The sequence below is a fragment of the Acetobacter sp. DsW_059 genome, assembly GCF_002153695.1.
GTDB classification, from domain to species: Bacteria; Pseudomonadota; Alphaproteobacteria; order Acetobacterales; family Acetobacteraceae; genus Acetobacter; species Acetobacter thailandicus.
Genome location: NZ_JOPI01000001.1, coordinates 1 through 57,671 on the forward strand (window position 1 = coordinate 1; position 57,671 = coordinate 57,671).

General features: G+C 48.9%; 51 protein-coding genes and 1 tRNA gene (1 of these 52 running past the window's edge). 26 read left to right on the forward strand and 26 right to left on the reverse strand.

The window, feature by feature from the left end:
• Positions 1-1,021 precede the first annotated feature (1,021 nt).
• Complete coding sequence (locus tag HK25_RS00005; protein WP_158092900.1) at positions 1,022-3,076, forward strand: glycosyltransferase; 2,055 nt, start codon at positions 1,022-1,024, stop codon at positions 3,074-3,076.
• 116 nt (positions 3,077-3,192) lie between these two features.
• Here the strand turns inward: HK25_RS00005 and HK25_RS00010 are convergent, their stop codons facing one another.
• Positions 3,193-4,650, reverse strand: a complete 1,458-nt coding sequence (locus HK25_RS00010) for an MATE family efflux transporter (RefSeq protein ID WP_233127517.1) — start codon at positions 4,648-4,650, stop codon at positions 3,193-3,195.
• A gap of 371 nt (positions 4,651-5,021) precedes the next feature.
• On the opposite strand from HK25_RS00010, the gene HK25_RS00015 reads away from it, so the two are divergent.
• From HK25_RS00015 to HK25_RS00035, 5 genes are all read left to right on the forward strand, one after another.
• Entirely contained in the window at positions 5,022-5,954 is a 933-nt protein-coding gene (locus tag HK25_RS00015; RefSeq protein ID WP_086555257.1) for a ribose-phosphate pyrophosphokinase, read from the forward strand.
• A 6-nt stretch (positions 5,955-5,960) separates the two neighbouring features.
• Complete coding sequence (locus HK25_RS00020; protein ID WP_086555258.1) at positions 5,961-6,560, forward strand: histidine phosphatase family protein; 600 nt, start codon at positions 5,961-5,963, stop codon at positions 6,558-6,560.
• Between the two features lie 138 nt (positions 6,561-6,698).
• Positions 6,699-7,310 (forward strand): YqaA family protein, encoded by a 612-nt coding sequence (locus HK25_RS00025; RefSeq protein WP_086634883.1) that lies wholly within the window; start codon positions 6,699-6,701, stop codon positions 7,308-7,310.
• A 101-nt stretch (positions 7,311-7,411) separates the two neighbouring features.
• Positions 7,412-8,431, forward strand: a complete 1,020-nt coding sequence (locus HK25_RS00030; protein WP_086634884.1) for an SDR family oxidoreductase — start codon at positions 7,412-7,414, stop codon at positions 8,429-8,431.
• 51 nt (positions 8,432-8,482) lie between these two features.
• The gene (locus HK25_RS00035; RefSeq protein ID WP_086634885.1) at positions 8,483-9,274 is read left to right on the forward strand and encodes an META domain-containing protein; all 792 of its coding nucleotides are present in this window, start codon (positions 8,483-8,485) and stop codon (positions 9,272-9,274) included.
• Positions 9,275-9,281: 7 nt separating this feature from the next.
• Here HK25_RS00035 and HK25_RS00040 read toward each other — a convergent pair whose 3' ends face one another.
• Positions 9,282-10,358: a DUF563 domain-containing protein gene (locus tag HK25_RS00040; protein ID WP_086634886.1), complete on the reverse strand. Its 1,077-nt coding sequence runs from the start codon at positions 10,356-10,358 to the stop codon at positions 9,282-9,284.
• A gap of 99 nt (positions 10,359-10,457) precedes the next feature.
• Between HK25_RS00040 and HK25_RS00045 the strand changes: the two genes are divergently transcribed.
• Positions 10,458-10,904, forward strand: coding sequence for a hypothetical protein (locus tag HK25_RS00045; protein WP_086634887.1), 447 nt, complete (start codon positions 10,458-10,460; stop codon positions 10,902-10,904).
• A gap of 17 nt (positions 10,905-10,921) precedes the next feature.
• Here the strand turns inward: HK25_RS00045 and HK25_RS00050 are convergent, their stop codons facing one another.
• The gene (locus tag HK25_RS00050; RefSeq protein WP_086634888.1) at positions 10,922-11,947 is read right to left on the reverse strand and encodes an enoyl-CoA hydratase/isomerase family protein; all 1,026 of its coding nucleotides are present in this window, start codon (positions 11,945-11,947) and stop codon (positions 10,922-10,924) included.
• Between the two features lie 92 nt (positions 11,948-12,039).
• Here HK25_RS00050 and HK25_RS00055 point away from each other — a divergent pair, with 92 nt between their 5' ends.
• Complete coding sequence (locus HK25_RS00055; RefSeq protein WP_086634889.1) at positions 12,040-12,378, forward strand: hypothetical protein; 339 nt, start codon at positions 12,040-12,042, stop codon at positions 12,376-12,378.
• A 187-nt stretch (positions 12,379-12,565) separates the two neighbouring features.
• On the opposite strand, the gene HK25_RS00060 is transcribed toward HK25_RS00055, so the two are convergent.
• The 3 genes from HK25_RS00060 to HK25_RS00070 are packed head-to-tail and all read right to left on the reverse strand — an operon-like array spanning position 12,566 to position 14,989.
• Positions 12,566-13,363, reverse strand: a complete 798-nt coding sequence (locus HK25_RS00060) for a metal ABC transporter permease (protein WP_086634890.1) — start codon at positions 13,361-13,363, stop codon at positions 12,566-12,568.
• Complete coding sequence (locus HK25_RS00065) at positions 13,350-14,168, reverse strand: metal ABC transporter ATP-binding protein (protein ID WP_086634891.1); 819 nt, start codon at positions 14,166-14,168, stop codon at positions 13,350-13,352. The genes HK25_RS00060 and HK25_RS00065 overlap by 14 nt, the downstream gene beginning before the upstream one ends.
• Entirely contained in the window at positions 14,165-14,989 is an 825-nt protein-coding gene (locus tag HK25_RS00070) for a metal ABC transporter solute-binding protein, Zn/Mn family (RefSeq protein ID WP_233127518.1), read from the reverse strand. The genes HK25_RS00065 and HK25_RS00070 overlap by 4 nt, the downstream gene beginning before the upstream one ends.
• Before the next feature lie 255 nt (positions 14,990-15,244).
• On the opposite strand from HK25_RS00070, the gene HK25_RS00075 reads away from it, so the two are divergent.
• The gene (locus HK25_RS00075) at positions 15,245-15,784 is read left to right on the forward strand and encodes a transcriptional repressor (RefSeq protein WP_086555268.1); all 540 of its coding nucleotides are present in this window, start codon (positions 15,245-15,247) and stop codon (positions 15,782-15,784) included.
• 34 nt (positions 15,785-15,818) lie between these two features.
• On the opposite strand, the gene HK25_RS00080 is transcribed toward HK25_RS00075, so the two are convergent.
• On the reverse strand, positions 15,819-16,520 hold the full coding sequence (locus tag HK25_RS00080) for a hypothetical protein (RefSeq protein WP_086634892.1): 702 nt from the start codon (positions 16,518-16,520) through the stop codon (positions 15,819-15,821).
• 297 nt (positions 16,521-16,817) lie between these two features.
• Between HK25_RS00080 and mtnA the strand changes: the two genes are divergently transcribed.
• The 3 genes from mtnA to HK25_RS00095 all read left to right on the forward strand — a co-directional run bounded on the left by mtnA (position 16,818) and on the right by HK25_RS00095 (position 20,113).
• Positions 16,818-17,912 carry an S-methyl-5-thioribose-1-phosphate isomerase gene (mtnA, locus tag HK25_RS00085; RefSeq protein ID WP_086634912.1) on the forward strand — a complete coding sequence of 365 codons (1,095 nt, stop codon included), beginning with the start codon at positions 16,818-16,820 and terminating at the stop codon, positions 17,910-17,912.
• 186 nt (positions 17,913-18,098) lie between these two features.
• Positions 18,099-18,986 carry a DUF2272 domain-containing protein gene (locus tag HK25_RS00090; RefSeq protein ID WP_086634893.1) on the forward strand — a complete coding sequence of 296 codons (888 nt, stop codon included), beginning with the start codon at positions 18,099-18,101 and terminating at the stop codon, positions 18,984-18,986.
• A gap of 89 nt (positions 18,987-19,075) precedes the next feature.
• Positions 19,076-20,113: a cysteine synthase A gene (locus HK25_RS00095; protein WP_086555272.1), complete on the forward strand. Its 1,038-nt coding sequence runs from the start codon at positions 19,076-19,078 to the stop codon at positions 20,111-20,113.
• A gap of 65 nt (positions 20,114-20,178) precedes the next feature.
• Here HK25_RS00095 and HK25_RS00100 read toward each other — a convergent pair whose 3' ends face one another.
• The 3 genes from HK25_RS00100 to guaA all read right to left on the reverse strand — a co-directional run bounded on the left by HK25_RS00100 (position 20,179) and on the right by guaA (position 24,661).
• Entirely contained in the window at positions 20,179-21,288 is a 1,110-nt protein-coding gene (locus HK25_RS00100) for a DUF563 domain-containing protein (protein ID WP_086634894.1), read from the reverse strand.
• 28 nt (positions 21,289-21,316) lie between these two features.
• On the reverse strand, positions 21,317-22,567 hold the full coding sequence (locus HK25_RS00105; RefSeq protein WP_086634895.1) for a hypothetical protein: 1,251 nt from the start codon (positions 22,565-22,567) through the stop codon (positions 21,317-21,319).
• A 492-nt stretch (positions 22,568-23,059) separates the two neighbouring features.
• Complete coding sequence (guaA, locus tag HK25_RS00110) at positions 23,060-24,661, reverse strand: glutamine-hydrolyzing GMP synthase (protein ID WP_086555456.1); 1,602 nt, start codon at positions 24,659-24,661, stop codon at positions 23,060-23,062.
• A gap of 238 nt (positions 24,662-24,899) precedes the next feature.
• On the opposite strand from guaA, the gene HK25_RS00115 reads away from it, so the two are divergent.
• The 3 genes from HK25_RS00115 (at position 24,900) to HK25_RS00125 (ending at position 26,041) form a co-directional block, all read left to right on the forward strand.
• Positions 24,900-25,355: a hypothetical protein gene (locus tag HK25_RS00115; protein WP_233127520.1), complete on the forward strand. Its 456-nt coding sequence runs from the start codon at positions 24,900-24,902 to the stop codon at positions 25,353-25,355.
• Positions 25,356-25,414: 59 nt separating this feature from the next.
• A tRNA-Arg gene (locus HK25_RS00120) sits at positions 25,415-25,491 on the forward strand.
• 121 nt (positions 25,492-25,612) lie between these two features.
• The gene (locus HK25_RS00125; RefSeq protein ID WP_086634896.1) at positions 25,613-26,041 is read left to right on the forward strand and encodes an Ivy family c-type lysozyme inhibitor; all 429 of its coding nucleotides are present in this window, start codon (positions 25,613-25,615) and stop codon (positions 26,039-26,041) included.
• Positions 26,042-26,094: 53 nt separating this feature from the next.
• On the opposite strand, the gene HK25_RS00130 is transcribed toward HK25_RS00125, so the two are convergent.
• The 10 genes from HK25_RS00130 to HK25_RS00180 form a co-directional block, all read right to left on the reverse strand.
• Positions 26,095-26,778, reverse strand: coding sequence for a Fe2+-dependent dioxygenase (locus HK25_RS00130; RefSeq protein WP_086555458.1), 684 nt, complete (start codon positions 26,776-26,778; stop codon positions 26,095-26,097).
• Positions 26,779-26,892: 114 nt separating this feature from the next.
• Complete coding sequence (locus tag HK25_RS00135; RefSeq protein WP_086634897.1) at positions 26,893-27,225, reverse strand: tRNA-binding protein; 333 nt, start codon at positions 27,223-27,225, stop codon at positions 26,893-26,895.
• 28 nt (positions 27,226-27,253) lie between these two features.
• A complete protein-coding gene (locus HK25_RS00140) occupies positions 27,254-28,078 on the reverse strand; it encodes a hypothetical protein (RefSeq protein WP_233127521.1) in 825 nt (274 codons plus the stop codon).
• A 43-nt stretch (positions 28,079-28,121) separates the two neighbouring features.
• Complete coding sequence (purH, locus tag HK25_RS00145) at positions 28,122-29,699, reverse strand: bifunctional phosphoribosylaminoimidazolecarboxamide formyltransferase/IMP cyclohydrolase (RefSeq protein WP_086634898.1); 1,578 nt, start codon at positions 29,697-29,699, stop codon at positions 28,122-28,124.
• Between the two features lie 99 nt (positions 29,700-29,798).
• Positions 29,799-30,515 carry a tRNA (guanosine(46)-N(7))-methyltransferase TrmB gene (locus tag HK25_RS00150; RefSeq protein ID WP_086634899.1) on the reverse strand — a complete coding sequence of 239 codons (717 nt, stop codon included), beginning with the start codon at positions 30,513-30,515 and terminating at the stop codon, positions 29,799-29,801.
• Between the two features lie 19 nt (positions 30,516-30,534).
• The gene (gene metK / locus HK25_RS00155) at positions 30,535-31,722 is read right to left on the reverse strand and encodes a methionine adenosyltransferase (protein ID WP_086555481.1); all 1,188 of its coding nucleotides are present in this window, start codon (positions 31,720-31,722) and stop codon (positions 30,535-30,537) included.
• Positions 31,723-32,030: 308 nt separating this feature from the next.
• Positions 32,031-32,825, reverse strand: a complete 795-nt coding sequence (gene dapB / locus HK25_RS00165; protein ID WP_086634901.1) for a 4-hydroxy-tetrahydrodipicolinate reductase — start codon at positions 32,823-32,825, stop codon at positions 32,031-32,033.
• Positions 32,826-32,924: 99 nt separating this feature from the next.
• Positions 32,925-34,070, reverse strand: coding sequence for a molecular chaperone DnaJ (dnaJ, locus tag HK25_RS00170; protein WP_086634902.1), 1,146 nt, complete (start codon positions 34,068-34,070; stop codon positions 32,925-32,927).
• 145 nt (positions 34,071-34,215) lie between these two features.
• On the reverse strand, positions 34,216-36,120 hold the full coding sequence (gene dnaK, locus HK25_RS00175; RefSeq protein ID WP_086555464.1) for a molecular chaperone DnaK: 1,905 nt from the start codon (positions 36,118-36,120) through the stop codon (positions 34,216-34,218).
• A 168-nt stretch (positions 36,121-36,288) separates the two neighbouring features.
• Positions 36,289-36,891, reverse strand: a complete 603-nt coding sequence (locus tag HK25_RS00180; protein ID WP_086555465.1) for a nucleotide exchange factor GrpE — start codon at positions 36,889-36,891, stop codon at positions 36,289-36,291.
• A 175-nt stretch (positions 36,892-37,066) separates the two neighbouring features.
• Between HK25_RS00180 and HK25_RS00185 the strand changes: the two genes are divergently transcribed.
• Both HK25_RS00185 and HK25_RS00190 read left to right on the forward strand, forming a co-directional pair.
• The gene (locus HK25_RS00185; RefSeq protein WP_086555466.1) at positions 37,067-37,780 is read left to right on the forward strand and encodes a response regulator transcription factor; all 714 of its coding nucleotides are present in this window, start codon (positions 37,067-37,069) and stop codon (positions 37,778-37,780) included.
• A gap of 11 nt (positions 37,781-37,791) precedes the next feature.
• Positions 37,792-39,609, forward strand: a complete 1,818-nt coding sequence (locus HK25_RS00190) for an ATP-binding protein (protein ID WP_369822958.1) — start codon at positions 37,792-37,794, stop codon at positions 39,607-39,609.
• Here the strand turns inward: HK25_RS00190 and HK25_RS00195 are convergent.
• Positions 39,563-39,940 (reverse strand): hypothetical protein, encoded by a 378-nt coding sequence (locus HK25_RS00195; RefSeq protein ID WP_143216404.1) that lies wholly within the window; start codon positions 39,938-39,940, stop codon positions 39,563-39,565. The two genes, HK25_RS00190 and HK25_RS00195, sit on opposite strands and share 47 nt — an antisense overlap.
• Before the next feature lie 244 nt (positions 39,941-40,184).
• Between HK25_RS00195 and rapZ the strand changes: the two genes are divergently transcribed.
• Positions 40,185-41,135, forward strand: coding sequence for an RNase adapter RapZ (gene rapZ, locus HK25_RS00200; protein ID WP_086634903.1), 951 nt, complete (start codon positions 40,185-40,187; stop codon positions 41,133-41,135).
• 271 nt (positions 41,136-41,406) lie between these two features.
• Complete coding sequence (locus HK25_RS00205) at positions 41,407-42,615, forward strand: mechanosensitive ion channel family protein (RefSeq protein ID WP_369824718.1); 1,209 nt, start codon at positions 41,407-41,409, stop codon at positions 42,613-42,615.
• Between the two features lie 15 nt (positions 42,616-42,630).
• On the opposite strand, the gene HK25_RS00210 is transcribed toward HK25_RS00205, so the two are convergent.
• A complete protein-coding gene (locus HK25_RS00210; protein ID WP_086555470.1) occupies positions 42,631-43,659 on the reverse strand; it encodes a sulfate ABC transporter substrate-binding protein in 1,029 nt (342 codons plus the stop codon).
• A gap of 519 nt (positions 43,660-44,178) precedes the next feature.
• Here HK25_RS00210 and HK25_RS00215 point away from each other — a divergent pair.
• Entirely contained in the window at positions 44,179-45,690 is a 1,512-nt protein-coding gene (locus HK25_RS00215; protein WP_233127528.1) for an alginate export family protein, read from the forward strand.
• Between the two features lie 24 nt (positions 45,691-45,714).
• Here HK25_RS00215 and HK25_RS00220 read toward each other — a convergent pair whose 3' ends face one another.
• Positions 45,715-46,323, reverse strand: coding sequence for a YqgE/AlgH family protein (locus tag HK25_RS00220; protein ID WP_369822960.1), 609 nt, complete (start codon positions 46,321-46,323; stop codon positions 45,715-45,717).
• A gap of 96 nt (positions 46,324-46,419) precedes the next feature.
• On the opposite strand from HK25_RS00220, the gene HK25_RS00225 reads away from it, so the two are divergent.
• Together HK25_RS00225 and HK25_RS00230 are read left to right on the forward strand one after the other, a co-directional pair.
• Positions 46,420-47,367 carry a PPK2 family polyphosphate kinase gene (locus HK25_RS00225; RefSeq protein WP_369824717.1) on the forward strand — a complete coding sequence of 316 codons (948 nt, stop codon included), beginning with the start codon at positions 46,420-46,422 and terminating at the stop codon, positions 47,365-47,367.
• A gap of 4 nt (positions 47,368-47,371) precedes the next feature.
• Positions 47,372-47,854, forward strand: coding sequence for a DUF3465 domain-containing protein (locus HK25_RS00230; RefSeq protein WP_233127523.1), 483 nt, complete (start codon positions 47,372-47,374; stop codon positions 47,852-47,854).
• A 44-nt stretch (positions 47,855-47,898) separates the two neighbouring features.
• Here the strand turns inward: HK25_RS00230 and clpA are convergent, their stop codons facing one another.
• Positions 47,899-50,277, reverse strand: a complete 2,379-nt coding sequence (clpA, locus tag HK25_RS00235) for an ATP-dependent Clp protease ATP-binding subunit ClpA (protein WP_086634906.1) — start codon at positions 50,275-50,277, stop codon at positions 47,899-47,901.
• 170 nt (positions 50,278-50,447) lie between these two features.
• Complete coding sequence (clpS, locus tag HK25_RS00240; RefSeq protein ID WP_086555475.1) at positions 50,448-50,828, reverse strand: ATP-dependent Clp protease adapter ClpS; 381 nt, start codon at positions 50,826-50,828, stop codon at positions 50,448-50,450.
• A gap of 155 nt (positions 50,829-50,983) precedes the next feature.
• Here clpS and HK25_RS00245 point away from each other — a divergent pair, with 155 nt between their 5' ends.
• The 3 genes from HK25_RS00245 (at position 50,984) to ggt (ending at position 54,837) form a co-directional block, all read left to right on the forward strand.
• Positions 50,984-52,138 carry a D-alanyl-D-alanine carboxypeptidase family protein gene (locus HK25_RS00245; protein ID WP_086634907.1) on the forward strand — a complete coding sequence of 385 codons (1,155 nt, stop codon included), beginning with the start codon at positions 50,984-50,986 and terminating at the stop codon, positions 52,136-52,138.
• A gap of 101 nt (positions 52,139-52,239) precedes the next feature.
• Positions 52,240-53,040, forward strand: coding sequence for a type I methionyl aminopeptidase (gene map / locus HK25_RS00250; protein WP_086555477.1), 801 nt, complete (start codon positions 52,240-52,242; stop codon positions 53,038-53,040).
• Positions 53,041-53,046: 6 nt separating this feature from the next.
• Positions 53,047-54,837, forward strand: coding sequence for a gamma-glutamyltransferase (gene ggt / locus HK25_RS00255; RefSeq protein ID WP_086634908.1), 1,791 nt, complete (start codon positions 53,047-53,049; stop codon positions 54,835-54,837).
• Positions 54,838-55,111: 274 nt separating this feature from the next.
• Here ggt and HK25_RS00260 read toward each other — a convergent pair whose 3' ends face one another.
• Entirely contained in the window at positions 55,112-56,899 is a 1,788-nt protein-coding gene (locus tag HK25_RS00260; RefSeq protein ID WP_086634909.1) for a hypothetical protein, read from the reverse strand.
• Between the two features lie 558 nt (positions 56,900-57,457).
• Here HK25_RS00260 and HK25_RS00270 point away from each other — a divergent pair.
• On the forward strand, positions 57,458-57,671 hold part of the coding region annotated (locus HK25_RS00270; protein ID WP_143295939.1) for a hypothetical protein (this coding region is incomplete at its 3' end). The annotated region continues 239 nt past the right edge of the window; 214 of 453 annotated nt are visible.

The window sequence follows — 57,671 nt, forward strand, 5'->3', positions numbered from 1 at the left end:
TTTGTATTTTTATATAAATTTCTTAACTTTACTTATAATAAAATTACTGATGATAATTATGTTGAATTTTATCAGAATGTTACGTCAATTTACCGGGGATTTACTGCACAAAACCTTAATTATATCAAAAACTGACTATACCCTGCTGTGGAATCTCTATCAAAAAAAAAATATCACACCAGAGCTTCTTCTTTATTGTGAATACACTCAAAAAATTGCTCCGAGTGATGCACGCATTACAATGATAATTGGCTGTCTGCGCCTGTTACAAAACAAGGCATCAGCATCAGAAGCCTTTGGTTTTTTAGCTCAGAAATATCCCTCCAGTCTCTGCCATTTTTTACTTATTGCGAGCCATACATTTTTTTCACACTGGGCTCTCGCACACGATGCATGTAAAAATTTTCTTAGCCAGTTTACGCCTCCTTCACACCCGATTTTTGAAAAAACTCTTTCTTTAATCATTAAGAATATACCAGATATTTTTTTTACGGCATTTTCACTCACAGGGAAAATAACACTTTACTGCCACGATTATTCACAATTAAATGGCCTGACGGTTACCCTTGATCAGTATAAATTCGTACTACAACCAGCCAGAAATAAAATAATTATACGCCTCCCCTCTGACTGGAAGAGCGCAAAAATTCTTACAGTTTCAGCAAAAAATAAAAAAAATATTCGCTATACTTTCAACATTCCCACATTTCTTCATGTAAGAGGCTTCGCAGAAATCTCTGGTTGCCATATCACTGGCTGGGTATGCTGCGACACTGATCCCGAACGCGATATCAGCCTTCTGATATCATCTATGCAGGATAAAGAATATTTTCTTCTGAAAAGAATAAAAATTTCGCAAAAAAAATACTCTGATGTTAGTTTTCTCAAAGAAGATTCTGAAAAGCATTATTTCTCTTTTTTTCTTCCTTCCTTAAGAAAAAACGCGGGTCTTTTATTTGTAAAAACTGACAATGGTAAAAATCTGTATGGTAGTCCTGTCTCTCTCTCATTATTTCAAAACATGGCATATCGTTATGCGTTAGAAACAGAAAGAAATTTCCCGGCTATATTCCTGACCGCCCCTGACAACACCAGGAAAACATTACCAGCCGACCTAAAACCCGCCTGCATTATCGTCCCTGTTTATAATGGCTTTACCGTCACACAAACCTGCCTGCGGCAACTCAAAAAATTTAAACCGGCTTCGGTCCGCCTGATTCTGGTCAATGACGCCTCTACAGATAGACGCATTCATTCACTTCTCTTTTTATATCAAAAACTTATACCTGATACCGTTATTATTCAGCATCAGAGAAATCAGGGCTTTCCTGCCACTGCCAATACCGGCCTCAAAGCCCGTTATAAAAATGAGGATGTTCTTTTACTCAATAGCGATACTATTGTTTCAGAAAGATTTTTTAAAAAACTTCAGTTGACAGCCTATATAACTTCAGACATCGGCACGGTAACACCTTTATCCAACAGTGCAACAATATTCAGTTATCCCGAAATCAATATTAGTACACCCGTTCCCACTGTAAAAAAATGCGCCGAACTTGATCAGCTGGCTGAAAAAATCTGGCAAAGCGAGGTGCCGGAAGTACCAACCGCACATGGTTTTTGTATGTATATAAAAGCAGAGTGCCTGCAGGAAACAGGACTTTTCAGATATGATGCCTTTGCACAGGGATATGGAGAAGAAAACGATTTTTCACGGCGCGCCGCTGCTTTAGGCTGGCGCCACGTTGCCTGTCCTGGTGTTTATGTCGGACATGCAGAAGGACAGTCTTTCAGCTCCGTAAAAAAAGATCTGATAAGGCATAATTTAAAAATTCTTAACGCCATGCATCCTGGCTACGATGAACTTGTACAGTCATGGCTGCGGTGCGACCCGCTTCTCCCTTTTCGTCGTATGATGGACATCGCTCTTTTTTCAAAAAATAATCTATTTTCACAATCAGTTTTACTTGTCACACATGACCGTGCAGGTGGTTTATCAAAACATATTGGCGAACGTGCAAAACACTACCTGGTTCACAATATCCATCCCTTTTCACTCAAACCCATTACCTCTGAATCCGGTGTCCCTTTATGGAAGCTGGAAGACATTCCCAACAATGATTATCGCAATCTGATTTTACCACGCAGTGCCAAAGCACTAAATGCACTTCTGAGAAAAATTAAATGCTCAAAAATTGAAATTCACAGCTACATTGGTCACGGCATTAAAAAAATTTACGAACTTACTAGCCTTGATATTCCCTATGACGTTTTTATTCATGATTACTCGTGGTTCTGCCCGCGCATTACATTAACAACACCTTCTGCACATTATTGCGGAGAGCCTAGGCTGACCTGCTGTCAGGCGTGCTTTAATTCCAGCTCACAGGGCGACACAACCGGTGACACCACCAAAATAAAAATATTAAAACAATACACTCATAAAATTTTAAAAAATGCACAAAAAAATTATGCTCCTTCAAAAGATGCAGGAGAGCGCATCTGCCGGCAGCTGAATATCAAACCGAGCATACGCCCCTGGGAAAAAATATCCGGAAATGAAACACTGACTTTCACTCCCCGGACAAAAGGAAAAAACCGCCATGTTGGTATAATGGGGGCTATCGGGCCTGAAAAAGGCTACTATCAGCTCCTCCATCTGGCACAACTGGCAGCCACCATTAATGCCCCTGTGCATTTTATTCTTGTGGGTTACAGCTGTAATGACCAGGAGCTTCTGGCAACAGGGAAAGTAACCATCACAGGCCCCTACCAGGAATATGAAATTACAGAGCTGACAAACAAGCACTGCATCGACTGGTTTTTTCTGCCTTCAGTCTGGCCTGAAACATGGTCATATGTTCTCACACAGATATGGACAGCAATGCGCCCTGTCATAGCATATGATATCGGTGCACAGGCTGAACGTATCAGAAAAACACATAATGGCACAGTAGTACCCTTACATACCCGGCCACTTCAGCTGCTCATAGTTTTGCACAACCCTTCTCTGTGGGCGACACAACAATCATTACCCTCTCCGGGAGAAAATACTCTTCCACCCCTGAGATCGTAGCCCCCCACCAGACTCGCTTTTTCTCAGAGCTGCCCCTTGCCTGTCATATTTTTTGTAATGTTATGACGAGGTCTGGTTCTCAAAGCATCCAAACGGCACGGGATAACATCACCCCGTTACTGACACTCATCCGACAAAGGCGCTGCCAGCTCATCAAGTTCAGCCATAGCAGATTCTGCACTTATAACCGGCACATCAGAGGCCATAACACCTGCACCAGCATGCTCAGGCACTGAACCTGCCAGGTGTCGTGTCACACGAAATGCCGTCACAACAGCGAGTGTACCAAAAATAATCACCCCGGCAGCCTGACCAAGCTGCACTCCACCAGGACCATAATGCTGCCCGGCCCAGACGAAAGGCACTGTACCCAAAGTTGCCCGCCCCCAGTTAAAGGCCGTCGAATACAGCGGGTGTCCCAGATTGTTAAAGGCCGCATTCGCCACAAACAGCATACCAACAAACAAATAACTACCAATGGTCAGCGAACAGAACAGGTGAATAAGCATGGCCCCATCACCCTGGGCGTTAAAAATAACGACAACATAATGTTGCAGACTGGCCAGAATAACCCACGTCACGCCAATACTCACCAGAACAAGCTTCAGAGCTGCTGTCAGTGTCTCTCTGACACGGTGATAAAGGCCGGCTCCCATATTTTGCGCCATGATAGGCCCCACTGACCCTGTCAGCGCAAATACGAGAGAAAATAATACAGGGGTTGTACGCTCAATAGAGGCCTGACCACCAACAGCATCCAGACCAAAGCGCGCCATCGCCTGAGTCACGTAAACACCGCCAACAGGTGTAGCCAGATTTGTAAGAATGGCAGGCATAGCCACTGAAGCAACGCGCCTGGTATCAGCCAGAATACGGGACGGAACGGGCCAGCACAGCATATCATGCCGTAATGCGCCTTTAAGGCCCAGAGCAGCCACAGCCAGCCTTGAAAGGATCGTACTGATGGCGGCACCGGTCAGCCCCTCATGCAGCCCAAAAATCATAATCGGATCAAGGATTGCCGATATCACCGCCCCGACGAGCGTAATATGCATGGACCCTTTGGCATCACCTACCACTCTCATGAGGGAAGAACAGCCCATCCCCATACAGATCAGCGGCAGAAATGGACTGACAACACACAGATAATGCGTCGCCTGACGTAGAGCCTCATCCTTCGCCCCAAGCAGGCACAAAAGAGGATGTGCAGCAAAAGCGGTTAAAACACCGAGTAAAGCCGTTAAAAGCAACGTCACAGTCAGAGCTGAAGATGCTGTTCCCCTGGCATCATCATGATGGCCGGCACCAATAAGACGCCCGGTTGCGGCACTTATTCCGATAGTCAGACCAATAGAAACAGCAATCTGCAGGCCTATCACAGCCCCGGCAAAACCAATGGCTGCCGTTAGCGCTGGTTGTCCCAGATGCGCAATATAGACCATATTGAGCATATCAACGGCAAAAACAGCCATGAGACCAATTGCCCCGGTACCTGCCATAACCAGAACATGCCGCATAATACTGCCAGTCGTAAAACAGGCTTTGCGTCCGGATGTCAGGCCGTCTTTCGACATATTTCTTCCACTTCTGTGCTTACTGGCACCATTATAACAAATTCAACTTTAAGGTTTTTTCTCCGCACGAGCCAGAGCATGGGGCAGAAATTGCCCGATCCGGCGAAAAAGCAGGATGCTGAACAGGCTCAGTGCCGGTTACAGACTCGGGCAAAAAAAGCGGCGGGGAAAACAGGTGGCGCAATACTCATGATGTGACCAGTCGTTAGAGAACCCTTGATTATGACGCAAGGGCACACGTGCCGCCTTACAGATTTTGTTGCTATTTTTTTGACCTTATAGATGACAACCGGCGCTGTGGTTGCTAAAGACCGGCCCGTCTCACCGCCTGTTTAAAGCTCACCCGAAAAGAGCAGGGAACCATCACCATCATGAAGATTGTCGCCTGTAACAGCAACCTCCCGCTGGCTGAAGCCGTCGCAAAAGAACTCAGCCTGCCCCTTTGCAATGTCACTGTGCGGCGTTTTGCTGACATGGAAGTCTTTGTAGAGATCCATGAAAATGTGCGTGGCGAGGATGTCTTTGTTATCCAGAGCACATGTACACCCACCAATGATAACCTGATGGAACTCCTGGTCATGCTCGATGCGCTGCGTCGTGGCTCGGCCCGTCGTATCACAGCAGTCATCCCCTATTTCGGTTATGCCCGTCAGGACCGCAAATCAGGCCCCCGCACCCCTATCAGTGCCAAGCTTGTTGCCAACCTTCTGGTTGAAGCCGGTGCCAGCCGTATTCTGACCCTTGACCTCCACGCTATGCAGATTCAGGGCTTCTTTGATATTCCGGTTGATAACCTTTATGCCGCGCCTCTCTTTGTACGCGATATTCTGGACCGCTACGGTAAACGCGACCTGATGATTGTCTCCCCTGATGTCGGCGGTGTGGTGCGCGCCCGTCAGCTGGCCCAGCGACTGAACACAGATCTCGCCATTATCGATAAACGCCGTGAACGTGCGGGTGTCTCTGAGGTCATGAATGTTATTGGTGATGTACGCGGCCGCCATTGCCTGCTGGTCGATGATATTGTTGATAGCGGTGGCTCACTGTGCAACGCAGCACAGGCTATTGCCAATAATGGGGCCGCCTCAGTTGGTGCTTATGTAACGCATGGTGTCCTGACAGGTAATGCTGTTGAACGTATTGCAAACTCCTGCATTGAAATGCTGACGCTCACCGACAGCATCAGAGAAACAGAAGCAGTTGCAGCCGCGCCAAATATCCGTCAGGTTACTATTGCTGGTCTGCTCGCCCGCGCTATGCGTGCTGTGGCTGACGAAAGCTCTGTCTCGTCTCTTTTCGACTGAGGATCTATGCCCTTACTTGAATTACGCTCATACTGGTACCTGCGTCATGGCCAGACTGACTGGAATCGTGATGGCCTCTCTCAGGGACGAACCAACATTCCCCTGAATATCACGGGTGCCGCGCAGGCACAGGCTGCCGTTGAGCTGGTTCTGGGCGGGCTTAAGAAACACGTGCCCTTCACCCATATTGTCAGCTCTCCGCTTGACCGTGCTTTTCAGACGGCCGTCACCGTGCGTGACGGGCTGATTGAACGGGGTTTAAAGCCAATGCCTGTCACCACAGATGAACACCTGCAGGAGGTCTGCTTTGGTGAGCAGGAAGGCCAGCCGATGGGAGACTGGTACGACAGCTGGATTGCAGGCGAATATACGCCTGATGGTGCAGAAAAATTTTCTGACCTGCGCGAACGGGCCGTACGAGCCGTAAACCGCGCCACTCATGGTGGCGGTGTACCGCTGATCGTTGGCCATGGTGCCGTATTCAGGGCTCTGCGCGCTGCCATGCACCTGCCGGCCAATGTCAGGCTGCCCAATGCAACGCCTTTATGGCTTGAGCCTGGCCGTGCCCCGAACCTGCCATGGCATCTGACCATGATGTCTGAATAGCCAGCTAAAAATTATTAAGTGACGAAAGGCGGTTAATCTGTTTGTGCTGGTTAACCGCCCTCCGTGATACGTCCCGAAAAGAATTTACAACTAAATAACTCTGGCCTCTGGTAGTTGGACGTGGCATTGCTCAGCATCATGCAAAATGCCTCCTCTCATTCCCGGCCATCATGGTTTCAGCGTCTGTACACCCGTGTTTGTGCCCACGCCGCGAGCCCTCATGCACCTGCATGGCTGGCTTTTCTGACATTCTGCGAAGCCAGCTTTTTCCCCCTCCCTCCCGAAACTCTGCTGATACCTATGGTGCTGGCACGCCGTGAATATGCCTGGCGTTATGCCTTTATCTGCACTGTGTTCAGCGTATTCGGGGCCTTACTGGGGTGGCTGATCGGGGCCATGCTGCTTGACCTCATAGCACGCCCTATTGTGCATTTTTACCATGCTGAACACACACTGATCTCGCTGCAGGAGAAATTTCGTCAGTGGGGTGTCTGGTTTATTCTGCTCAAAGGACTCACACCCATTCCCTTCAAGCTGGTTACTATTGCCAGCGGTATGGCGCATTTTGCATTACTGCCATTTATTGTCGCCTGTACGGTGACACGCGGGCTACGTTTTTTTCTGGTCGCAGGCCTGCTGAAACAGTTTGGCCCCTCCATTGAAAAATTTATCGAAACCCGCCTGCCTCTGGTCATGGGTGCTGCAGCCATTGTCTTTATCAGCGGCTTCCTTCTCTTACATTACCTGTAACAGAAAAGAACGTATCCGGGCTCAGCTCTTGCAGTAAAACGCAGGAAAAGGCACACAAGACTCCCTATTCTCTGATGCCGCTTTATTGCAGGAGCTTCATTATGCCCTCTCAGATCGCTGTTATCACTGGTGCCGGTACAGGCATTGGTCGTGCTGCCGCCCGGGCTCTGGGACGAGCCGGCTTTGACATTGCGCTGATCGGACGCAATGAAGAACGACTGGCTGAAGCCGTACAAGACCTGCATGAGCACGCCATTAAAACGATGACCTTTGCCCTTGATGTGACCAGCTCTGAGGCCTTACGTCAGGCTGCTGAGCAGATCGAAAACGAACTTGGCCCGATTGCCGTCTGGGTGAACTGTGCCGGTGCAACAGTTATCGGGCAGGTCACATCACTCTGCGCACAGGACATTCAGCGCGCAACGGACGTCACATATATGGGTAGCGTCAATGGCACCCTCGCTGCACTGGAGCATATGCGCCGACGCAGCCAGGGAGTTATTATTAACCTCGATCTGGCCCCGTCTTTACGTGACATGCCGCTTCAGGCTGCTGAGAATGGCGCCCGGGCGGCTCTTCGTGCTTTCTGTAACAGCCTGCGCGCTGAACTGCTTCACGATGCTGATGCCATTCGTGTAGTGACTGTTGATCTGCCTGCAATCAATACACCGCGCTACCGGTGGACACGTAACACAACAGGCCAGACACTTCGCCCTGCAGGGCCAGTCTATGAGCCTGAAGTCGCTGCCGAAGCTATTTGCCGCGCTGCTTTTACAACCAGCGACACAATATCGGTCGGTCCTGAAGCAATCCTGTCATTTTTGCATAAAATTACCGGTACCGGTTACAGCATCAAAAAACTGGCACAAAAAGGGTACAAAGCACAGTTGAGTAAAGTCTATGCACCTGACCACGCAGCAGACAACCTCTATACCTCACCTGCGGGCATTATGGGTGCACATGGCGACTTTGACAGTAAAACAAGACGCGCTGACAGCCCTCTGTCATTCTATATACCCTCAAGCCTTCTTGCAGGGTTAAAGGGGGCACTCCTGGCGATCGGCCTGACCAGCCTGATCACGCATTTTATCAACACAAAAGAAAAACAAAACCACCACTGAGAGAACTGCGTTTCATATAACATCTGATCCTGTATCACCCGGAGAGTTCTGATGTCTTTGCTGTTGCTTCGTCGTCGTACAACACTTGCCCTGTCTGCCCTGCTTCTTAGTTGTGGCTTTCAGTCATCCCGGGCACAGGCTCAGACAACCCCTCTGACACTGCAGGGAAACCTGATCTACCGTGAACGCATATTGCTACCTGCAGCCCGGGCTGAGGTTCGCCTGCTTGATGTCAGCACAATTTCAAAGGCGCCGGCTGTCATCTCAACTGACAGCATGGATATTAACCAGCAGGTACCGGTACCATTTCATCTGAGTATAAACCGCAACCTTTTTAAGCCTGGACACACCTACGCTTTATCTGCCGTTATTTTTGTTGATGGACAGCCCTGGTTTAAAACACCCTCACCAGCTCCGGTCAGTTTAAAAACCAGTAAAGACATCACGATCATACTGCGCAGAGAAGTGACACAGCCCTTACCCCATACTCTTAAAGGTTCATGGCACACCGATAAAATTGGCCAGACCTCACTGCGTGACGGCACCATCACACCAACTCTGGACCTGCATGGAGACGGTGCTGTAAGCGGATCAACAGTCTGTAACACCATAAAAGGCCGCTATACGGCCACGGGTCAAACAATAGCATTTTCTGCAGTCGCAAGCACAAAAATGGCCTGTGCTGACAGCACAGTAACCCAGCGCGAGAGAGCTTTTTTGCATAGCCTGGAAACTGTAAAAAACTGGGAAATCAGTTCACAGGGTGAAATACTGACCCTGAGTAATCAGGCAAAAGAACCTCTGCTCGTTTTTCATCGCCAGTCTCACCTGCCACTGAAGTAAGTCAGCGCTATAATGCCCACTGCCTGAGCAGGGCTTCAAGCTGCTCGGGCAAAATGACAAACGGAACATCCCAGGTCGTTGAGGGGGGCTCCGTCTCACCGCGTATTTCCTGATATGTCAGGCCACGAATACCTGCAATAAAAGCATAAAATGTATCTGGCATAGTCGCAGGTGCTAAAATGCCAACCTTTGTCCCGGCCGCACAAAATACTATGCTGCTCATGCCTGCTCCCATCACCCCCACAACACAGGCGGCATTCCGGAAAAGCTTAATCTGCTCAAGCAATGTTAAAGCTGCGGGGTCAACCGTTATAAAGCCATAGCGTATCAGAAGAGCCTGTATCTGCTCTTCATGAGCAAGGCTGCGTCGGCTACCGGGACGAGCAATATATAATCTGAGTGGAGAACCAGAGAACATTGCCGCACTCATTTGCTCATTACGCTCAAAGCAAAGAGGAGACATATACACACCGTGATCTGTCAGCCCCTCAACCAGTGTAAGAGTTCTGAAATAACGAACCTCATCATTTCCAAGAGACAGATACTGATAATACCGTGGTGAAGAGAGGGCGACAGAATCACGTATTACTGCCTGCATTGCGCCTGATACCTGCGGCACCACCAGACAGCTGTAAGACCCCACCCGCTCAGCCCGCCAGAGCCTGGGCAAAAGTTCAACCAGCCAGTGACCATAATTATGATCTCCCCGCTTTCGCAAAAGCAGGCTGGGTTTTTCTTCCGGCACACTCTCGGTTTTTGACAGAACACGCTCATACGCTCGCTGACACTCTGCCGCACTATGCTGCGCTATTGTTTGTATAATCAGCTCATTATCGCGGGTAAAAACCAGCCCCTCTTCAGTCACATAAACATCTGAAAGACGGCGTATAATAAAAGGGCGGGGCATATGCTGCCCTGTATGCCACCCGGCATGCATAGCCTGTAAAACATCATCCGGCACAAGATGCAGGTTTTGTACGGCGGGAGAAGGCTGAAAAAATGCGGGAGAGAAGAGCTCTGCCAGAGTTTGCCCGGCGGCTGCTTTCAAATCAACCGTCTTCACAGAAGACAGATCTTTTTTCATCTTATAATTATCTTCTTCTTTACTTTTAATAATAAAAATTAAATAATAACCCTCATTAGATAAATATTATTTTAATAAATATATAACCTGGCGATTTTCATGATACCCTCTTCTCTACTTATACAAATTCTTGGTGAAAACCCTTTATCAACACAAAAAGAGATAATTTCTGTCCCCAAAGATCTTTTTATATTTCTGCTTCATACTTACATGATGCAGCAACCTTTTAATGAAGCACAATATCTGAAAACAAACCCGGATGTAGCCGAAGCTGTAAACAGAGGCGCTATAGATTCCGGCCTGACACATTTTCTCAATGCAGGGTACTGGGAGGAGCGCGAGGGCGGCTCGTATAAATTTTCTGAAGACTGGTACCTGCGACAAAACCCTGACGTCGCTGTCTCGGTACGTCTTGGGGAAATCATTTCAGGCAAAAAACACTACCACTTATATGGCAAATCGGAATGGAGATGCCCTTCGCCCGAACTCAGTGATGAATACGAACTCTGGAAAGCCTTTCTTCGTCCCTCCGCAAAAAAAGAATAAAATTTTATACCTGTCGCTCACTCATGCAGTGCTTCAAAACATTGCATGATCTCTTCATCATTCACAGCGTCCAGCACAGACGGAGACCAGCGCGGAGTATTGTCACGATCAATCAACCTGCTCCTCACACCTTCTGAAAAATCGTGACGCCTGAGGAGATGCCCGACAAGACACTCCTCCTGAGAGAAAGCATCCGCCAGCGCAGGCAGTGTTCTGGCCCGGTGCCAGGCTTCCCACGACAGACATAATGAGAACGGACAGGCCCGTGCAATCAGATCGCGGTCTTTCTGCGCCTCCTCCCCCGATATGCAGGCAAGCTTTTCTAAAGCTGATGGCAGGTCAGGGGCGTCAAAACAGACATCCAGCTCTGATGCTCTGGCAGGCACAACATGCGGCACAGCAGCAAAAACATCTTCAGGCATACGATGCTCAAGTTCTGACACAAGAGCAGGCAGAGTGTCAGACTGCATCAGGTAATCAGCAAAACCACCGGTCACAGCCTGCTGAGGGGTCATCACTCCACCTGTCACAGCAAGACGCAGACCAAAAAAACCGGGCGCGCGGGAAAGAATCCATGATCCGCCGGCATCAGGCGTTAAACCTATTCCCGTTTCCGGCATCGCCAGCACAGAACGCTCTGTAACAACGCGATAAGCAGCATGACCACCCAGACCAATACCACCCCCCATGGCAATACCATCCATGAGCGATACAACCGGCCTGGAAAACGCAGCAATGCGCCTCATCACAGCATAGGTTGCCAGCATTTTCTGATAGATCTCTGCCGTCTCACCCCGGGCAATATGAGCATAAATCGCTTTCAGGTCTCCACCGGCGCAAAAAGCGCGGGCTTCAACACCCTGTAAAACTATAACACGAACCGAAAGATCCTGTTCCCAGGCATCAAGCACGCGACCAATACCGCAGGCCATCTCATAATCAACAGCATTAAGCTGGCGGGGGCGGTTAAGAATGATGCGGCCAAGGTGACCTTTTTGCTGTGTAAGCACCACCGGGGTGAGAGAAAGATGCGTTTCTGTCATTGCTTTCCTTCTTTATTCCTACACGCAAAACACCCGAATACTATACCAGAGGAGGATAAATATTCCCTCAAAGTCACTCCTGCCACACTGCTATGTCGCGCCCTGATGCTGCCGTTAATGTTATCATGACGGATAACTCTGCAATGTTACGGACAGCACTTCTTCAGCAGTATGCAATATACAAATATGCCACCTATTTTACGGGCCGGTGTCAACAGCAACTATCAAATACACGCAGCTTTGACCACAAACGCACCTGTCCCGAACGCGGCCTGAACTTTTTTGACTGTCTTCTTCAGCGTGTTGTAGAAGTCAGCATACATAGTGTATGTATTTATACAGTGCAGGCTCTGACCATTCATGAAAAAGCCGCAGGGCTGGTTTATTTCAACCGTAATCATCACCCGCTGCTACATACTCCGGTTTCATAACCTGCCCGGACACCCTTTAAGGAAAAAAGATGGCTCAGCAACCCGACAATAAATCTCCAAGCCAGGATGTGCCTGTCATTACAGTAAAAGCGCTTATCATTATTCATATATTCATCGCAATTTTTCTGGCATTAGGCAGCTGGATCTGCTGGTCTATACCGCAATAACGATCAGATTTCAGGCGACATTATGCCCTGCGAACCACGCGCATAACGGTCTCGGCCGTAACAAAGAACACCCCTCCCATCAGGGCAATCCAGAATGACACGGGTGCATTCGTATACCAGGAAAGCACCAGCCCTGCCCAGGCTTCCGTAACAGCCAGAAAGGCAGAACAGAGCAAGCCTGCGAATGGTGGCAGGCCAAGACGAAGAACAGCTGCCGCCGGTGCGACCATCAACGTAAAGACAAGTAATATGCCGGTTACCTGAGCGCACTCAGCCGTTGTAATAGCCACGAGCATCAAAAACAAAATGCCCATTACACGCAGGTTAACACCCCTGGCTTCTGCCAGCTCAGGCTGAAGCGTCGCAAATAAAAGCGGACGCGACAAGAAGCCCAGGACAGCCAGACTCAACATGCTTAAAGCTGCGAGCCAGGTGAGTACAGACCAGCTCACACCAAAAATATCACCAAAAAGCAAAGCCGCGGATGCGCCTGCTGCATGTGTAAAAAAGTGCAGAAACAAGGCACCCAGCCCCAGAGCAAGCGAGAGAACCAGCCCGATCACAACATCTCGCCCGGCAATACGCTCACCGGCAAGCCCCATAAGCAAGCCACCGGCGAGCGTTCCACCAGCCATGCCTGCTAAAGGCGACAAACCAAGCAGCAGAGCACCGGTCGCGCCGGCAAAACCAACATGAGAGAGTGCATGACTGGCAAAAGTCTGCCCACGTAACACCAGAAACCAGCCCACAGGCCCGCACACCATAGCCACCAGAAAGGCCGCCAGAAATGCAATCTGCATAAACTCATAATGAAGCATTATGGTGATGCCCTGTACAATCATGAGACTGAAAAAGGCCACCGCCTCCTTCAGCAACAACAAATAAACGCTGACCAACCTTAAGCACTTCAACCGGTGCACCATAAAGTGCCGTCAGGGTCTCTGACGTAATAACCTCACGCACCGGCCCAAGTAAGGCTTTGCCTCCGGCCAGGTATAAAACGTAATCCATAAACCCAAGAAGCGGATTAATATCATGTGCTGACAGCAACACGGTCATATTACGCTTGCGGGCGAGAGTGTGGATACGTGTGACTGTGTCAGACATTCTGGCCGGATCAAGGCTGGCCATCGGCTCATCAAGCAGCAGGAGGGACGGATCATCAAGCAACACCTGCGCCAGAAGCAGGCGCTGACGCTGCCCGCCAGAAAGAGTAGCAACTGGACGATGAGCGAGAGAAAGAGCATCAACCGCCGCCAGAGCAGCCTCGGCGGCAGCGCGCCTCTTGCGCCCTCCCCATGGCAGCCCGGGCACCTGCCCGCGGTAAGCCGCCTCGACCATACTCAGACCACTCAGCTGTCCCCCCGGCATGTTTCTCATCTGGGGCATATAGCCGGCAGCAGAATTACCACGGCGAACCTTGCGACCTTCAAACAATATCGTGCCGGCTCCTGGTGCCTCAAGCCCCAGAATACCACGAAACAGAGTTGTTTTTCCCGCACCATTAGCACCAAGAACGCCAACAAAACTCCCCTGGGGAATTTTAAAGCTGACATCCCGCAAAACATCGTGACCACCGCGTGAAAGTGTCACGTGTGAAAACTCAAGTGCAGGTATCGTCACTTTTTTACCTCAAGCAAGCCGGCAGCCTGCTCCACTGTATCACTCACCCATTGTTGCCAGTGTAAACCCTGTGGCATTGTTTCGGACACAGCCAGAACCGGCACTCCCTCCTGCTTTGCCATTGCGACCAGACGTTCAACTGAAGGACGATTAACCTGGGAATTATAAATAAGCAGGTTAATCCGATGTTGCCTGATATCATCTTCAAACATCGCCACTTCGGATGGTGCCGGCTCGACATCATTCATCACTGCAAGCTGAAAACCCTGCCGTTTCATCCTGAGGCCCATACGATCAGCCAGAGGCGTAAAAACCTGTTCAGTCGCTGCAACAGGCTGCCCGGACACTTCAGAACGTGCTGTAGCTATTACATTTTTAACCTGATCCACTGCTGCCTGCAGCCTCTGCCCCCGTACAGCATAAGCCGAAGCATGTGACGGATCAGCCTTCTGACACGCCGCGACAAAAGCCTTTATGAAGGCCTCAACTGCACTGATATTATACCATAAATGAACATTATCCCCCTCATGCCAGTCAGCCACATCCTGCACACGCAGCACAGGGAATGCAGCGGGAGAACGTGTACGGGCAAGGCGCTCCATCCATGCATCGTATCCGGCACCATTGGCGATAACGAGAGTGGCGTCACTCACCATACGCCCTTCTGCCGGGCCAGGCTCATAAAGATGCGGGTCTGACACAGGTCGCGACAGAACAGAGGTCACTGTCATATCAGGGCCGGTAATCTGGGCAGCCAGATCAGCCCACATATTTTCAGCTGCAACAACAGAAGGCTTATCCTGCACAGAAGCCAAAACCATAGATGGCAGAAAACTCCATACGGTTAAGCCAAGCACCGTCAGTGACAAAAACCGCATAAAACTACCCTGCCCCGGCTATTCCGGCCCTTATATACAGTGACTGCTTACTAAACGGCATCACTCAGAGAATGTGATATTATAACATATCTTGTAAACAAGACAAAACGCTTCATATGCTGAACTGAATCGCCTGTTACACATATCTGCTTTATAAGCTCTGACATCAGTCAAAAACGATAAGGGACACCCTGCATCATGCCCGGCCACACATCCTGCTCATCTGACTGTCAGAGCGAGATAACAACACCTGTAGAAGAATTACTCGATAAAGCCGCAGCACTTTGTGCCCGCAATGGCAGTCGCCTTACACCACAACGCAGAGAAATTCTTAGCCTTATTCTCAGCGCAGGCAAGCCTGTTGGGGCATATGATCTGCTTGAGCAAATTAAAACACCAGAACGTAAGCCAGCCCCGCCAACGGTCTACCGTGCTTTAGAATTTCTGCTTGAACACGGTCTCATTCACCGTATTGAGCGTCTTTCTGCTTTTGTACCCTGTGTGCATCTGCTGCATGCGCATCATACAGACGACTGCTCACAAAAATATAAAGATGACACGCCTCATTTACATACAGCGCAGTTTCTGATCTGCCGCGAATGCAAAAGCACGTCAGAGATCAGCACACCACATATTCTTGAAGCCATAAAACAATCATGCCAGCCCCGGGGCTTTATCGCACAAAATGCTTTTATAGAAATTGAGGGGCTGTGTTCAGGGTGCGCCGAAAAAAAATGACGCCCCCTGGAAACACAAAAACTATAAAGAAATTTTACGCTTTACGACTGCGGGTTGTTTTCGTCTTTGCTCTGGCAGCAGGTTTAGACGCAACCTTACGGCTGCGTGATGTCTTAGCTGCACTGGCTTTTTCGGCTTCAGCGGCAGCTTCAGCGGCCAGGCGTTCATAACGCTTACGGCGCCGTGTTTCCTGGACAATACGCAGCTTTTCTACAGCTGACAGACGAACTCTGGTCTCTTCAGCCTGAACCACTTTTTTCTTTACCGCTTTGGGCTTTTCAACAACCGGCTCAATAATTTTGACTGTCTTTGTTACTTTTTTGGTCGTGGCAGCTGCCCGGCCACGCGCTGCCGGTACAGGAGCAGCAACCTCAGGCTTTGCCTTTGCCACTCTTTTCTTCTTCACAACCACAGGCGCGACAACTTCCTCCTTCACCACAGGAGCTGCAACCCGCGCAGCTGCTTTTTTCTTCACCGGCGCAGCCCTGCTGCTTTTAACCGGAGCCGGCGCTGCACTTTTTGCCGGTGCAACTTTTTTAGAAGTTTTTGTCTTAACAGGTGCCTCAGCTTTAGCGGCTGCTACTTTTTTAACAGTTGCACGACGTGATGGACGCTGAGAAGAAATATCCTCCTCTGCTACTGCCTCCACAACACGACTACGACGAGAAGACGTTGTTTTCTTTACCGGTGTTGCTTTCGCACGCGTTGTAACTTTACGTTTTTCTCTGCCGCTCATGAAACCCTCTCTTTTTTAAATTATAAAAAACATCAGCATGTTTTAAAATATGACGAATATACAGCAATGTACATAACGCACTCCGGAGTTCATAATGAACCCGGTTTACTTCCCCTACATAACAAATATCAGGAAAATTGCAAAAAATACTTTTATCTTTCAGACATTAAGAATGTTCCAGATTATGACCCTCAGCGTCACAAACAAAAATAAGCTGACAGTCAGGCTGTAAAATGCTTTTCAGAATAACCTGAAATTGCGATGCTATATGCAAATATTCACTCGAAAGCTATGACAATGAAAATTGATGGTGTCTCTTACAGAAGCGTCTGGATCAATGAGGAAGATGGGTGGTCAGTAAACATTTTTGATCAGACTCTTTTTCCTTTTTCACGAAACATCCTGCGACTGACAACACCTGATGATGTTGCGCATGCAATACGCAGCATGCAGGTCAGAGGTGCACCGCTGATTGGCGCAGTCGCCGCTTATGGCCTGGCTCTTGCTTTGCGCAATAACGCATCAGACCATGCTCTGGAAACACAGGCGGCTATGCTCGCGGCCACACGCCCCACCGCCATTAACCTGCGCTGGGCCATTGACCGGCTTCTGACACATCTGCGCCCTCTTCCAGAGCAAGAACGCGTAAAAGCTGCTTATGCAGAAGCCGGAAAAATCTGTGATGAAGATGTAGCCCAGAACGAATCAATCGGGCGCCATGGCCTGGAACTGATACGTGACATTGCCAGCAAACGTAAAAACCAGTCACCGGTTAACATTCTTACCCACTGCAATGCCGGCTGGATAGCAACCGTTGACTGGGGCACAGCTCTTGCCCCCATCTACATGGCGCATGACGAGGGACTGAAGGTGCATGTCTGGGTTGACGAAACCCGCCCGCGTAACCAGGGCGCTGCTCTGACAGCATGGGAACTTGGTGGCCATGGCGTACCGCATACCGTTATTGCCGACAACGCAGGCGGGCACCTGATGCAGCACGGGCAGGTGGATCTTGTTATTGTAGGAACAGATCGTGTTACCCGCACGGGCGATGTTGCCAACAAAATTGGCACATACCTCAAAGCACTGGCCGCCAGAGACAACAATGTACCTTTCTGGGTTGCCCTGCCCTCCACCACCATTGACTGGACCGTTTCTGACGGTGTGAAAGAAATTCCTATCGAAGAGCGCTCAGCCAGTGAGGTGACACATATTGCAGGACGTACAGCCAAAGGTGAAATAACCTCTGTGCAACTGGTCCCGGACGGCAGCAAAGCTGCTAACCCTGCCTTTGATGTCACACCAGCCCGACTGGTTACCGGCCTGATTACCGAACGGGGCTGCTGCCCGGCAACAACGGAAGGGCTACGTGCTCTGTTTCCTGAAAACTAACTAAGGAATGAGACCTCTGCGCGACACTGCAGAGGTCTTTTTTTACAACAGGTAAAGAATCTTCATCCCCCTCTTTTCCCATGGTTCTGAGCAGCCTATGCTCAGCTCAGATGTTCATTTTTCCTGTTTGCAATACAATCTGATATTGCAATGTTGCCCAAATCACTGTGTCTGTCTGGAGACAAGATGTCACGTGCTCTCTCTGCCATAGCCCTGCTGGTACCCCTGTTTCTGACAAATTGTGCCAGTCGGCCAGATCAGGAGCACTCTGCCACAACCGCCGGGGCAGGATCATCTTACAGCTACAACCCTCATGTGCCAGATTTTGCGACGCACAATTTTGAGCCTTTTAACCGCCAGGATGTCGTCGCTATCGCTTTACGCGAATGGCGCATGTTTGGCAGCCCGGTCAATGATGATGACCCGACTACACGCCCTGAACCACAAAATGCCTCACTAAAGCCCGAACGCACCCCCGGCCTGTGGCAACGCGTTGGCGAATACTGGTGGGTGGGTATTGACCCTGACTCAACAGAAACAGCATGGACCGGCAAACACGATGCCAGCGGCCGAATGACAGACTTTGTGCATGATGGCGACTATGCCTGGTCAGCAGCCTTTATCTCCTATGTAATGCGTATTGCCGGGGCAAATAACCGCTTTCCCTACTCGCCTAACCACGCCACCTATATTAATGCCGCAGCTTCGGGGCAGTCACCTGTTTTACGGGCACAGGACCCAGCGCGTTATGCTCCCAAACCTGGTGACCTGGTATGTGTCGCACGAGGCAAAGCAAAATCTCTCATTCGCTACTCCAGCCTGCCAACCTCTTATGGTTTCCCCGCCCATTGTGGTTACGTTGTCGCCACCAACCAGCAGGGGCAGCCTTTTGGCCATCAGCTGAGCACAATCAGTGGCAATATCGACGACAGCGTTGCGCTGACTCATGTACCAACAGATACTGAGGGGCACATAGCCGCACCATCAGGAAAAAGCTATGATGAGCGCTACCCGTGGTGTGTTGTACTGGAAGTGCTGTATGACGCTGAAGCAGAACCGGATGCTGGCAGGTAACACAAACTGACTTTTGCAGTTTTCTGTTGAAGTCACCTGCTCGCGACCCTACCTATGACTTCGTCGGAACTCTATTAAGGTGTAACCAGATGACTGAAAGCGCACATTCCTCTCTGCCGGGCTGGAGCAACCCTTCCTTCTCCATGCCTGGTGCTATTGGTGGCACACCTCTGATCCGCCTGCGCAAAGCATCTGAACTCACCGGCTGTGAAATTTATGGTAAAGCCGAATTTATGAACCCTGGCGGCTCAGTCAAAGATCGTGCCGGACTGGCGATTATAGAAGACGCTGAAGCACGTGGCCTGCTTAAACCCGGGGGGACATTAGTTGAAGGAACGGCCGGGAATACCGGTATTGGCCTGACCCTGGTTGCTAACGCACGCGGTTACCGCAGCATTATTATTATGCCCGAAACGCAAAGTCGCGAAAAAATTGATTTTTTGCGCATGATCGGCGCTGATCTGCGTCTGGTACCAGCTAAACCCTATAAAGATCCGGGGAATTATGTGCATGTCTCACGCCGTCTGGCGGAAGAAGAAGGACATGTGTGGGCCAACCAGTTTGACAACCTGGCAAACCGTGAAGGACATCGTCAGACAACAGCTCCTGAAATCTGGCACCAGCTTAACGGCAATGTTGACGCATTTACATGCGCATGCGGCACCGGGGGTACATTAGCCGGTACAGCTATGGGGCTGCATGACGCAGCAAAACAAGCAGGTCGAAAATTACCTCATATTGTTCTGGCAGATCCGGAAGGCTCTGGTCTTTACGGCTGGGTTAAAAATAATGACCTGTCAGCCAGTGGCTCATCCATCACTGAAGGGATTGGCCAGTCCCGCGTGACCGGCAACCTGGAAGGAGCGCCAATTGATGATGCAGAGCGTATTCCTGACACTGAAGCACTGGACATTATTTATAGTCTGCTGATTGATGAGGGGCTGTCGGTTGGAGGATCGTCAGGCATTAATGTTGCCGCCGCCATTCGTACAGCACGCAAGCTTGGCCCGGGCCATCGTATTGTAACTATTCTGTGTGACAGCGGTGCACGCTACCAGTCAAAACTGTTCAACCCTGAGTTTCTGCACAGTAAAAACCTGCCTGTCGCTCCCTGGCTTAAATCGTAAGTCCTGCTACCACATAATTAAAAAGCCCTTTTTTATAAGGGCTTTTTTAAAATTATATACCAGACTTAGGCTGATGCAGCCTCTTCTGATGCTATGGCCTCTGTTTTATCAAGAAACGACATCAGATCATCATCTGAGCAATCAATCCAGAATTCATTACGATCTGGTGTGGGCCACTGGCAGCCTTTGGTCAGATAAACATTATGATGTTCCATCAGGTAGCCAATGTGGAGCTGCACAGCGTTCCAGAAACCCAGGCACCCGACAACAGTTCCCTTACCTGCAAACAAGGCATTATGCATACCCGAACCGTGCTCACCAATAATAATGGCAGCTTCAGAAAAAACTTTAACCTGCTCTTCTAAAGAAAGCTCCTCAGGACGTATAATTTCATAACCGCGCTGTACTGCACTGGCTTCAAAAGCAGCACGCTGAACAAACTGACGGTTACTGTGTGAAAAATCTCCCCGGGAAACCAGAATTTTACGTGTTTTTTCTGTCGGAGTGAATGGCCGGGTGATGCCATTATAAAACTCTCTGACAAAACTATGAAAAGAAAATTCCCTCGTATAGCAATATGATGGCAGAATAGCCTTTTTACACAGTACAATATCTGTGTCAGGGTTATAGGTAATAATATTCTCTCGTTTAACACCACACGTCACAATAAGGGTGTGATAAATCCACTCAGGTGTATAAGAAGGCAGGAGAATTTTAAGATCTGAAAAACGTTCCCCCAACGCGCTTTTAATCACACCATAACGAGGCAGATAATCAACAAGCCAGTGCCCCCAGACATTAAAAGCAACACCATCTCCTGCGATCACATCCGCCTCAATAATAATTTTATTTTTTGGCGAACCCGAAAAATAACTCTGGTGCTCTGGTATACTTCTCTGCGTATCAAGGCCGGTCGCACAATTAAAACCAAAATGAGTGCTTACTATTGTGCCCCCAGGCTGCGTAACTATCAGATCATCTATCTCATAGAATCCTACAGGTTTCAGAAGAGATGATGGTTTTTTCCAGTGATAATCATGAACCCATCCACGACTATCCGTCAGCTCCCACACCTTAAAAGGCCCCTGCACACGCTCGCCGGGTCTTACCTCACGAAACTCTGAAATGCCACAGGTAACAGTTTTTTTGCCAGAAGAGAGGTCGAAGAACTTCATGATATAAACCTCACTATAATGAAACCGCTTACCATAAAGGAAATTTATAAATTACTTTATCAAATGCTGCTTCATCATAAATTTTCAACGTCCCTTTAATGTTAAAACCCTGTATTTTACGCCAGATACGACGATTAACAGCCCGATTAAAAACCCCGGATCCTGTTTTGTAAGCTGTAAACATTACAGGGTGTAAATAGCAGTTTCTGTAAAAAGAAAGGAGGCAATCCTCTCCGATCATACTTCCGGGCATTGTACCATAACAATCAGTATGAATAACATTATTACCAGTTACAAAGAAAACATCAGAAGCATCCTGAGATGTCATAAAATCTGCTGCAGCTTCATCTCTGATGCGATGATCTGCATTCATCCACCAGCCACCATACAGCTGCGTTACATGCACTCGCAGTATATCCGCGGCTTCAGCAGAATTGCGGGCATTAAGAAAGATCGAGCGGGCTTCAACACCATAGTTTGAATATAACCACTCAGTAGCTTCTTCTTTATCAAAAATACGAAGATTAAACTGCTTCATATTTTTATGAATTGCGAAATTATCAAGAACTTCAGGAGGTGGGCTTTTATCCCAGTACATGAAAAGGTTATTAGGAATTTTTTCTTTTCTCTCTGCCTCCGGAGTAGGGTCGAGCAGCTGCGGTGCAGACTTCAGAACAATCTCGAAATAAAGTCTGTCAATCTCTTCACCGGTATGAAACTCTTCATAAGCATTTTTCATATGCTTCAGAGCTTCCTCGCCCTTATTCTCTCTCCATGCGAGGGCAATACCTTCAATATAATTTGCATACGGAATATTATACCCTCGCAGCAGATCAATTTCATGCCTGGGAGGCTCTACCCCCGCTTTAAGCAAACAAAGAAGCCGTTTTTGTAAAAAAGTCTGAGCAAGCGGATATTTATTTGGTTCTTTTGAGTGAAGTCTGAAACCAAGGCCATAGATAACAGCAGCTTCTCTGACACTCTTGTTTGCATGCAGTATATTGGCAATATTGAAAGCATCTTCTATGCTATTAATACCATTTTTCTGAAAATATTCTTTTGCATTTATGTCGACACTGATTGACTTAATATCAAATTCCGTTACGGATTTATCATCCGAAGAAACAGGAATTTCTTCCTCTAAAGGAACATTGGTAATTTCCTCTGAAGGCGGAGTATTGATACTTTCATTTATCGGCGTATTATTTTTATTTCTGCTTCTGTTTCTGTAATTTCTAAAAGTATGAATACTTGCAGAAGTCTCAATAATTTCTGACATTACACAACCCTTAAATATGCAGGAATAAATTTTTCTTGCCATACCTGAAAATAGTTTACAACTCATTTCCCAGGTGGGTTGAGATATGTTTCAAACTCGAAATGTAAGCGCCTGAACAACAAAGCCTTAATGGCCAGGATAATATGCAAAACAAGACGTTTTTTACGAAAACCAGCCGTTAAAAAAAACGAATACACGATACCCCTGATACCCGATAGCAAGGGAGCAGAACGTATGTAAAAAACCTAAGGAAACAAAAAATCATCGATAAATCGTCAAAAAATAAACTTTACGCCTCCTTCTTAAACCCAAAGTATAATATTCTGCCTCACTCAAATAAAACTACAAACAAAATTACAATTCTTAGCTTCCTTACCCTTTTTATAAAATTTATGAAATATAAAACGGCAATTTACCCACAAAAAAGCCCGCATTTCTGCGGGCTTTAAGGCACTTTCATGCCGGGCAATACCACCTATACCAGACGTGATATCATTCCCACTCAATCGTTCCTGGTGGTTTAGACGTAATGTCATAAGTAACACGGTTAATACCACGTACTTCATTTACAATGCGACTTGCCACACGGTTAAGAAAACCCATATCAAACGGGTAAACTTCAGCCGTCATACCATCCGTGCTGGTTACAGCGCGCAGAGCACAGGCCTGATCATATGTACGGCCATCTCCCATCACACCCACCGTCCGCACCGGCAGCAGAACAGCAAAAGCCTGCCAGATCGCATCATACAGGCCTGCCGCACGGATTTCCTCAAGGAATACCGTGTCAACACGACGCAGCAAATCAAGTTTTTCGCGGGTAATAGCACCAGGAATACGTATGGAAAGACCAGGGCCTGGGAACGGATGACGCCCGACAATCACCTCAGGAATATTCAGCTCACGACCAAGCGCACGCACTTCATCTTTAAAAAGCTCACGCAACGGCTCTACGAGCTTCATGTTCATGCGCTCGGGCAGGCCGCCAACATTGTGGTGAGACTTAATTGTAACTGAAGGACCACCTGTGAAACTAACACTCTCAATCACATCAGGATAAAGCGTGCCCTGCGCCAGGAACTGCGCACCACCAAGACGAGAGGCTTCCTCTTCAAACACTTCAACGAACAGGCGACCAATCGTCTTACGCTTCACTTCAGGGTCAGTAACTCCGTCAAGAGCTTTCAGGAAGATATCAGACGCATCACGGTGCACAAGATTAATGTTGAAGCGACCACGGAAGGTTTCCATAACCTCCTCAGCTTCACCGGCACGCAGCATACCATGATCAACGAAAATACAGGTCAGCTGGTCACCAATAGCCTGCTGGATTAAAACAGCTGCAACGGATGAATCAACACCACCTGACAGGCCACAAATCACCTTACCTGTACCAACCTGCTCACGGATGCGGGCAATTTCCATCTCGCGGAAACCAGCCATCGTCCATGTGCCAGAGCAACCAGCAACATTATGAGTAAAGTTACGCAGCAGCGCTGCACCATGCAGAGTATGCACAACTTCAGGGTGAAACTGCACGCCGTAAAGATGACGACCTTCATCGGCAATCACGGCAAACGGTGCGCCTTCACTGGTTGCCACAGTACGAAAACCAGGAGGAAGACTGGTGACACGATCACCATGGCTCATCCATACCTGTTCGCGACCACCACGGGCCCATGCCCCACGAAACAAAGAACAATCTTCAACAATATCAACAAAAGCCCGGCCAAACTCTCTGTGGTCAGAGCTTTCGACCTTACCACCAAGCTGCAGACACATAGCCTGCTGGCCATAGCAGATACCCAGAACAGGGATCGCCATTTCAAAAACAACATCGGGTACACGTGGAGCATCTGCCTGGATCGCACTGGCAGGACCACCGGAAAGAATAATTCCACGCGGTGCAAAAGCAACGATACGGGCAGGATCAACGGTAAAAGGCCAGATTTCACAATAAACACCACTCTCACGCACACGTCGTGCAATGAGCTGAGTCACCTGACTTCCAAAATCAAGGATCAGGATCCGGTCCTGGTGCAAAGTTTCATCCAGCCTGGCGGAAGTGGCTGACGTGGTGTCATCAACGGACATGGACTACTCGTCTTTCTGGTCGGGGCCTGAACGGCATAACAGATCAAAAAAACCGCATTACGTAATGTAACACAGCACTCTGTGCCGATATAAAGCGACAACAGCACGACGTCACCCAATATCTCGCAACAACCAAACAATCCTGCCACCTGTGGCGATGTTACCTTGAAGACAGATTGTAAAAACATCACATCTGACAGAGCACTTAAGCAAATCATAACGGGACAGACCTTCAGATATGCCTTTTTTTCGTGTTTCAAAAAAAGCCTCATCCTGGCGAATCTTTACCATGGCTGGCCTGATGCTCAGCTCAGCCTGGGCACACACGGCTGCTGCGGCCTCTCTGGCCGCTAACGACCCGTATGGTGACTGGGTAGGGACACTTGTTGCCGAAAAAGGGCATAACTGCCCGACATATGCTCAGTCTCTTATGCAGATTGAGCCACATCGTATGGTTTTCGTGCCAGCCACCGGCTCTTTAATTTTACGCGGGGTCCCTAATAAAGCCACACAACATTATCATGCGCAGTTATTGCTGGAAGACGCAGCCCACAAACCCCTCCCGATAGTTTTTGAAGCACACCCTTCAGGAACAACATTTGAGGGGGTTTACGGCACCCCCGAATGCAGAGCTCATATCACTCTGACCAGGCCTGAACATAATGCCTGGAAAAATTTTCTCGATATTAATTAAAAAAACAAAAAAAGGGGGTTGCCACACCCCCGTTCTTATAATAGAACCCACCTCACGGCGCACCCGTAGCTCAACTGGATAGAGCACCAGACTACGAATCTGGGGGTTAGAGGTTCGAGTCCTTTCGGGTGCGCCAATAAAAAATCCCAAAAATGAAAAATAATTTCTAATGTATGAGAGCTTTTGTAAGTAATCTTATTGTCGCCTTACATTTTATTTAGTATTCGGTCACGACTTGCAAAATGACTGGATAAAAAATGCGTTTCCTTACATTAGCTGCTGCTTTTTGTATTGCTGCTCCGGGCCTTGCCCAGGCACAAAGCACCCCTGCTCCTCTGTCAGCCTACGCGTCTGAATTTATTAAAAAGCCCGTATTTTCTAAGTCCTATCAAAAAATGCTCACTCTTCCCTCATGGGTGAGAACCGGCCAGGGCACATCAGAAATTGTTAAGCCATTAACAATCGAGGGCAAAGCCTATCTCGTGACAAACATTTGTGAGCCACATAACTGCCACGACCACCAGCTCAATCTCATTTTCACAAAAGACGGTAAACAGGCCTGGGGCCTGCTCTCAACCTTTCGTGGCAGCAAACTTTATCAGCTGCCACTTGGGGAGCCAGACGACGCTATTATGAATGCGCTGACAAAAAACTTTCAGGACAATAACCCAGGCAGCCCGACATAATAAAACCTGCCCACGTCAGGCGCTGCACTAAACGCGCCTGACCCTGCATAGCGCTACAGCTCAGCCCATTGCCGGATAAGATTATGGTAAGTTGCTGTCAGCCCCAGTACTGCCGGGTGATCATCCGGCAGTGTCTTACGCGCCTCTATAATCGACATATCAAAATTATAAAGCAGCGTTCTCTGCCCATCATCTTTTACAGCTGACTGTGTCCAGAAAAAAGAGGCCCAGCGACTACCTCGTGTAACGGGATTTACAGAATGCAGACTGGATGAGGGATAAACAACCATATGCCCAGCAGGCAGCCTGATGCTTTGCGTGCCATAGGTGTCCTGAATTACCAGCTCTCCGCCATCATATTCATCACAGTCACTCAGAAAAAGCGTGCTGGACACATCTGTACGAATACGAAAACCTGTGCCTGGTAAAGCACGGATTGAATTATCAACATGCGCATGAAAACGCATACCTTCATCATAACGATTAAAAAGAGGCGGATAAACCCGCAACGGCAACGCGGCACTGGCAAAAGTCTGGTTACGCCCAAGTGCTTTTAAAACCAGCTCACTCAGCTCACGGCTTTGCGGCGACTGCTCTGGCACCTGTAAGTTAAACTTTGCTTTTGCTGACTGCTCACCGGCGGTAACTTTACCATCAACCCATTCCGTTGCCTCCAGCACTTCACGGCAATAAGCAACCTCATCAGGCGTCAGAACTTCAGCTATACAAACAAGCACCCTGTTTCCCTCTTATAACAGCCGGGCACATGCCCTGATTTAAGCGCTATTTTAAGGCAATTAGTCAGAAAAGCAAATGCGTCTTGTTCTCAGTTGGGTGCGGCAGGTTTTCTGTCAGCTCAGACGCGTGCCATCGGGCACCCGACGTTCAGGGGCAGACAGAACAACACCATCTTCCGTCTCAAACCCTGATAATAAAAACTGTGAACGAAACGGGCCTATCTGCTTTTCTTCAAAGTTAAGAATACCGATAACCTGTCGTCCTATCAGTTCATCGACTGTATAAAGTCTGGTGATCTGTGCACTGGTTTTACGCTCACCATAAGAACCAAAATTAACCCATACTTTAAAGGCGGGTTTACGCGCTTCAGGAAAAGCCTCAACGCGGGTGATAGTACCTGCAACAATCAGAATTTTCTGAAAATCACTCCATGGCACCGTCTGCATAAGGCCTCTCCTGCCCTGCGGTCCTGCCTCACTCAGCCCCGGAAATCACATCGTAACCTGCGCTACCTGCTGCCGGCCCGCTAAGTGGTACATTGCTGATAGCAACAGCCTCTTTACGATCGGCAGCCGGGCCAATTTCACGCGCATTAATCGCCGTACCAAGCACACCATTATTCCCTGTACCCACAGCATAAACAGACTGACCCGGCTTAAGCCAGGCTGCCAGACGTGCAGCTTCACGAGGAATAAGATGAATCAGTGTATGGTCTTTTAAAATAACACCTGAGACCTGCCCGCCAAGATTGTACAAAGGCATCGCAATTTCACCATGCACAACAATATCAGGGCCAATAATCATTTCAGGTGAATGCTGTGGCACAGCCATCAGCGAATCCTGCACGCTACGACCACGCGGACTGGTGATTGCAAAAGCCCGAATAACAGGAAGAGTATAAGCTTTAACACCGCGCAGTGAAATGTGGTCACCAACCTTAATCAGGCCAGACAGTGTATGCCCGATCTCGGGAGAAACCAGCACCTCCGTGTCCCCGTTCAGCAACAGGCCCAGCACCCCGCCATCAGGGGCAGGCAAAAACTGGGTTACTGTGCCACTAAAGGCAGACATGGAAGAGAGGTCATACACACCAGCAGCCTGTTTCTCAGTGACCGTCTGATGTGATGCAAAAGTTGCCTTAACAGTCTGTTTTACAGGCGGTGCAGCAAATGCCGGAGATACCAACAGAAACAAAGCAGAAACAGAAAGAAAAACGCGCATGGCTTTACCAGTAAACTGACTTTTTCCTGCCTCAGAGAGGCCCGCAACAGGCAAAAGTTTATGAAAAACTTTTGCCATTCTTTGCGAAAAAAATCAGTCCGGCAAGAGCCGGATAAGCATGTTAGTGACGGAAATGACGCATACCTGTCAGAACCATGGCGATACCCGCAGCATCAGCTGCCGCGATGACTTCATCATCACGAATTGAACCACCTGGCTGAATGACCGCAGTCGCACCCGCTGCAACAATAGCTTCGAGACCATCAGCAAACGGGAAAAATGCGTCAGAAGCCGCAACTGAACCCTGTGTCAGAGGGGTGTCCTGCCCTGCGTTTCTTGCAGCCTGCGCACTTTTGCTGGCTGCGATCTGGGCTGAATCAACACGGCTCATCTGCCCTGCCCCAACACCAACTGTTGCTTTATCTTTAGCATAAACAATCGCGTTGGATTTAACATGCTTAGCCACCTGGAATGCGAAGATCAGATCTTCCATCTCCTGCGGTGACGGCGCACGTTTTGTCACAACTTTTAACGTCTCAGGGGTAATACGCCCACAATCACGAGTCTGCGCAAGGAAACCACCAGCAACCGAACGCACAACCACCCCGGCTTCAGCCGGGTCAGGCAGACCGCCGGTAAGCAGCAGACGCAAATTCTTCTTACGGGCAAGAACAGCTTTAGCTTCTTCTTCCGCATCAGGGGCGACAATCACTTCGGTAAAGATACCAGCAATCTCTTCCGCTGTAGCGGCATCAAGTGTGCGGTTAAGTGCCACAATACCACCAAAAGCAGATACAGAATCGCACCGCAGAGCATTTTTCCATGCCTGTGTCAGCGAGGAAGCAACCGCAACACCGCAGGGGTTTGCATGCTTAACAATAACGACTGCTGGTTTATCAAACTCAGCGACAGCCTCAAAGGCGGCATCCGTGTCGTTAATATTGTTATAAGAAAGGGCTTTACCCTGCACCTGCACCGCTGTTGCGACACCCGGACGCGCACTGCCATTTTTATAAAAAGCAGCCTGCTGATGCGGGTTTTCACCATAACGCAGAACTTCAGCACGCTGACCAGAAACGGTAAACGAATCTGGTAAAAAATCTCCGGTCTGAGCAGCAAACCAGGCAGCAATAGCGGCATCATAAGCAGCTGTACGAGCATATGCAGCACCTGCATAAGCAAAGCGTTGTGCCTGCGTGGTACCACCTTTGTTCAGCATATCGATAAAGCCATCATACTGACGGGTATCTGTCAAAACCACGACATGATCATGGTTTTTAGCCGCTGCACGAATAAGAGCCGGGCCGCCAATATCAATATTCTCAATGCAGTCTTCTGCACCTGCACCGGATGCTACCGTTTTTTCAAAAGGGTATAAATTGACAATAACCAGGTCGATCGGACCGATACCATGCTCGTGCATCTGCGCAACGTGAGCAGGCAAATCTCTGCGCCCGAGAATACCACCATGAATTTTGGGCACCAGGGTTTTAACGCGCCCGTCAAGGATCTCAGGGAAACCAGTGTAATCTGATACTTCCGTTACGGGCAGACCGGCATCACGCAGAGCTTTGGCAGAACCACCTGTAGAGAGAATTTCTACGTTATGGACAGCCAGAGCACGACCAAGATCCAGGAGCCCTGTTTTATCAGAAACGGAGACAAGAGCACGACGTACAGGCAACGAAGAGAGGCTCATGAGCGAGAAAACCTTTCGCACGGATAAAAAGCTTGTAAAAAATGGCTCCTTACCCGAGCTGTTTTCACAGAGCAACCGCCCTGAAAACGGCTAAACCACTCAGCGGCGGGTAAAGGTCCAGTAAAGAGGCTGACGACCCGCAGCAATAGCCTTCGCCTCATAGCGTGTCGGGAACCAGTTTTCCGGCCGTTCCTGCGCAGGCGGGGCTGTTATAAAAAACGTCTGTTCAGCCATCACGTCCTCAACCCACTGCTGATAGGTCGGGTCATCACTCGCGACGCGCCACACCGCACCGGGCTTAAGCGCACGCGCAACAAGAGCGATATTATGAGGATGAACAAAACGCCGCTTCGCATGGCGGGCTTTTGGCCATGGGTCGGGGAACATCAGAAACATGCGGTCAAGACTTGCTTCAGGCAAAGCCTTCAGCAGTACCCTTGCATCATCATCCCACAATTTCAGCATATCAGGAACAGATGATGTTTCTTCCTGCCCTGAAGGAACGACCCGGCTCAGCAAAGAGCAAAGACCATTCTCAAACACTTCTGAAGCAATATAGCCAACATCAGGATGTGCGTCGTGCTGGGCGAGAGAATGCTCGCCCCCGCCAAACCCGACTTCCAGCCATATCTGATCAGGTATTTTACCGAAAACAGAAGCCGGGTCAGAGGCCTTCTCTACAGGAAAGCGCAGCCGGGGCAACGCAGCCTGCAGCAAACGCTCCTGACGAGGGCGCAACGTATGCCCGCGGGGGCGCCCGTAAAGGCGCTCCGGCGGAGGTTTGACGTCTGATACGCGAACGCCGCCTTCTGTCATCAGAGATGCGTCCTGCTACTCAGCGTTTCAGTGCACTACGCAGAGAATCGACCAGATCAGCCTGTTCCCATGTGAAGTTGTCACGTGCTGCATCTGGCTTACGACCAAAGTGACCATAAGCTGCTGTTTCAGCGTAAATCGGACGGTTTAGACGCAGGTGCTTACGAATACCACGCGGTGTCAGATCCATTACCTCACGCAGGATGGTACCCAGACGGGCTTCATCAACATCTTTGCCGGTGCCATCAAGGTCAACATACAGAGACAGCGGGTGAGAAACACCGATAGCATAAGACAGCTGAATGGTGCAGCGATCGGCAAGGCCTGCAGCCACAACATTCTTTGCAAGGTAGCGACAGGCATAAGCTGCTGAGCGGTCAACCTTCGTCGGGTCTTTACCTGAGAATGCACCGCCACCGTGTGGAGCTGCACCACCGTAAGTATCAACAATGATTTTACGACCAGTCAGACCACAGTCACCGTCAGGCCCGCCGATAACAAAAATACCGGTTGGGTTAACGTAAAATTCTTTTTCTTCGGGCATCCAGCCTTCTGGCAGAACGTCACGAACGATACCACCCAGACGCGCCCGCAGCTCTTCCTGGTTTACGCCAGCATCATGCTGGGTAGAGATAACAACAGAAGTTGCTTTAACCGGACGGCCATTCGAGTAGTGAAGTGTCACCTGGCTTTTTGCATCTGGCTGAAGACCAGCAGCACGCGGGTCACCTGCGCGACGCAGATCACGGATTTCGTGCAGGATGCGGTGCGCATAATACAGTGGCGCAGGCATAAGCGTATCTGTTTCGTTTGACGCATAGCCAAACATAATGCCCTGGTCGCCAGCGCCTTCGTCTTTATCGCCGGCACTGTCAACGCCAACTGCAATATCAGCTGACTGAGCATGCAGATAGTTTGCGGCCTCAGCGTTGCGCCATGAGAAGCCTTCCTGGTCGTAACCAATATCTTTAACAGCCTGACGTGCTGCCTCGATCAGTCCTTCAGATGTTACTGAAGCCGGGCCACGCACCTCGCCAGCGAGGACGATACGGTTCGTCGTCACCAGAGTTTCACAGGCCACGCGGGATTCTGGATCTGCAGCAAGATAGGCATCGAGAACAGTATCACTGATACGGTCTGCAACCTTATCGGGATGACCTTCAGATACTGACTCTGAAGTAAAAAGAAAATCGCCGTCTTTACGCATAATTGAGCCGTCCGCCTCACGCACTGTGAATTAGGAATTGTGAGTGTCGCCTGTTTGTCAGGGCGCCGCATTCGTGTGGCTTAATAGTGCTCAATGGTCAAGTATCGTAGCACAGGGCTGCCATGGGCTGAATGCCGGCACACCACACAAATTACAACCTAACACTATGATTTTATTTAATTATATTATAATAATCACACATAATACAAAAAGCGACAGGAACTGTTTTTTTTATTTTTACCTGCGCATGGAAAAGGAATTTTTTGATAAATAACCTTTTCCACTATCGCTCCAGGTAGAATCTCTCTTCACAGAGGGGGCAGACCCAGTACATCTTCCATGCCAAAATAGCCTGCAGGCTGATTTCTGACCCAGTCGGCCGCACGCACAGCCCCGGTTGCAAAAATTCTGCGGTCAAACGCACGGTGTGACAGGCGAATCTGCTCATCAGCTGAGGTAAACAGTACTTCGTGCTCCCCCACAATCTGACCACCACGCAGAGCTGCAAAACCAATATCACCTGTTTTGCGTGCACCGGTATGACCATCGCGTCCGCTATCTTTCACATCAGCAAGACTCACACCCCGCCCGTCAGCAACAGATTCGCCGATTGCCAGAGCTGTGCCTGAAGGAGCATCGACTTTTTGGCGATGATGCATTTCAACAATTTCAACATCATAGGATTCTGCTGGTAACGCCTGCCCCATCATACGAGCCAGACGACGCACCAGAGTAACACCAGGTGAAAAATTAGCCGCATGGACTACAGCAATTTTTTTAGCCGCGGCCTTAACCGCTGCCTCCTGCTCAGGAGAAAGACCTGTTGTGCCCAGAACAAGGGCTTTGCCGTAATCCGCCAGAATTTCAGCATGCCGTGCTGAAGTATCAGCATGCGTGAAATCGATCACCACATCACTGGCATCTGCCAAAGCCGAAAAATCGGCGAAAAGCGGCACATTAGCCAGAAGCCCCTTAACCGAGGAAGGGTGCCGTGCACTACCACCAGCAAGTATAAAACCCGCACCAATAACTTCTTCTGCCAACAGGCGCCCAACACGACCGGAGATGCCGGCAATCCCTATTTTAAGCGATGGCACTGTCATGATCTTTTCACCTTATCTGCTTTGCATCCTACTCTTTGCCAGATCATGCCCGGTCGCGGCACATTTTATAGTAAGAGTAAGATGTTATGTAGCAGAATATTAGTTTGCTTTACCCTCAAAAAAATCTTTTACCCGGGCAAAAAAACCTGTGTGTTCCGGGCTGCTCTTAATATTTTCTCCGGCTTCTTTCTCAAACTCTTCCAGAAGCTCACGCTGACGCTTGTTAAGATGCTGCGGTGTTTCAACCGAAACCTGAACATACATATCGCCGCGTGCGCCTGAACGCAGGACAGAGAATCCTTTCCCTCTCAGGCGGAAATTATTCCCGGTTTGTGTACCGGCAGGAATTTTAACCTTTGCACGGTTGCCATCTATAACCGGCACTTCAACCTCTGTGCCAAGGGCAGCCTGCCCCATTCTCAGTGGCACCCGGCAAAAAATATTGGCGCCATCACGCTGAAAAATTGAATGCTCTTTAACTGAAACCTGAATGTACAAATCACCCGGAGGCGTACCCTGAGGGCCGCTTTCACCCTCTCCGGTCATACGAATACGTGTACCGTCTTCAATACCGGCAGGAATCTGAACAGAAACAATGCGCTCTTTTTCAACCGTACCCTGCCCATGGCAAGCACCACAGGGGTTCTTTACAGTTTTACCAGCACCATGACAGGTCGGACAGGGACGCTCAACAACGAAGAAACCCTGCGCAGCCCTGACCTTACCAGCCCCGTGACAGCTCGGACATACATCAACGCCGGCGGCGCCGTTTTCAGACCCTGTCCCCTCACAGGACTCACAGCTCACACGCGTTATGACAGGCAGATCTTTTTTTACACCAGTAAAGGCTTCTTCAAGAGTGATGACGACATGAGCCTGCACGTCATTGCCGGCGCGAGGGGAGCCACGACGCCCTCCTCCCATCATATCACCGAACATCTGCTCGAAAATATCACCAAGACCGGCGCCACCGGCACCGCCGCCAAAATCAAACCCGCCTGGGCCAGCACCGCCGCCTTCAAATGCCGCATGACCATAACGGTCATAAGCCGCACGTTTATTCTCATCTTTCAGAATATCGTAGGCATGGTTAACGTCTTTAAATTTCTCTTCAGCTGCTGCATCCCCCGGATTACGGTCAGGATGATATTTCATGGCCATCCTGCGATAGGCTTTCTTGATTTCATCAGCGGATGCTGTCTGAGTGACCTCAAGAATTTCGTAATAATCAACCTGCGTGACCATGAAAAAAACCTCTTAAAAATTCTGCCTCTTAAAAATGAGCGCAGCCTGTACCCTGATATAACAATGGCGTCCGCCTCTTACAAAGCACGGACGCCAGAAAAATAAACACGGGAGCGCACTCCCGTGTTTTATGCAAAACGCCCGATCAGGACTTTTTGTCGTTTACGTCTTCAAAGTCTGCATCGACGATATTTTCGTCTTCTTTTTTAGCAGCCTCAGCTTCCGGAGCTGCACCACCTTCTGCCTGACTTGCTTTGTAAACAGCTTCACCAACCTTCATAGAAGCCTGCGTCAAACGCTCAGTAGCCGTTTTAATTGCTTCTGCATCACTGCCTTCAAGAGCAGTTTTAACAGCTGCAACCGCTGCTTCAGCTTCTTCTTTATCAGCGGCCGGAACTTTATCACCGGCTTCTGTCAGAGCTTTCTCTGTCTGGTGAACAAGGCTTTCTGCACTGTTACGGGCTTCAACCTGCTCACGTCTGGCTTTATCTGCTGCTGCATTTGCTTCAGCATCTTTAACCATTTTGTCGATATCACTGTCAGACAGACCACCAGATGCCTGGATTTTAATCTGCTGCTCTTTACCGGTTGCCTTGTCTTTAGCAGAGACAGAAACAATACCGTTCGCATCAATATCGAAAGTAACTTCAATCTGAGGCACACCACGTGGTGCAGGCGCAATACCTGTCAGGTCAAAGTTACCCAGCAGCTTGTTGTCAGCAGCCATCTCGCGCTCACCCTGGAACACTTTAATGGTCACGGCACTCTGATTGTCATCAGCTGTCGAGAAGGTCTGGCTCTTCTTGGTCGGAATGGTCGTGTTACGATCGATCAGACGTGTGAAGACACCACCGAGCGTTTCGATACCCAGTGACAGCGGTGTCACGTCGAGCAGCAGAACGTCTTTAACATCACCTTTCAGAACGGCACCCTGAATAGCAGCACCAATAGCCACAACTTCATCAGGGTTCACGTTACGTGCAGGATCTTTACCAAAGAACTGCTTAACTGCGTCAATGACTTTCGGCATACGGGTCATACCACCGACCAGGATAACCTCGTCAATTTCAGCAGCAGACACACCGGCATCTTTCAGCGCAGCTTTACATGGATCCAGAGTGCGCTGAATCAGATCATCAACCAGGCTTTCCAGTTTAGCACGACTGAGTTTCAGCATCAGGTGCTTAGGACCAGAAGCATCAGCTGTGATAAACGGCAGGTTAACTTCTGTCTCTTTAGAAGAAGACAGCTCAATCTTTGCTTTTTCAGCTGCTTCTTTCAGACGCTGCAGAGCAAGTTTGTCTGCACGCAGGTCAATACCCTGCTCACGTTTGAATTCATCTGCCAGGTAGCTGATAATGCGGTTATCAAAGTCTTCACCACCGAGGAACGTGTCGCCGTTTGTTGATTTAACTTCGATGACACCGTCAGAAATCTCAAGAATTGAAACGTCAAAAGTACCGCCACCAAGGTCATAAACAGCAACCGTGCCACCGCTCTTTTTTTCAAGGCCATAAGCCAGAGCTGCCGCTGTTGGTTCGTTGATGATACGCAGAACTTCAAGACCAGCAATACGGCCGGCGTCTTTTGTCGCCTGGCGCTGTGCATCGTTAAAGTATGCAGGAACAGTAATAACAGCCTGGCTCACTTTTTCGCCAAGATATGCTTCAGCTGTTTCTTTCATTTTGCCGAGCACAAAGGCAGCGATCTGAGAAGGCGCGTATTTTTTACCGCGGGCCTCAACCCATGCATCGCCGTTATCGCCATCAACAATGGCGTAAGGAACCATTTCCTTATCTTTCTGCACAGCCGCGTCATTAAAACGACGACCAATCAGACGTTTTACTGCATACAGCGTGTTCGCGGGGTTGGTTACAGCCTGGCGCTTTGAAGCCTGGCCAACCAGCATCTCACCACCTTCGGTAAAAGCTACCATAGAAGGGGTTGTGCGCGTGCCTTCGCTGTTCTCGATAACTCTGGTCTCATTACCCTCGCGTACAGCAACGCAGGAGTTAGTCGTACCAAGGTCAATACCAATAACTTTACTCATTTATTACTCTCCTTCAGCGAACCTGACTGGCCCGAAGCACCAGACGGGATCCTAAAATAATTCACTGCCTTCTTGTGTCTCTGACAGCGGGAATATCCATGATGTATGATGCACCCGATATGAGTTCAAGTAGCAGCCAGCAAAGGAATCAAGAAAAATATCAGCTTCTTATTCTGCTGCTTTCGCAACAATAACCATAGCCGGTTTAAGCAGGCGGCCATTCAGTGTCCAGGCTGGTGTCCAGGCCTGCATTACTGTCCCAGGCTCATGTTCCGCACTTGGCTGCTCAGCCATCGCCTGATGCAGGTTTGCATCAAATGCCTGACCCTGCGGATCTGAAGCTTTAACGCCGTGCCGCTCCAGCATAGCCACAAACGAACGCTCAATACCCTCAAGACCTTCGCGCATTTTTGCAATTACGCCGTCTTCGCCTTCCTGTGCAGGAGGCAGGCTTGTCAGGGCACGGTGAATGTTTTCAGCTGTTTCGACAGAATCACGTGCAAATTTCTGCACAGCATAAAGGCGTGCATCTTCCACATCACGGCGTGCCCGGGTACGCAGATTCTGATTCTCAGCCTCAGCCCGCAGCCATTTTTCCTTAAACTCAGCAGCTTCGCGCTCGGGACCAGAAGTCTCTCCTTCTTCGTCCTGTACTACATCAGCCTGTGCTTCCGCCTCAGGAGCAAGCGCTTCCTGCTGCGAAAATTCCTGCTCAGCGTCAACCGAACCAGCTGGCCGGTTACCTTCAGGTAATTCTGTTTCGTGAACCATAATCTATCAAGTAGGCAACCTGACCACACTCGGCAAGACCCACATTTATCATTTTCAAAAACTTATCTGCAACACCTCTCAGCCGACGCATTGCATAAAGTCTGTGGTGAAAACGTAAGGAACAGCGTATGTCTGTACCCCGATTACTGCTGACAGAGTAAGGATAACGTACACAATGACAGAGCGCACCAAGCAGACCATTGCTCTGGTTGATGACGATCGCAACATTCTGACTTCAGTTCAGATGACACTGGAGGCCGAAGGATTTTATGTCCGGACATATACTGATGGCGAATCTGCACTACAGGGCCTGACCGCTCATCCGGCAGACCTGGCAGTGCTGGACATCAAAATGCCCCGTATGGACGGCATGGAGCTGCTGCAGCGCCTGCGCACCCGCTCTAATCTGCCTGTTATCTTCCTCTCATCAAAAGATGAGGAAGTCGATCAGCTGATGGGTCTGCGCCTCGGGGCCGATGACTATATCATCAAGCCCTTTTCTCAGCGCCTGCTGCTTGAGCGCATACGCGCTCTGCTCCGCCGTAACGATGTCAGCCGGGCAGAAGCAAACGGTGCTCCCAGTGCAGGCACTCTTGTACGTGGTTCTCTCTCCCTTGATGAACTCCGCCATAAATGCACATGGAATAACGAGGATGTTCCTCTCACCGTCACAGAATTTCTTCTGGTCAAAACACTTGCGCTGCGCCCTGGCCTGGTCAAATCACGCGACCAGCTGATTGATGCCGCCTATGGCGATACCGTTTATGTTGATGACAGAACAATTGACAGCCATATCAAGCGGGTAAGAAAAAAATTTCGTCAGGTTGATGATAACTTTAATCAGATTGAAACCCTCTACGGTATTGGTTACCGCTATAAGGAAGACTGAGCTCTGTTCTCATGAACCGCCACACACGCATGTCAGTTCTCTCTCACTTCCGCCGGCCCGGACCTTCGGGCCGGAAGGGTCGCTTGCACGACAATCATCCGGAGGAGGACGATCAGCCTCTGGATGATCACTCTTACAAACGGCTTATTTCTCCGCTTACGCGGCGCATTATGCTGGTTAACATTCTGCCACTGCTGCTGCTGGCAATTACCATGTTGTTCCTCAATCAGTTTCGTGACAGCCTCCTGGTCACTGAGGTCACAGCACTACGCGAGCAGGCCCGCATCTATGCCGGCGCTCTGGGCGAGAGTGCCGTACACATAAATCGCTCCCGCATGGCTGATAATGCAGAAAATTTTACACTTGATGCCCCGATCGCCCGCAGGTTGCTGCTGCGCCTGACAGAACCCAGCCCCAATGCTCATGCCCGTCTTTTTGCACCCGACGGACAACTCATCACTGAGAACCTGACAGATCAAAATAACCACCCTCATCAGCACAATCACAGAAACTCCCCCAGACGCATCCCCCCTCCGATGCTGCCAGGACCAGATTTTTTCGAACGTCTTATGACATGGGGCCCCTCGCGCTATGGCTCCAGCATCGTCACACTGGATACAAACGAAGAAGATATTCCCGCTGACCCTGAACGTCCCGCTGATGCCCCGGGAAGTGACAGCAGTTCGCCGCCTCCCCCTGAAACACCACCCTATATTCGCCGCACAGCGGATGGCCATCTGATCATTACAGTTGCTGAACCCGTTATTCATGACGGAAAAACTGTTGGTATTATTCAGGTTACACGTGCTGCAGCCCAGGTCGACAGGGCCGTATTTGCTATTCGCTCTTCCATTCTATCTTTATCTCTTATGGTGCTCATCATCACCATTATGCTGTCATGGTATCTCTCCATGACCATCGCCAGGCCACTCCTGCGCTTAGCAACCTCAGCACGCGTAATGCGTGAATCTTCAGGCCGAACAGGCACCGTGCCTGCACGCCTGCTGGGCAGACGCGATGAAATCGGCGACGTTGCCCGGGCTCTTCAGGCAAGTGCTCAGGCTTTGTGGAAGCGTATGGACGCTATCGAACGCTTTGCTGCTGATGTCAGCCACGAAATTAAGAACCCTCTCTCATCTATTCGCTCAGCAATCGAAACTTTACTGCGTATTGAAGACCTCAATCAGCAACGCCGCCTGCTGAGCATTATCAACCAGGATGTCAGACGTCTCGACAGGCTGATTACCGATATCTCAGATGCCAGCCGCCTGGATGCAGAGCTCTCACGTGCTCAGGCCGAACCCATTTCTGTCACACCTCTCTTTGCATTGCTGGCCGAAATGCAGCAGGCGACCCGTAAAGAGCACGACCCTGTTATTCTCACAGAATCTGCCGGTGATACTCCCGATAATCCGCTGCAGGTTATGGCTGTTGAAGACAGGCTCGTGCAGGTCCTGCACAACCTGACCGGCAATGCCCTCTCCTTCTCTCCACCAGATGGCAAAATCATTCTCAGATGTGAGCCGAAAGGCAACATGGTTGAGCTGTCTGTCAGTGATGAAGGACCGGGAATTCCACCGGCCAAACTGGATTCAATTTTCGAGCGGTTTTACTCAGAGCGCCCGCAGACAGAAAATTTTGGCCAGCATTCAGGACTGGGGCTCTCCATCAGCCGCCAGATTCTTGAGGCCATGCACGGTAAAATTACAGCGAGAAATCGCTACAATAAACAGGGAGAGATTATCGGGGCCTGCTTTTATGTCATCCTGCCTCGTGCAAGCGTTACAAAAACGCCTCAGGGCGCTCAACATAAAAAGCAAGCTCAATAACAGCATGCGGCACACTCAGAGTGCCGCTGCCTGCCCAGGTAAAAGTCAGAGCCGGTAACATCTGAGGAAACATTCGCCGGAATACAGGCACACATGCAGAAAATTCATCGGCATCTGTAATCAGATATGCAACGCGGGTAACATCTGACATCGTAAGCTGCTCGGCCTCCAGCAGCATTCTCCCCTGTTCCAGAGCAGCCTGACACTGGTCAGCCATTGTACCGCTGCCATCAGCAGCACATAAACCCGTAATTCTGATTTCTCTTAATCTGCGCTCAACCTTAGCGACCGGTGCAGCAGACACCTGATTCAATAAATTCCGCTTAGACATATCAGGCTGCACCTCTTTACTGCACGCAGAAAAACAATGCTTTTTATTACGGCACCGGTATAACACAGGCAACAGAAGCTGTCATGCGTGTGGCGCATAAGTCACCTTCAGCAAACCGATCTCTGCTGAACCTGTTGCGTTGTCATAACACTGCCAGGCATAATAGGATTCACGTCAGCATCAGATTCGACATGCTGTAACAGCAATGCAGTGCACCACATGACCTGTGAAGGAAACCCGCACCATGCGTGCAGATGAAACGTCAGCACTTCGCCTTGTCCTTATTGTGACAGGTCTGTCAGGGGCTGGTAAATCGTCTATTCTGCGTATTCTCGAAGACCTTGAACATGAGGTCATTGATAATGCCCCGCTGGGTATGCTTGATGATATCATTGCAAGAGCATCAGGCCCTGTGGCTATTGGTGTTGATACACGCACACGTGGTTTCAATGTCTCTGCCCTGCTTGAAACGCTGATGCACCTGCGTATGAACCCTGAGCTGAGAGTTGAACTGATATACGCCACGGCAGAAGAAAATATTCTGCTCCGTCGTTTTACAGCAACCCGCCGGCGGCACCCCCTTGCACCACACAGCAACATCGCTGAAGGGATACGCGAGGAAACAACTCTGACCGCTCCGTTAAGAGCCGCAGCTGACCTGGTCATTGATACATCGGACATGCCACCTCCTGACCTGCGCCAGTTCGTTGAGAGTCGTTTCAGTCCGTGGCAGGCCAGTACAGGTCAGGGGCTGACCGTCACGCTTATGTCTTTTGCTTTCCCTGCCGGTTTACCCCGTGAAGCTGATATTGTGCTTGATGCGCGTTTTCTGCAAAACCCACATTATAAGCCTGAGCTGGCACAGCAAACCGGTATCTCTCCTGATGTCGCGAACTATGTCGCACAGGACCCTGATTACAATGCATTTTTTGAGCTTGTTCTGGCCATGCTCAAACTCGTCCTGCCCCGCTTCGTGCGTGAAGGAAAAAAATATGCTACAATCGCAATAGGTTGCTCAGGAGGGATGCACAGATCTGTCACATTAATTGAAAATCTGGCCAGAACACTCTCTGAACCAGATAGTATAAAAGAGTGCAAAGAAGCTGGTCAGTGGCCCATTATGGTCATTCACCGCGAATTAGTGCGGCAGGGCCTCAGTTCCTGGCGCTGGGCTCGCAAACCCACCAGCCCCTGAGTGTTTGTGTCACTATTGCTGGACTTACCATCATAAATCGTTCCACATTGTGGAACTTATCTGTTTCTGCCTCATGCTCAGAAACACTTCTGTAATTTGCAGACCACACCGAAAGTCGTATTTTATACTCTTTCCCCCATGCTCTGTTGTGTGTCTGCCCCCGAAAAACGGCCTGCATGGCTTTTTAACGAGGCAATATTTTTTCCTTATGTCTGATTCTGTCCATTCGCCCGCACTCACTTCGCCAATACATGACCCATTTGCCGTCTATATTCAGCATGAATTAGCACCTGTTCTAACCGAAGTGAGAAACTGGCTTAGCTGGCTGCCTGCGCCTGTTGTTTCTTTTATCGTTCTGTCCGTAATAGGGCTGCTCGCTGCACTTTTCAGCCGCCTTGTCACTGACCGTATTCTCATGCGCATACCGGGGGCCAAGCGCGGGGCACTGGTCCGTCTTTTTACAAAATCACTGCGCCGTCCTGTGCGGCTCATGGTTATGTTTTTTGCTGTCGGCATTACTTTACCTGTCAGTGGCCTCAGCAACTCATTACAGGCCACTATCGGGCATATTCTGCTCATTTGTTTTATCGCTACGATGGGCTATGGCACTCTTATTACGATCCGCACTCTTTCAGATACTTACCTGAGTCGCTTTGCTGAAGCCGACCAGGACGACGACATTCTGGCGCGTAAACACGCGACACAAATAAGGCTCCTGCGTCGTCTGACAGAAATTATTATCTGCGTACTGACAGTCAGTGCCGAACTTGTCACGTTTGAACCCGTCAGAGAATATGGGGTTAGTCTTTTTGCCTCTGCCGGTGCGGCTTCTCTTATCCTGGGTCTGGCCGCCCGCCCGGTTCTGGCCAACCTGTTCGCCGGTGTACAGATTGCCATGACGCAGCCCATTCGTATGGGTGACCTGATTGTCTTTAACGGTGACTGGACCTGGGTTGAAGAAATCACCTCAACCTACGTTGTTTTACGCTCATGGGACTGGCGCCGACGCATTGTGCCTATTCTTTATTTTCTTGATAACCCTTTTGAAAACTGGACCTACAACTCGGCTGAACTGGTTGGTGCTGTCTACCTGCATGTTGATTATCGCGCCCCAATGGACAGAATACGCACAAAACTTGAAGAAATTGTTCGCGGATGCCCACAATGGACCGGCAAAGACTTCAGCGCACAGGTCGCTGACTGCAACCAGCAAACCATGATGATTCGTGTCACGGCCAGTGCACGCACGGCCATTCGCAGCTGGGATCTGCGCTGTGAAATAAGAGAGAAAATTATTCGCTGGATGTGTGAGGAATGTCCCGAAGCTCTGCCCAAAACACGCTTTGCCATGACACCTGCCGAACAGGGATATGCACAGCCGGCACTGACCCGCACAGGGGAGCCTCCACTCCCTCCAGGATTTATGAACGGCCCTGAAGGCGCTTTTCAGCCACCGTCAGATTCAGGCCCTCAGGCCTGATCTGACCGTCAGGCATTACTGAGTAATCTGATCAAAAATGCCATTCTCAGCAAAGTGCTTTTTCTGCACAGCCGTCCATCCACCGAGACTGGCGATATCAAAGGTCTCTACCTGAGGGAAACGACTGGCATTTTCTGCTGCAACGGCAGGGTCAACCGGGCGAAAATAATGTTTTGCACCAATGCGCTGCCCTTCAGGTGAAAACAGAAACTCAATATAAGCCTGCGCCGCCTCCTGCGTGCCATGCTGCGCAACATTTTTATCAACAACAGCCACTGGTGGTTCAGCCAGAATAGTTGTTTTTGGCACAACGATCTCAAACTGATCAGGGCCAATATCATTGGCCGCAAGCAGTGCTTCGTCTTCCCAGGCCAGCAGCACATCACCTAACCCACGCTGTACAAAACTGTTCGTTGCACCCCGCGCCCCGGTATCAAGGACAGGTACGTGCTTAAACAGCTGCTTCATATAAGCTTTGGCGGTATCTTCCGTCGCACCAGGCTGGCGCAAAGCCCAGCCCCAGGCGGCAAGGTAGTTCCAGCGTGCGCCACCTGATGTTTTAGGATTAGGTGTCACAACCTGTACACCATCTCGCACCAGATCCTGCCAGTCGTGAATATTTTTAGGATTCCCCTTACGCACCAGAAATACAATTGTACTGGTATAAGGTGTAGAATTATGCGGAAAGCGTTTCTGCCAGTCTGCACTCAGTAATCCACGTTCGGCCAGCACATCAATATCATGAGCCAGACCGAGCGTAACAACATCAGCCGGCGCACCTTCAAGCACAGCACGTGCCTGTGCACCTGACCCTCCGTTAGACGTACGGACAAAAACAGCATTACCAGGTTTCTGCTTACGATAAGCTACGGCAAAAGCTCTGTTAATTTCAGCATAAAGCTCTCGTGTCGGGTCATAAGACACATTAAGTAACTGAGATGTCTGTGCCAGTGCCGGATGCTGATACCCGCTTACACCTGCAGCCAGTGCGCCTGCTGTAAAAATACCACCGAGAAGTGTACGACGCGAAAGACGAATAGACACGTTTTACTAACCTTTGCCGCTTATAAGGCTACCATTTTTCAGCTCACTTTTTAACAGGGAGACCGGATAAAGGCAGCTTCATTTCACGATAACAGTTGTAAATTATGCGTCAAGACCAAAGGATAAAAACACAATTTTTCGTTAAAATTAAAAAATTATTTGTATAACAATTACGTATCGTTATATTTAATATTAAAAATATACGTTTTATATAGTGATTTATAAAATCATTCTTCTTAAGTGGCATCAATACCCATGTCAGCATCTCCCCGGCCTCTGCGTCTTCAGAAATACCCTCTTTCCAGTCTGCTGCTGACATCCTGCATCATCACATCTGCTCAGGCCACACCTGCCACCACCACAAATAGCAGTACTCCACGTCATACCCCTTACATACACGTTGCACGACAACAGAACGCCCCCCCTCAGGTTGCAACACCATTATCTGACGGCCTGACCAGCACAGCCACCGTCCCCAAAGAACAGATTACTGTACATATCGCACCTATTTCTCCCACTATGATCTACCCACATGCGACACCGGTAGGACAACCTGTCAGAACCACCGGCGCGCAGGGGCGCTTATATGGCCGGCAATATGACTGGGGTGTGTTCAACCGTGGCAACGGTGAAGCCGCAGGGTTCGGACCAGTAGGCCGTTATGGCATTGCTCCATGGGCTGAAGACTGGAGTCGCCTGCGACAGACCGGCAAACGCTCTGACCCTTTCGATATTCTCAAATTCATTCCTCTTAATAAAGACGGTTCAGTCTGGCTCAGCTTCTCAGGAGAAACCCGGGCGCGTAACTGGTTTGAAAGCCGCCCCGGACTGGGCACACAGAAAGTTAACGATTCAGGACGCTTTGCTGTCAGAAATCTCTATGGGGCTGATTTGCACCTGGGGTCACATGTACGTCTGTTCGGGCAGCTGATTAATGGTAACGCCGGCGGGTGGAAACCCTACAGCTATGGCTCAACATACCGTAAAAAGCTTGATATGCAGCAGGCCTTTATTGAATTCAAATGGACTATGCTGCATGCAAAAAGTGGCTTTCTATTTGGACGGCAACAGTTTGTCGGTGCCCCCTCTTACATGATGTATAACCGTGAGACACCCAATGTGCCACTCTCATGGAACGGTTTCAGAGGGTACATGGTCTGGCCCCGTTTTCGAATTGACGGCTGGGACTTTGTGCAAACCGATGACAGCCATAATAAAATGTTCCATGATGGCGAGAACTATAATAATCGCCTTTACGGTTTTAATTTTACCTGGGCGCCACCTGACGGTCGTTTTATGCACGACCGCACTTATTCCTTCCTCGATCTTTTTTATATTGGCTACAAACTCGCAGGGCGCAGCAGTGCTGTAGCAACGCCCACGAATGGCAGCAGCGAGGGCTTTAATACACGCAATAATTTTGGCGTACGCTGGCACGGACTGGCTGGCCCCTTTGAGTTTTCTTTAGGGGGAATCTGGCAGGGAGGTGTTTTCAGATACGCCCGTACAAACCAGGCACGTAATGTCAGCGGCTATGCTATCAATACACTGGTCGGATACCGTATTCCCAAAAACCCGTTCCATACTTTTCTGGGCCTTCAGACTGACGTCTATTCAGGTGGCAATAAAAATAAAACCAGCGGCACCATTGGTACTTATATTTCTCCATTTAACCCGCAAACCAACTATCTCGACACCACAACTTATATGACAGGTTCAAACCTGATCAGTTTTGCGCCGCTTATCAAAGCAACGTTCCTTAAATCTGTCAGTTTACAGGTAAAATATCCACTCTTCTGGCGCTACAGCACTCAGGACCCGATTTATAAGTCTTCAGGATTTTATAAATTCACTCAGGATTTTAATGGCAAATTTATTGGCATGGCCCCACAGGCCGCACTGGCATGGCAGATCACCGACCACCTGTCATGGACGCAATATGTGTCACGCTTCATGACCTCGCATGCGCTCAATAAAGCAGGAGGCTCAAGCGGTACATATTACCAGTCAAACTTTGTATTTCGCTTCTGAAAAGCGATCTGACAGAATTACAGCTCACGCACGCCCCGTCTGGCCAGTCAGCTGCGACGGATCAAGATTGATACTTGCCAGAGCCTGCCGCCACTTCTGTTCAAAATCTTTACCGAATAAAATATCACGCGAAAACGGGGCGATAAGCCAGGAATTTTGCAAAAGAACTTCTTCTTCAAGCTGTCCGGGTACCCAGCTCGCATGCCCCATAGCCAGCAATGCCTGACGAGGGCCATGCCCTTCAGCCATCTCTTTCAGAACAGAGATACTGGCACTAAGCGTAACGTCAGGCGTAACGGATAAACCGTCCTCACTTTGCCACTCCCCCGAATGCAAAATAAATCCCCGTGTTATATCAACGGGTCCGCCTGCACTGACAAGAACACGATGCACTGATGACATCTGAGCGATCTGCAGCTGCTCAAGCAGATCATCTACCACCTTCTTTGGTAAATGGTGGTTAATAACAAAACCCATAGCGCCACCTTCATCAGAATGCGCGCAAATATAAATAACAGCTCCGGCAAATGGCGTTCCGACCATTACAGGAGAAGCAATAAGAAGCTTCCCGGTAAGAGACTCCGCAAAGCGCACTACTGACGGTAAAGAACTATGTGAACCCATTTCTTCGATATGAAACTACTTTCATTATTTTGCAACCTTTTAAAACTTCATTACAGGACTCATGCAAAAACTATTTTCAGGTTCTGTAAAATATCTTATTTTTACATGCAGACATTTCTCCTCTACAGTCATCAGAAGTATCGGGAGGAGAAGCCTGTGAGTAAACTTACCCAATTTCTGGATGTTCTCGACAGCTACAGCGTAACAGACGGTAGCACCTTCAACTTAAAAAACTATAAACCCGACGATGACGGGAAGCTGGGACTAAAAAAAGAAGACGGTGTTTTTCTGCTTAAAGAAGTAAAAGCCCTGCTGCAGGAGCTGCAGGAGCTGCTTTATGCCAATAAAACCCACTCCCTTCTTATCGTGTTACAGGGCATGGATGCAGCTGGCAAAGACGGCACCATCAAGCATGTTATGTCAGGAGTAAATCCACAGGGCGTCTCTGTCGCCTCATTCAAAAACCCAAGCTCTTCTGAACTGGCGCATGGTTTCTTGTGGCGTATTCACGCCGCCGCTCCTGAAGCAGGCCATATCGGGCTATTTAACCGCAGTCATTATGAAGATGTGCTGGTAACCAAAGTTCACCCCGAACTGCTCGAGAAAGAGCATCTGAGCGGCCCGCTTAACACCCCGGAATTCTGGGAGGGACGCTATGATGACATTCGCAATCTCGAACATTACCTGTCACGACAGGGTACTGTTGTTATAAAATTCTTCCTTAATATTTCACGTAAAAAACAAAAAAAACGTTTACTTGAACGCCTCGATATTCCGGAAAAACGCTGGAAATTCTCTTCAGCTGATTTACGTGAGCGTGAATTCTGGGATAAATATCAGGAGGCTTTTCAGGATGCCATTTCTGCCACAGCCAGCCCGCATGCTCCCTGGGTGGTCGTACCATCAGACCGCAAATGGTATGCACGCCTTGTTGTCATAGGCACCATCATCCGGACCCTGAAAAATTTACATCAGGAATTGCCTAAACCTGACCCGGAAGTTAACAAATATATTGATGACTATCGCGAACATCTGCTCAGGGAAAAAGACTGAACCTATGCTGAAACTAATGCGTAATTTTTACGCAGGCGGCGCATTTCTTCTTGCTGCAACACTGTTAGCATCGCCCTGTGTTTACGCACAGGGTGCCAGCACTACAGAGGGTGAGAGCTGCAATAACCAGGCCTTTCTTGCCAGGCAGCAGGCCTACGAAAATGGTACAGCCACTGCTGATTCACCTGTACATATCTGCGGCACCGTTATTGGCGTTAAAAAAAGAGTACAGCACACCAGAAGCGGTCGGCATGGTTATTTTTACGTTCTCGTTGCCCCTCATGTTTCGATCAGAATCGTTTCAGGGCTTGAACGCATGAATGCACCTTCATGGCCGTGGGTCAGAAAAGGTGATTCAGTTGATATTGTCGGACGCTATTACTACGACTCTGCGCGTAGCCAGGGCGTTGACTGGACACATCACGGCACTGGCCGTGAATGGCACACCCCCGGTTATATCATCGTTAACGGCAAAAAATATCAGTAAACTATACTGACCAGACGAAATCTATCTGGTCAGCATTTCACAGTTTACTCAGCTGACTCTTTGTCAGGAGTAGCTTTTTTAGGCTTACGATTACGCTCTTTTACTGCGGCGGGTGTCACCTCACCTGCTGCGGCATCAGGTATAATATCAAATGTCAGTGCCGCATTTTTCAGGCCGATTTTAACCGTACCACCCTTCGCAAGTTTGCCAAAAAGAAGTTCTTCAGCCAGAGGTTTTTTCAACTCTTCCTGAATCACACGCCCCAGGGGACGTGCACCATACAAGCGGTCATACCCACGTTCTGCCAGCCATTCCTTCGCAGCAGAAGAAATTTCAAACAGAACATGACGATCTGCAAGCTGCGCTTCAAGCTGAAGTACAAATTTCTCGACCACACGCCCTACTGTTTCAGGAGCAAGGTGCGTAAACGGCACAATCGCATCAAGACGGTTACGGAACTCCGGCGTAAACAGACGTTTAATCGCCTCTTCATCCTCACCTGAACGTGCTTCCCGCCCGAAACCAATAGCTTCTTTGCTCAGGTCGGCAGCACCTGCGTTAGTCGTCATGATCAGAATAACATTACGGAAATCAACCGTCTTGCCATTATGATCAGTCAGACGACCATGATCCATAACCTGCAACAGCACATTATAAAGATCAGGGTGTGCCTTCTCAATCTCATCAAGCAGCAATACTGCATGAGGAGTCTGATCAATAGCATCTGTCAGCAGGCCACCCTGGTCAAACCCGACATATCCAGGCGGAGCACCCAGCAGGCGCGAGATGGAGTGACGCTCCATATATTCAGACATATCGAAGCGAATAAGCTCAATGCCAAGTGTTGAGGCAAGCTGACGGGCGACCTCTGTTTTACCAACCCCCGTCGGGCCAGAGAACAGATAGTTACCTATTGGCTTCTCAGAATCTCGCAGCCCGGCCCGCGACAACTTAATCGCAGCAGAAAGAGTTTCAATCGCCTTGTCCTGCCCGAACACCATCCCCTGAAGATCACGCTCAAGGTAACGGAGTACCTCCTTATCATCAGTAGAGATGCTTTTGGGCGGAATACGGGCAATGCGGGCAATAACGTCTTCAACATCTTTCAGATTAACGGTTTTACGGCGTTTACTTTCAGGCAGAAGCATGCGCGAAGCACCGACTTCATCAATCACATCAATTGCCTTGTCAGGCAATTTCCGGTCATGAATATATTTAGCCGAAAGCTCAACCGCTGCACGAATAGCCTCTTCAGTATAACGAACCTTGTGATGCTGCTCGTAATTAGTTTTCAGGCCTCGTAAAATTTTTACAGCATCTTCAACTGAAGGCTCAGGCACATCAATTTTCTGAAACCGGCGAACAAGCGCACGGTCTTTTTCAAAATGCTGACGATACTCTTTATAGGTTGTCGAACCGATGCAGCGCAGCGTACCTGCTGCCAGTGCCGGTTTGAGCAGGTTTGACGCATCCATCGCGCCGCCTGATGTAGACCCTGCACCAATAACCGTGTGGATTTCGTCAATAAACAAAATACCATGCGGGTCCTGGTCAAGCTCTGTTACAACAGCTTTCAGACGCTCTTCAAAATCCCCGCGATAGCGCGTACCTGCAAGCAACGCTCCCATATCGAGAGAGTAAATTGTTGCTTTGAGCAACACCTCCGGCACATCCCCCTCAACAATACGCCGGGCAAGACCTTCAGCGATCGCTGTTTTACCAACGCCCGGATCACCTACATACAAGGGATTATTTTTTGTACGGCGGCAGAGAATCTGGATAGTACGCTCAACCTCGCTGTCACGGCCAATGAGAGGGTCAATCTTACCCGCCTCAGCTTTCTGGTTAAGATTAACGCAGTAGGTTGAAAGGGCATCTTTACTTTTCTGCCCACGCCCGCCCTCGGGCTTTTCACCTTCACCACTTTTCTCGGAGCCAGAGTCACCTCCATCCCCTGCACCCGTGGGGGGACGCCGGGTCGAACGATCAGGGGCTTTCGCTATACCGTGTGAGAGGAAGTTAACCGCATCAAGGCGCGTCATATCCTGAAGCTGCAGGAAATAAACCGCATGACTTTCGCGTTCTGCAAAAAGAGCAACAAGAGCATTAGCCCCCGTCACCTGATCGCGACCGGTTGACTGTACATGAATCGCCGCGCGCTGAATAACACGCTGAAAAGCTGCCGTTGGTTTGGGTTCAACAGGACGCTCTGCCGCAAGCCCTGCCAGATCTTTATCCAGAAAACCAGTCAGGTCAGTGCGCAGACGTTCAAGATCCACGCCACAGGCCCTGAATACCGTAACAGCATCGGAATCATCGACCAGAGCCAGAAGCAGATGCTCCAGCGTGGCATATTCGTGGTGCCGCTCACCCGCTAAAATCAGAGCCTGATGCAGCGTCCGTTCCAGATTGCGTGACAACATGCCGAGACGCTCCTTCTCACCTCAGTTCAGTGCCCGAACAAGGCAGACCAACCTGCCTGATCTGACACACCAGAAGTTATATTTGGCGTCTTTGAAGAGAATTGCGAGTCCGAAAATAAATATTATAAAAAAAATGAGCGCCCGACTATTTTAACGCCGCTTTAACGCCCTCAATCTTTCTCAATAGTACATTGCAGAGGATGCTGATTCTGACGTGCCAGATCCATCACCTGCGTTACCTTTGTTTCGGCAACCTCGTAGGTAAAAACCCCGCAGACACCAACGCCGCGCTTATGCACGTTGAGCATAATATTTGTAGCTTCATCTCTGTTTTTACTAAAAAACCGTTCAAGTACGTGCACAACAAATTCCATAGGCGTATAATCGTCGTTGAGCATCAGAACTTTATACATAGGCGGTTTACGCACTTCTGGCCGCACATGCACGACCACATCAATATCTGCTCCGTTTTTGTCCGGATCATTATCAGAATTCTGAGACCATAACGGTCCTCCACCAGCAGTAAGAACAGCCACGCCACAGGTCCCCATCAACATTTCACCTCGCACAAAGCGCCTGGAAAATTCACAACACATAATATCGACATTTTTTTCAGAAATAAAAGTGTTGTGCTCTGTTACATTTAAGTCGCACAGTGTAAAACTACGTCAGAGAAGCCCCAGCAGTACAAACGTCAGGCAAAGCCGTGAAAAACTCCGCACTCAGCTTTCTGTTTCCTCTTAAGAAAACAAACAAACGAAAGACTCGTCTTTCTGCGCTGACGTGTCTTCTGACGTGTACTGCTCTTGGCACTCTGATCCCGAAAGAGGAAGCTTTTGCACAATATACGCATCAGGTCAGCACAATTGTCGTAGATGCCAGAACCGGCGCAGTTCTCTCCCAGACTGACCCCGACCTGCGCCGCTACCCGGCAAGCCTGACAAAACTGATGACCCTTTATATGGCATTCTCAGCATTACGGGCAGGCACAGTATCTCTCAGTCAGCAGCTGCCGGTGTCCATACATGCTGTAACGATGGAACCTTCAAAGCTCGGAGTCGCACCTGGCACCATGCTGACGGTCGAGCAGGCCATTCTTGCTCTTGTTACTAAATCTGCCAATGACGCGGCCTGTGCTCTGGGCGAATTTCTGGGCGGTGGGAGTGAACCACAGTTTGCTGCCATGATGACACAGCAGGCACATATCCTGGGCATGCAGAACACCACATTTCGTAACGCGTCAGGACTTCCCGATCCTGACCAGGTCACTACTGCGCGAGACCTCTCTTACCTTGCCAGTCACCTGATTGCAGACTTCCCTGAATATTATCACTACTTCTCTACTGAGAGTTTTTACTTTCACCACCGGGTCATTCCCAATCACAACCCGATGCTCAGAAGTTATGCCGGAGCGGATGGGATGAAAACAGGGTATACCCAGGAAGCCGGGCATAACCTTGTGACCTCTGCCATGCGAAGCAACGTAAGGCTGATTGGTGTCGTGCTTGGCGCTCCTTCTAATAATTCGCGCAATATTGTTATGGCCAGCCAGCTTGACCGTGGTTTTGATGCTGAAGGTGTTGCGCCTGTCGAGCGCCCGCTCCTCCTTGCTCGCCATACTGTGCCGACACATCAGCACAAACATCAGCTGCTCATGCTGGCTTCTGCTCATCGTCGCGGGCGGGGATCACAGGTCGTAGAGGTGGCAGAAGCACCTCTCTCATCGCACCGGCGTGCTCATGCAAAACCTGTTACGGCAGGCCATCATCACGTACAGCTCGTAGGTGCAAAATTACGTCAGGCCACAACAGGTACACATACCACTCTGCACCACTCCGGCTCTGCCCGACACCGCACCTGAATACTTGTTTGAGTAAAAGCGGGTTGCCTTTCAGCGTATAGCCCTTCATTTTGCGGGCCTCTGTATTTTTTAAGACCCCGCGAAATGTAAGGAAGAAACTCATGGCTGGCAGACACGGCATCGTTCTGCATACTGAACACGACTTTAAGGGGCTTCGGGCAGCAGGACAGCTCGCAGCAGCAACCCTTGATATGATTACGCCCCATGTACAGCCCGGCGTGACGACTGAAGAACTCAACCAGATTATTCACGACTATACCCTTGCACACGGTGCTACACCTGCCCCGCTGAATTACCGCGGCTTTCCTAAATCATGCTGCATTTCGATCAATCATGTCGTCTGCCATGGCATACCAGGTGAAAAACGCCTGCAGGAAGGTGATATCGTTAATATCGATGTGACCTCTATTCTTGATGGCTGGTATGGCGACAGCAGCCGCATGTATCCGGTCGGCCGTATTCCCGTAAAAGCAGCAAAACTGATTAAAACAACCTATGACTGCCTGATGCGCGGCATTGAGGTTGTTAAACCCGGTGCAACTCTTGGCGATATTGGTCACGCCATTCAGACCCTGGCAGAAGGTCACCGTTATTCTATTGTGCGTGATTTCTGTGGACACGGCATCGGGCGCACCTTCCACTCTGAACCAACTGTGCTGCATTATGGACGCCCCGGGCACGGTATGAAACTTGAAGCCGGCATGGTGTTCACCATTGAACCCATGCTCAATATTGGCCGCCATGACGTTAAAATTCTTGATGACGGATGGACTGCCGTCACACGAGACCGTTCTCTTTCTGCTCAGTTTGAGCATATGCTAGCCGTAACAGAAGACGGCTATGAAATATTCACCCTCTCTCCTGCCGGATATACCTGCCCGCCTTATACAACAGAAAGCTGATAGCGCATGCACCGCCGCCACCTCTCTCGCTCTGTAATCGGCACTGCCCTTCTCTGCGGTACGCTGCTGCAACCAGGAATAACCCTGGCGGCAGCACCTGCCTCTGCACCTGACCCGCTGGCTTATGGCACAACACAGCCTGATAACCTGCCTCCGCTTCAGGCAACGCCTGGTCAGCATGGCATGGTTGTGTCAGCACAAAAGCTAGCCTCTGATGTCGGTGCGCAGATTCTGGCGCAGGGTGGTAACGCTGCCGACGCTGCCGTGGCGGTGGGATATGCTCTGGCTGTTGTTTACCCGGCGGCCGGAAACATTGGCGGTGGCGGTTTTATGCTGCTGCGCCCTAAAGGCAAACCAGCTATTTTTCTCGACTTTCGTGAAAAAGCACCTCAGGCTGCAACGGCAGATATGTTCCTGGACAAGCAGGGTAATGTCATAACCGGAGAGTCTGTAACCGGATGGAAGGCCGTTGCCGTACCAGGCACCGTTGCTGGCCTTGACCGGGTTCTGCACGACTGGGGCAGCCTGTCACGCCAGGATGTGATGGCTCCCGCCATCAGACTCGCACGGGCTGGTTTTATTCTGCATAAAGGCGATATTGAGCTTTTACGTACCTCAACTGAAATGTTTCGCAAAAGCCCGCAGGCCCGGGCAATTTTTTTACGCCCTGACGGTTCGCCCCTGCGGGAAGGTGACCGGCTGGTACAAAAAGACCTGGCAAACACACTCCAGCTTATTGCCGACCAGGGGACGAATGCTTTCTACAGAGGTTCAATTGCCAGAACCATCGTTGATGCTTCACAACAGAATGGTGGTATTTTGCAACTCTCTGACTTCGCGCGTTACAAAACACGTGAACTGTCTCCTCTGAGCTGTCACTACCGGGGGTATCTGATTGAAACAGCCCCTCCGCCAAGTGGTGGCGGTGTTGCACTATGCGAAATGCTGAATATTCTCTCAGGCTACAATATGCACGCACTGGGCCTGCATACAGCACCGGCATTACAGCGTGAGATCGAAGCCATGCGACATGCATATTCTGATCGCCGCAGCCTGGGCGACCCCGAGTTTGTTAAAAACCCGGTAAAAGAACTACTTGACCCGGCTTATGCTGCACGCATTCGTGCTCATACACCACTAAATAAAGCTACGCCCTCCGCCAGCCTGAAAGAAGGCGACGCCAGCCCGGAAAAACATGAAACCACGCAATTCTCAGTCATCGATAAAAATGGCTTTGCTATCTCGACCACCTACACCCTCAATGGATGGTTTGGCGCAGGGGTAATTGCAGGCAATACCGGCTTTTTTCTCAATGATGAGATGGATGATTTCTCTACCAAACCTGGGGCTCCCAACATGTTTGGTATTGTCGGCAGCAAAGCCAACGCTATTGCCCCTGGCAAAACACCCCTTTCATCTATGACACCCACCATTATTTCCCGCGATAATACACCAGTTATGGTCATTGGCAGCCCTGGCGGCTCGCGCATTCCAACTATTGTATTGTCAGTTATTCTTGGCGTGGTGGATTATGGCCTGACTATTCAGCAGGCTATTGATCTGCCACGCCTGCACCAGCAATGGCTGCCTGAACCCGTTGAGATTGAGGCAGGTGCGTTGTCACCCCGGGTACAAAAAACCCTTGAACAGGAGGGATATAGTTTTGCCCCGCATGCTCCCTGGGGTATTCCTGAAGGGATTCTGGCAGGCGGTGCTAAACTTAACGAAAAAGGCAATGCGCTTTACTATGGTGGCTTTGACCGGCGCCATGAAGGCGGCGGTGCAGCAGGCGAGTAAAACTTATTATGTAGCAGGTGAGAAACCCTGCATCTGCTACACAACAGAACTCAGCTCATCATTTCCGTCACTATCGGGCTCTTCATTTTTTAAGGAATAATTTTCTGAGAAGGACTGTGCAGCTGATTTATTTTTATCAACTGACACCTTCCTCCGCCCGAAGCCTCAGATACCCACAACTCCAGTATCTCTTCAGAGAGCGCTCCATCTTTTATGAAGCCCTGAGCACGGGCTCCTGTAGTTTCAGAAGCCACCATAAAATAGAGCTGTAATGCTAGTCTTTGGCAATGAACCCATCGTCACTACGCCAGGTTGAGGCATTATCTATATAAATCCATCGACCTGTACCATGACCATGGCGTTGATTATTATTAAGACAATTATGACACCAGATACGATCGCCTTCACTGTGAGTTTGTGATTTAATCTCTGAAAGTATTTTAAAATGACTACTCGTTCCATAATTGGGTGCTGAAATATAATCTGATGCAGACATAACTTTTATAGAAGATTTATTCCCCTGTATCAGACCCGGAACATCGATTGAACCATCTCCTCCCATACAAAATCCATTGGTATTTCCATCAGGTTCAATGAGGCATATAGAGCCGATTTTCCCATTAAAATTCCAGGCGAGATCACTCATATGCGACGTTGTGTTTAAATGATCTCTTACACGGATACCGTCGACACTAAGTCCAAGTCGAACGTCATATCCTCTCCAGTCACTTATTCCGGATAAATCGTGATAAGATCGTGCGCCAAAATGAAGAGTGTTATTCGATAATAGCTGACTGGAAAAATCGAACATAATATGATGGGAGCCTGTTACGGAAGAATCTGCCGCTCCATTACCAGGAATCCAGGTAGAATAACCTTTATACTCCAGGGCATCGCCATAAACCTGCGCAACATAAGCCGCTGGCAATTCAGATGCTCCATTTACAAGATAACCATAACTATCTTCTGTAAAAGGATAGTGTGCTGTACAATGATCACATTCGAAGGATAATGTATATCCGTGGAAACTGGCCTCATTATTTTTGTGGATATTCCTCCATCTCATGTCAAATTCATTACGTTCATAAGATTTTACAACAGATGAAGCATTCGCACCATAAACACGATTCATATCCATGGTAACATAATCATTTTCTCCAAAATATTTCCCTGGATCCCCTACATAAAGCATAGGTGATGTATAAGAAGAAAATTGATCAAGATTGCTCCATTTCCCGTTTTTTAATTGTGTATCTGGCACTATTGATTTCTTATTATATTTTCCATTTTTTATCATTGCTGAACCGAGAATTGACCATCCATAAACATTAATTCTGTTATTCTCCCATCCACTAATAATTCCTGTATAATTATTACTGTTAAATCCACCATAGTTATTTTTTAAATTTATATCTGGAGAAATTATATTCGTATTTATATACATACCATGATGTAGTTTTTTAATTTGTTCAAATGTTAAAGGTTCCTCAAGTATTGCGCCCTGAGCATCAAACGCTTTTACACGCAAAACCATCCGGGTTAGATTGTTAGTCTGACCAATGTAAAACGCCGCAATAGCATTATCACCATTAGCGATAGAGAACGCTCCAAGACGTGGGTCAAGCCCCGAGAGAGCGGCTTGTCCATCTCCTCCATTAGCACTCCCTCCAGACGTAAAAACACATAACGAGCACCCGGCACCAAAAGAGCCATAAGGGCTACTCCAAATGCTTAAAGACTGATGGGGAGTAAATACTATATCTTTTTCATTTTTATTTTTAATAAATACCGGCTGACCGCCAAGCATAATAGTTTCATACCCCTGAGGATACCAATCAAATATTTCTTTTTCAGGTAAATTATTAACCAGGTAATTTACTGGATATAAAGAATAATTACCATCAAACTCTTTGTATTTTTTAAACATTATAGAATTTTCAATTGATGAACTTTTACTATATTCCACATTTGAATTTTCTTTAGCCCAGGAAAAGCCATTCATTGAGGCAATAAATATTGATATATAAATACTTATTTTTTTCAATTTATTATTTATCATCATTTCCTGACTCGTATTACCTGTTTGCTTAAAAACTAAAAAAGTAGATTTTCTCAGAGGATGCCGTCAGGTTAATACGATGCCATCATGTTAAGTTTGTGTCGTTAAGAAAATTGCTGGGGGTACTGTCTTTTTAAATCTGAAGAGTTACATCTGATGATAATCCGGCTAATTTTCAGGGTAAAAAAGTGACGATACTATTTCAACTGGTCCTCAAAAACAGGATTCAGGAACTTCAACTGGCGGTTTTTAGCTCTATCTGGCAGCATAAGACAAACCGAATTCATAGCACCACCGACGGATCGTTTTATATAATATGACAAGGCCGTAGCTTAGTGAAAATTGACAATACAAACAGACCGCATGAGCGATCACTTCACCTGAAGAACGACGTTGCTTATAACTTATTGAACAGACTTTCGTTCCTCGCTTAATGTGACATGACCACAGGCTCTTCGGTCTCTCTATTTGACAGTATCCTTCACTCTCTTGTTTTATTGCAAATTTCTCACTTCGAATTAGAATATAAGAACCTTTATAAATTTTCCTCAGGATGTTTAAATGTTGTTTAATGAACTACAAATTATAAATTGGAAAAAAAAATTCATTGAAAAAGAATACATAAATATATGTAAATATCTAGATGAAAGCGGCAAAAATTCTCTAGATAATTTTATAAGAAATAATTCTTCAATTGATATAAGCGAAGAATATATGAATAAATTAATAAGTGAAAACAAAGAATCTGATTTAATAAATGCGTTTTATTATGTCT

Coding starts and splice junctions, on each gene's coding strand:
- HK25_RS00005 (WP_158092900.1), top strand. CDS start 1,022: ATGGCATATCGTTATGCGTTAGAAACAGAAAGAAATTTCCCGGCTATA.
- HK25_RS00010 (WP_233127517.1), bottom strand. CDS start 4,650: ATGTCGAAAGACGGCCTGACATCCGGACGCAAAGCCTGTTTTACGACT.
- HK25_RS00015 (WP_086555257.1), top strand. CDS start 5,022: ATGAAGATTGTCGCCTGTAACAGCAACCTCCCGCTGGCTGAAGCCGTC.
- HK25_RS00020 (WP_086555258.1), top strand. CDS start 5,961: ATGCCCTTACTTGAATTACGCTCATACTGGTACCTGCGTCATGGCCAG.
- HK25_RS00025 (WP_086634883.1), top strand. CDS start 6,699: ATGCAAAATGCCTCCTCTCATTCCCGGCCATCATGGTTTCAGCGTCTG.
- HK25_RS00030 (WP_086634884.1), top strand. CDS start 7,412: ATGCCCTCTCAGATCGCTGTTATCACTGGTGCCGGTACAGGCATTGGT.
- HK25_RS00035 (WP_086634885.1), top strand. CDS start 8,483: ATGTCTTTGCTGTTGCTTCGTCGTCGTACAACACTTGCCCTGTCTGCC.
- HK25_RS00040 (WP_086634886.1), bottom strand. CDS start 10,358: ATGAAAAAAGATCTGTCTTCTGTGAAGACGGTTGATTTGAAAGCAGCC.
- HK25_RS00045 (WP_086634887.1), top strand. CDS start 10,458: ATGATACCCTCTTCTCTACTTATACAAATTCTTGGTGAAAACCCTTTA.
- HK25_RS00050 (WP_086634888.1), bottom strand. CDS start 11,947: ATGACAGAAACGCATCTTTCTCTCACCCCGGTGGTGCTTACACAGCAA.
- HK25_RS00055 (WP_086634889.1), top strand. CDS start 12,040: ATGTCGCGCCCTGATGCTGCCGTTAATGTTATCATGACGGATAACTCT.
- HK25_RS00060 (WP_086634890.1), bottom strand. CDS start 13,363: ATGCTTCATTATGAGTTTATGCAGATTGCATTTCTGGCGGCCTTTCTG.
- HK25_RS00070 (WP_233127518.1), bottom strand. CDS start 14,989: ATGGTTTTGGCTTCTGTGCAGGATAAGCCTTCTGTTGTTGCAGCTGAA.
- HK25_RS00075 (WP_086555268.1), top strand. CDS start 15,245: ATGCCCGGCCACACATCCTGCTCATCTGACTGTCAGAGCGAGATAACA.
- HK25_RS00080 (WP_086634892.1), bottom strand. CDS start 16,520: ATGAGCGGCAGAGAAAAACGTAAAGTTACAACGCGTGCGAAAGCAACA.
- mtnA (WP_086634912.1), top strand. CDS start 16,818: ATGAAAATTGATGGTGTCTCTTACAGAAGCGTCTGGATCAATGAGGAA.
- HK25_RS00090 (WP_086634893.1), top strand. CDS start 18,099: ATGTCACGTGCTCTCTCTGCCATAGCCCTGCTGGTACCCCTGTTTCTG.
- HK25_RS00095 (WP_086555272.1), top strand. CDS start 19,076: ATGACTGAAAGCGCACATTCCTCTCTGCCGGGCTGGAGCAACCCTTCC.
- HK25_RS00100 (WP_086634894.1), bottom strand. CDS start 21,288: ATGAAGTTCTTCGACCTCTCTTCTGGCAAAAAAACTGTTACCTGTGGC.
- HK25_RS00105 (WP_086634895.1), bottom strand. CDS start 22,567: ATGTCAGAAATTATTGAGACTTCTGCAAGTATTCATACTTTTAGAAAT.
- guaA (WP_086555456.1), bottom strand. CDS start 24,661: ATGTCCGTTGATGACACCACGTCAGCCACTTCCGCCAGGCTGGATGAA.
- HK25_RS00115 (WP_233127520.1), top strand. CDS start 24,900: ATGCCTTTTTTTCGTGTTTCAAAAAAAGCCTCATCCTGGCGAATCTTT.
- HK25_RS00125 (WP_086634896.1), top strand. CDS start 25,613: ATGCGTTTCCTTACATTAGCTGCTGCTTTTTGTATTGCTGCTCCGGGC.
- HK25_RS00135 (WP_086634897.1), bottom strand. CDS start 27,225: ATGCAGACGGTGCCATGGAGTGATTTTCAGAAAATTCTGATTGTTGCA.
- HK25_RS00140 (WP_233127521.1), bottom strand. CDS start 28,078: ATGGCAAAAGTTTTTCATAAACTTTTGCCTGTTGCGGGCCTCTCTGAG.
- purH (WP_086634898.1), bottom strand. CDS start 29,699: ATGAGCCTCTCTTCGTTGCCTGTACGTCGTGCTCTTGTCTCCGTTTCT.
- HK25_RS00150 (WP_086634899.1), bottom strand. CDS start 30,515: ATGACAGAAGGCGGCGTTCGCGTATCAGACGTCAAACCTCCGCCGGAG.
- metK (WP_086555481.1), bottom strand. CDS start 31,722: ATGCGTAAAGACGGCGATTTTCTTTTTACTTCAGAGTCAGTATCTGAA.
- dapB (WP_086634901.1), bottom strand. CDS start 32,825: ATGACAGTGCCATCGCTTAAAATAGGGATTGCCGGCATCTCCGGTCGT.
- dnaJ (WP_086634902.1), bottom strand. CDS start 34,070: ATGGTCACGCAGGTTGATTATTACGAAATTCTTGAGGTCACTCAGACA.
- dnaK (WP_086555464.1), bottom strand. CDS start 36,120: ATGAGTAAAGTTATTGGTATTGACCTTGGTACGACTAACTCCTGCGTT.
- HK25_RS00180 (WP_086555465.1), bottom strand. CDS start 36,891: ATGGTTCACGAAACAGAATTACCTGAAGGTAACCGGCCAGCTGGTTCG.
- HK25_RS00185 (WP_086555466.1), top strand. CDS start 37,067: ATGACAGAGCGCACCAAGCAGACCATTGCTCTGGTTGATGACGATCGC.
- HK25_RS00190 (WP_369822958.1), top strand. CDS start 37,792: ATGAACCGCCACACACGCATGTCAGTTCTCTCTCACTTCCGCCGGCCC.
- HK25_RS00195 (WP_143216404.1), bottom strand. CDS start 39,940: ATGTCTAAGCGGAATTTATTGAATCAGGTGTCTGCTGCACCGGTCGCT.
- rapZ (WP_086634903.1), top strand. CDS start 40,185: ATGCGTGCAGATGAAACGTCAGCACTTCGCCTTGTCCTTATTGTGACA.
- HK25_RS00215 (WP_233127528.1), top strand. CDS start 44,179: ATGATCTACCCACATGCGACACCGGTAGGACAACCTGTCAGAACCACC.
- HK25_RS00225 (WP_369824717.1), top strand. CDS start 46,420: ATGCAGACATTTCTCCTCTACAGTCATCAGAAGTATCGGGAGGAGAAG.
- HK25_RS00230 (WP_233127523.1), top strand. CDS start 47,372: ATGCTGAAACTAATGCGTAATTTTTACGCAGGCGGCGCATTTCTTCTT.
- clpA (WP_086634906.1), bottom strand. CDS start 50,277: ATGTTGTCACGCAATCTGGAACGGACGCTGCATCAGGCTCTGATTTTA.
- clpS (WP_086555475.1), bottom strand. CDS start 50,828: ATGGGGACCTGTGGCGTGGCTGTTCTTACTGCTGGTGGAGGACCGTTA.
- map (WP_086555477.1), top strand. CDS start 52,240: ATGGCTGGCAGACACGGCATCGTTCTGCATACTGAACACGACTTTAAG.
- ggt (WP_086634908.1), top strand. CDS start 53,047: ATGCACCGCCGCCACCTCTCTCGCTCTGTAATCGGCACTGCCCTTCTC.
- HK25_RS00260 (WP_086634909.1), bottom strand. CDS start 56,899: ATGATGATAAATAATAAATTGAAAAAAATAAGTATTTATATATCAATA.